The following is a 47,804-nucleotide window of genomic DNA, read 5'->3' as shown; positions in this document are numbered from 1 at the left end:
AGATCAGTGGTGACCACGTTGACTTCTTTGCAGAGAATGCTCTGGAGCATGAGCGTTCAGGTGAGATGATCGAGCGTATCGGCATTACTGCCTACCTGGAAGGAATGGATTTGGAAGTTGATCCGAACATGATTGCTGTTCCACGAACCACACCTTACGTCCGTATGGATGACTGGGATGATGAGGTGGCCAAGTGGGAAGAGCGAAAGAGCGCCTAGGTTAAATAGTGCCCTTGTTTAAGAATTATTGAGTTAAAACAATAGAGTAATTGGAGAAAAATTATGGCAGAAGCACCCCGCATGCCGGAAGAGACTGGTGTACCAAGCGCAATACCGTTTATGCACCCCATCATGAAGGAGAACTACGGATCATGGAAGTTCCATGACCGCCCTCGTCCAGGTGTACTCCACCACGTGGCTAAATCTGGTGATGAGATCTGGAGTGTCCGTTGTGGTACCCAGCGTCAGATGGATCTATACACTATTCGTCTGTTGGCAGATATTGCTGATGAGTTTAGTGATGGATATCTTCGCTTTACTGTGCGAAACAATGTCGAATTCCTCTGTAAGGATGAGAGCCGTGTGGCCCCACTGATTGAGCGACTGAATGAAGAGGGCTTCCCCGTTGGTGGAACCGGACCATCTATCACCAGTATCTCTCATACTCAGGGCTGGATGCACTGTGATATTCCTGGAACAGACGCATCTGGTGCGGTTAAGTCCTTAATGGATGAGCTGCATGAGGAATTTATTCGTGAAGAGATGCCAAACCGTGTGAAGATTACCTCTTCATGCTGTCAGATTAACTGTGGTGGGCAGGGTGATATTGCAATCAATATCCAGCATACCAAGCCACCAAAGATCAACCATGACCTGGTTTCCGGTGTCTGTGAGCGCCCAACCGTTGTGGCTCGTTGCCCAGTTGCTGCGATTCGTCCAGCAATCGTCAACGGTAAGCCTTCACTTGAGGTTGATGAGAAGAAGTGTGTCTGCTGTGGCGCATGTTTTCCTCCATGTCCCCCAATGCTGATCAACGATCCTGAGCACTCCAAGTTGGCAATCTGGGTGGGCGGCAAGCACTCGAATGCACGTAGCAAGCCAATGTTCCATAAGCTGGTTGCTGCAGGCCTCCCTAATAATCCTCCACGCTGGCCTGAGGTTGGTGCAGTGGTCAAGAAGATCCTCGCGGTCTACAAGGAAGATGCAAGAGATTGGGAGCGTATGGGTGAGTGGGCCGAACGTATCGGCTGGCCAGCATTCTTCGAGAAGACTGAGCTTCCATTCACTAAATACCATATCGATACCTGGCGCGGTGCAACTGCCAGACTGAATGCCTCTACACATATCCACTTCTGATCTCGTTGTTAGCGAAATCTTGGGTCTATGGTTTTAAGATATTAAAAGGATTGTTTAGATGAAAATTTCAGTACAGGTAAATGAGGGGCCATATCAGCATCAGGCCTCTGACAGTGCCTACAATTTTGTAAAGGCGGCACTGGAGAAGGGGCATGAGATATTTCGTGTCTTCTTCTATCACGATGGTGTAAATAACGGGACTCGCCTGGCGACTCCACCACAGGATGATCGTAATGTTCAACAGCTCTGGAGTGATCTCTCCAAGGAGCATGAGCTTGATCTGGTGATCTGTGTTGCAGCGGCTCAGCGTCGCGGCATTGTGGATGATGGCGAGGCAGAGCGTAATGGCAAAGATGCGACCAACATCATGGATGGGTTTCGTATCTCTGGTCTGGGTCAGCTGATTGAGGCTGGGGTTCAGTCCGACCGTCTGGTTGTCTTTGGTGATTAATAGGAGAAGCACAAATGTCTGAGATTAAAAAGTTTCTCTATGTAAATCGTAGAGCCCCTTACGGAACTGTATATGCACTGGAGTCACTTGAGGTGGTTCTGATTGGCGCAGCCTTTGATCAGGATGTAAGTCTGGTATTCATGGATGATGGCGTTTTTCAGCTGAAGAAAGATCAAAATAGTGAAGCTTCAGGAATGAAGAACTTCTCGCCAACGTTCAACGCGCTGGGTGATTATGATGTCAACAAGATCTATGTCGAGAAAGAGTCGCTAGAGGCTCGTGGTCTGACCATGGATGATCTGATGGCACTTACCTATGAGGATGAGGATGATGATTGGGCTGAAAAATCATCAATGCATCTGGTCTCTGCCGATGAGATTCGTGATCTCATGGAAGAGAGCGAAGTGGTTCTGAGTTTCTAGGATAGAAGGGGATTAAATTATGCTACACATTGTAAACAAGTCACCTTTTGAAAAGGATTCATTCACCTCCTGTATGGCTCATGCGACTGACAGCAGTACGGTTCTGTTGATTGAGGATGGTGTCTATGCAGCTCTGAAAGGTAGTTCAGTTGAGGGAGATCTCTCCAAGGCCAAGGTCGTGGCTCTGCAGAGTGATGTTGCGGCTCGAGGAATCGAGGGCAATCTCGTAGAGGGAGTTGATCTGGTTGATTATGCCGATTTTGTTGATCTTGTCGCTAATGGCGATGGGGTTCAATCCTGGGTGTAAGAGAGTTAATTATTAAGTTTTATTTTTTACCTGTTTTTTAGGAGAAATGTTATGAGTATTGATGTAAACGGTCAGGCTGTAGAAGTTGATGAAGAGGGTTACCTCTCCGATATTAATGATTGGACAAGAGATGTGGCTGCAGTATTGGCTGCTGATGAGGATGTTGAGTTGACTGATGCACATTGGGAGGTAATTGACTTCCTGCGTGAGTATTACGACGAGTATCAGATTGCCCCTGCAGTACGTGTATTGACCAAGGCTCTTGGTAAAAAGCTTGGTAAGGAGAAGGGTAACAGCAAGTATCTGTATGAGTTGTTCCCATTCGGCCCTGCAAAGCAGGCTTGTAAGATTGGTGGGTTACCCAAGCCAACAGGCTGTATCTAAGTTCTCACTCAGCTTACCGACTGTAGCGCCCCATTGCGGCGTTTGAAAATGGTAATTTACACTTGTAAATTCACATTTTCTGCCTTGCACTGGAACCCTGCAGTCGGCAATCTGAGCAATAATTTATTCAGGAGTTAGTTGTACTGCAACCTCCTGATTTTGCACAGTAATTTACCTGTAGAGAAAATGTCGCGGAGGCGATAGGCGTATGTTAACTGAACTGTTTGCCATACTTTTTTATGTAGCCACGGCCATTCTGGTGATTGGCGTTGCTCTGAGAGTCGTTGCCTACTGGCGCACCCCGGCTCCGCTCAAAATTCCTACCATGCCTGCACCTAGAACACAGACAGGGATGGTCTACCGTATGGCCCGCGAGGTTGTACTGTTTGAAAGCCTGTTCAAGTCCAACAAGTGGATCTGGATATTTGGCTGGATGTTCCATATGGCACTGTTCCTGGTGCTTGCTCGTCATGTTCGTTATTTCCAGGAGTTTCCCTGGTTCTGGGTCAATATTGTTCAACCCTTTGGCAAGTATGCAGGATTTGCCATGATCGCCGGTCTTGCAGGACTCTGGGCACGTCGTTTTATTGTGGAGCGGATTCGTTACATCAGTACTCCATCCGACCACCTGATGCTACTACTGCTGCTTGGTATTGGTGTAAGCGGGATGATGACAACCATGGTATTCCATACCGATATTGTTGCCCTTAAAGAGTTTATGTTGGGGGTAATCTCGTTTGATCTATCCCATGAGCTGCCAGCAGACCCAATTTTGATTGTTCATCTTTCACTGGTTATTCTGTTGATGGTGATCTTCCCGATCAGTAAATTGATGCATGCCCCAGGCATTTTCTTTAGCCCAACCCGTAATCAAATCGATGATTCACGTGAGAAGCGACATATCGCTCCATGGGCAGCAGAGATGGAGAAATAATTGTGGCCAGAGTAAAGATTGATGCTCCAGAGCTGACAGAGTACGTAGAGATTCCTGTGCTGCAGGAGGGGGCTATGGCTCACTCCTCACCATTTGTGGCCAAGCCAGACCACCAGGAGGCGCTGAACTTCCCGGGCGAGCTGGTTGATGATTGGCATGACCGGGCAATTGCGAAGATGGCAGATCTGAACAAGACCTCTCGTAGCTTTAGCCTGTTCCTCGATATCTGTGTCCACTGTGGATCCTGTACCGACAAGTGTCACTACTTCCTCGGTACTGCAGACCCCAAAAACATGCCGGTTGCTCGTCAGGAGCTACTGCGTAGTGTCTACCGTCGTTACTTTACCTTTGCCGGCAAGTTCTTCCCCAACCTGGTGGGGGCGAAGGATCTGACCCGTGAAACTCTGGATGAGTGGCACAGCTACTATCATCAGTGTTCAGAGTGTCGTCGCTGCTCCGTTTTCTGTCCCTACGGTATTGATACTGCAGAGATCACCATGGCTGCACGAGATATTCTCGATGCTGTCGGTTATGGCCAGAAGTATGACAATGAGATTTTGGGCAAGGTGCTAAAGATTGGTAACAATCTGGGTCTGCCAGGCCCCGCTCTGAAGGCGACTCTGGAGGATCTCGAAGAGGATCTGGAGGATGAGACTGGTCTGCCAATTCGCATGCCACTTGATGAGAAGGGTGCAGACGTGCTGTTGATCACCCCATCGGCAGACTTTTTTGCAGAGCCCCATATTGATGGACTGCTGGGTTATGCCAAGGTATTCCACCAGGCTGGAATTAGCTGGACCATGAGCTCTTACGCCTCTGAAGGTGCCAACTTCGGTATGTTTATCGGCAACTATGCAACCATGAAGAGTGTTGCGGAGAGAATTCGTACCGCAGCTCTTGAGTTGGGTGTGAAGCGGGTAATTGTTGGTGAGTGTGGCCACGCATGGCGTGTTGCCTACAGCTTCTGGAATACCCTTGCTGGTACCGGACACGGTGCTGCGGCAGATGACAAATATGCGCAGATGCTGCAGAAGCAGCTTGATCCGCGCTATCCCGCCCCCCAGCACATCATAGAATTTACCTACGATTTGATGCAACGTGGCGCCTTGAAGATTGATAAATCGGCAAATGACCACCGTACCGTTACCTTCCATGACTCCTGTAACGTGGCACGTGGATCTGGTATGGGCGGTATTGAGCGTGGCCAGTTTATTCTGCCTCGTGAGGTTATCAAGGGTGTGGTCAACAATTACGTCGAGATGGATAGCTCTACCATGTATGAGGAGACCCTCTGTTGTGGTGGTGGCGGCGGTCTGCTGACAGACGATCTGATGGAGCTCCGTGTCAAGGGGGCAATGCCTCGCATGAATGCTCTCCATAAGGTGTTTGAGGAGGAGGGGGTAGATACCCTTGCAGCAATATGTGCAATTTGTAAGAGCCAGTTCACCAAGGTGCTGCCTTATTACAAGATGCCAATGGATATGATTATAAGTGTTCACCAACTGGTTGGTGATGCACTGGTGTTTGAGAACAACGATTAAAGCAATGATTAATTTAAAAGATAGGAGCATCTGATAATGGCAACGCCAAGTGATGAGATGAACAAAGAGCTGAATTTCCGTCGTTACGAGGACTATCCTCGTGAAGAGTTTGGACGTTTTTACGATAACGATGAGATGATCTGGCAGGCTAGCTGGACCCACAAGTGTCCCACCTACGTTCACCAGACTCCACCCTGTCAGGCTAGTTGCCCATCAGGTCATGATGTTCGTGGCTGGCTCGATATCGTCCGTGGCCTCGATACCCCACCAGAGGGTGTGACCATGGAAGAGCATGCATTTCGTCTCTACACCGAGGCCAACCCCTTCCCTTCAACCATGGGTCGAGTCTGTCCTGCACCCTGTCAGGATGGCTGTAACCGTAATGAGGTTGAGGATTTTGTAGGGATTAACTCGATTGACCAGTTTATCGGTGACAGCGCCCTGGAGAGTGATCTCGGGTTTGAGTCTGGCGAGGATAGCGGCAAGAAGGTTGCAATCATCGGTGGCGGTCCAGCAGGATTGGCGGCAGCCTACCAGCTGCGCAAGATTGGTCACGGTGCAACCATCTTTGATGACCATGACACCCTGGGTGGAATGATGGTCTACGGTATTCCTGGATATCGTACCCCACGTGAGATGCTGGCCGGTGAGGTCAAACGTATTACTGATATGGGTGTTGAGCTCCGCCTCAATACCCGTGTTGGAACTGATATCTCTGTAGAGGATATTGAGAAAGAATTTGATGCTGTTTTCTGGGCAATTGGCGCCCAGTCTGGCCGTCCACTACCTATTGATGGTGCCGAGGCTCCCAACTGTATTACCGGTGTTGCCTTCCTTAGTGCCTTCAACTCTGGTCGACTGAAACATGTATCTGGCAAGGTGGTTGTGGTTGGTGGTGGTGATACCTCCATCGATGTCGCCTCTGTTGCCCGCCGTATTGGCCATATTGATACGCCTCATGACAATGATCGCCCAGAACATATCATTATGGGTGATACTGCACATGATGTTGCAGATACTGCGGCCCGTGAGGGTGCTGAGGTTCTGTTGATCTCGCGTCAGCCAATCGAAAACATGAGTGCAGCACAGCACGAGATTGATGATGCCCTGCGTGAGGGTGTAGAGATCCGTGGCTCACTGAGCCCTGTCGAGGTTGTCCTCGATGCAGATGGCCGTGCTACCGGTCTCAAGGTGGTGCAGCTCAGTTACGAGTCCGGCAAGGCCGAGCCTATCGAGGGTACAGAGGAGATTCTTGAGTGTTCACTAATCGCCTCAGCAATCGGGCAGACTGGTGATTTCACCGGTTATGAGGATCTTGACAATGGTCGTGGTCTGATTGATGCCACCAAAAACTATGCAGTAAAGGGCAAGCCAGGACACTTTGTTGCTGGCGATATCATCCGTCCACATCTACTCACTACAGCAATTGGCCAGGCGTCAGTTGCGGTTGAGTCAATTAATGAGTACCTGAAGGGTGAAGAGTTGTCAGTCCGACCAAAGGTTGACGTACATCACTTCCAGTTGGGGGATCAGCTACAGCGTGCAGGTCTTGAGCCAGAGAACTTTGCGCCAGAGGGTGATGGCAGGGAGAAGGAGGATGGACTCAGAGGTACCGATAGCAGCAAGTTTGCGATCCATAACTATGAGGACCGCTCTTTTGCCTCGGTAATTACCCATGAGAAGCTCTTCCTGGGCCATTTCGAGAATAGTCCGCGCAACCACCGCAGTTTCAAGGAGGTTGATGCTGAGGTAGTTCTGCAGAACTTCGAGGAGCGCATGGTCGGCCTGGACAAGGATACTGCGGTTGCAGAGGCAAAGCGCTGCATGAGCTGTGGTATGTGCTTTGAGTGTGATAACTGCGTTATCTTCTGTCCCCAGCAGGCAGTATTCAAGGTGCGCAAGAATGAGAGCGCCATGGGTCGTTACGTAGATACGGACTACTCTAAATGTGTTGGCTGCAACATCTGTGAGGACGTATGTCCAACCGGTTATATCCAGATGGGGCTCGGTGAGTAGATACCACAACCAGAGGTTGAATGTGATGTTGTCACAAATGTTAAAACAGATTTCAAGACAGCGTGTCACAGTGGTGGCACTGGTTCTGAGTTCATTGATGGGTTATGCCTCGATCGCTCAGAGTGGCGGCGATCATGATGGAGCCAGATCATCTATCAGCTCCAACGCGGGTGACGCCTGTGTGCGCGAGACCGCATGGATGCGACGCAACCACATGGAGCTGTTGCAGCACGATCGTGATCGTACCCTGCAACTTGGGATCCGCCCGGTTGAGGGTAGCATCAAGGGGTGTGTTGAGTGCCATACTCAGCAGGATGACCATGGAAACAGCATTGCAATTAATGCGGAGGATCAGTTCTGCAGTAGTTGTCACGCCTTTACCTCGGTGAGCATAGACTGTTTCGAGTGTCATGCAACCAAACCAGACCAGCCCAGAATCGCTGTTGGGAGTTCTGCAAAATGAGTCAAGATCAGACAACAGACAACAGAACAGAAGAGATGGATTCTCAGTTAGAGAGTCGGCAGCGTCGTCGCTTTATGGTCCAGGCTGCGGGTGCAACCGCACTAATCGCACCAGGAATTACCCTGATGACTATTGCCCAGGCAGATCAGGATCAGCCAGAGGGCGCAAGCAGCAGCAAGCGTTGGGGCATGTTGGTTGATACCAACAAATGTACAGACGGATGCAGCGACTGTGTCTCCGCCTGTCAGCAGGAGAATGGCTGGGGCGAGGGCTCAACTGATGAGTCTCAATCCAACCCACAACAGAAGGCGCAGTGGATCCGTACCGTAACCATCCGCGACAAACAGACTGGACATACCGATCAGCTGCCGATGATGTGTCAGCACTGCGAGAATCCAGCCTGTGTAGATGTCTGCCCAACTGGTGCCTCGATGAAGCGAGCTGATGGCATTGTGTTGGTTGACAAACATATCTGTATCGGTTGCCGCTACTGCATGATGGCCTGCCCATACAAGGCACGTTCCTTTGTCCATGAGCCACTGCATGACCAGAAGAGCAACTCACCCCGCGGCAAGGGAACAGTTGAGGCATGTACCATGTGTGTACATAGAGTGGACCGTGGTGATCAGCCAGCCTGTGTTGAAAAGTGCAGCAGTGGAGCAATGATGTTTGGTGATCTGAATGATCCCAATAGCGATATTTCCAAGAAACTGGCAGAGGTTGACTCTACCCAGATTCGTGCCGATCTTGGGTTGAACCCAGGTATCCGTTACAGCGGGATTTAAGGAAAACAGAGATGAAAAGAGTCGTCTACAGCGGAATAGAGGGTCGTAGCCTTGGCTACTGGGGATTGATGGGAGCACTGGGATTTTTCATCCTGATGGCTGCCGGGGCATTCCTCTATATGGAGCACAGTGGCCACCACGTAACCGGGATGAACAACCAGGTTGTCTGGGGAATGCCGCACGTATTTGCGATTTTCCTGATTGTTGCCGCTTCTGGTGCCCTTAACGTAGCCTCGATTTCATCAGTTTTCAACCAGAAGATCTACAAACCGATGGCCAGAATGTCGGCAATGTTGGCATTGACCCTGCTGGCGGGCGGGTTGGTGGTTCTACTGCTCGATCTTGGGCGTGCAGACCGTATGATCACCGCAATAACCTCATACAACTTCAAATCAATATTTGCCTGGAACATAATCCTCTACACAGGGTTCTTCGTGATTGTGCTCACCTATCTCTGGACCATGTTTGATCCAAAGATGCATCAGCATACCCGCAAGGCTGGTACTGCAGCCTTTATCTGGCGACTTGTGTTGACCACAGGTACCGGATCGATCTTCGGCTTCCTCTCAGCCAGACAGGGCTACGATGCGGCGATCATGGCGCCCATGTTTATTATCATGTCATTTGCATTCGGCAAGGCGATCTTCATGATCCTGCTGATCGGGATCTATCGCTATACCGACCGCTCCATCAGTGCCGATCTGATTGAGCGCCTCAACAATCTGTTTGGGGTCTTTGTGGCTGCGGTTCTCTACTTTACTGTGGTCTTCCATCTGACCAACCTCTATGCTGCAGAGCATGCCGGTTTTGAGCGCTTTATCCTGATGGATGGTGGTATCTACACCTTCCTCTTCTGGGTTGTTCAGGTTCTGCTGGGCGGGGTTGTTCCACTAATCCTGATCTACCACCCCTCATTTCGTTATGACATTCGCTCACTCATTACCGCATCCTCGCTGGTGATTGTGGGTGGATTTGCCCATATCTACGGCATTGTAGTCGGTGGTCAGGCCTTCCCTCTGGTGCTCTTCCCGGGCAAAGAGGTTAGCAGCAGCTTCAATGAGGGGGTGGTAAATAGCTACACCCCATCACTTCCAGAGATTCTGTTGGGGCTTGGTGGAGTTGCTGTTGCGATCGCGCTCTTCCTGTTTGCAATCAAGATGTTGCGCCTGGTGCCAGACAATCTTGATGCCGAGCACACAGAGAATATCACTGAGGTTCCAGCCTAAGCGTGGAACAGTCTGCCATTGAAGCAGCTCTACATCTCTGCAGCCCATAAATCTTCAGGGAAAACAACCGTAACTCTAGGCCTCTGTGCAGCATATGCTGCACGGGGCCTCTCTGTATCCCCATTCAAGAAGGGCCCTGACTATATTGATCCAATGTGGCTCTCGATGGCATCAGGCCTACCGTGCCATACCCTGGATTTCTATACCATGGAGCGTGAAGAGATACTCGCGCTCTACCATGCAGAACAGGCAGGTTCAGACCTCTCTATTGTAGAGGGCAACAAGGGGCTATTTGATGGCCTTTCGGTTGATGGTAGTGATAGTAATGGAGCGATGGCAAAACTGCTGGATCTACCAGTTGTGTTAGTAATAAACACCAATGGAATCACCAGAGGTATTGCCCCGTTACTGCTGGGGTATCAGAATTTTGACCCGGAGATCAATTTTGTAGGGGTAATCCTTAATCAGACTGGAGGTTCACGCCATGAGAAAAAATTGCAACAGGTGGTTGAACACTATACTGATATGGCTGTTCTGGGCACCATACCGCGTCATCCAGACCTGGAGATCGTAGAGCGTCACCTTGGACTGGTTCCAAGCAATGAGGCCCATGAGGCTCGCAACAAGATTGAGACCATTCGCAGAGTTGTCGAGGAGCAGGTAGATCTTGATCGTCTGCTGGAGCTTGTTCCTGACTCTCAGGAACAGGATGATCATTCTGTTTCAGAGGTGATAGGTGATAGCTCTGTTCAGAGTGTGGTGACACCACCACTGCGGGTTGGGATTGCCAGAGATGAGGCGTTTGGTTTTTACTACTCGGCAGATCTGGATGCGTTTCGTCAACAGGGGGTAGAGTTGGTTCCGTTCAGTCCACTTCATGACAGTGATCTGCCGGATGTAGACGGCCTCTTTATTGGGGGAGGTTTTCCCGAGACCCACATGGCTCAACTGGAGCAGAACCGCTCTATGCGTAGACAGATTTATGATGCCATTGAGAATGGAGTACCAACCTATGCGGAGTGTGGCGGCCTGATGTATCTGTCACGTCAGATAAGCTGGGGTGATGATTGCCGTGAGATGGTGGGGATAGTTGACGGCGACAGTGTGATGCACAAGAGACCCCAGGGGCGTGGGTACGCCCGCTTCCAGCGTAGTGGAGAGTCATCTGATACCCCAGCACATGAGTTTCACTACTCATCACTTGAGAATCTTGCAGAGGATACGGAGTTTGCCTACTCGATTCATCGTGGCTTTGGGGTTGATGGCAGGCACGATGGAATTGTCTACAAAAACCTTCTGGCAAGTTATGTCCACCAGAGAAACAGCAGACAAAATCCATGGGTTAAAGAGTTTGTCGACCGTGTCAGAGAGATAAAAAACGAGACTAAACAGGAAAAATAGATGATTACAGTTACAGAAAATGCACTCGGTTTTATTAACCACTCCATAGAGACAGGTGGTATTGAAAATGAGCTGGGGCTCAGGGTTGCCATCAAAGAGTCGTCAGATGGTGGGTATGATTATGGTATCGGATTTGACGAAAAACGTGAGAGTGATCTTGAATTCAAGTTCGGAGAGGTAACGGTGTTCATCAATGAAGAGCTGCGAGAATATCTGGAAGACGCTACCCTGGATTATGTGGAGATGGATGGCGGGGAGATGAGCCTGATTGTGCTCAATCCAAATGACCCTACCTACACCTCTCCATCGAAAAAGAGAAACTAAATATGGCGTTCATGCGGATTGCCCATAAATGGCACAAGGATGACAAGCATGAAATAAGTGAGCTGGCTGGTTCACTATCCTATAACTGCTGGAAGTTCTCCCTGAAGATGGTTAGAAACCTGCAGGATGAGAAGTTCTATTTCACCTCCAAATCCCAGGGTCTGGAGGTGATGACCGAAATGTTGATTTTTCTGATCCAGATTACAGACCGACTGGTTTATGACTCTATGGAGCCTGATATACGGGGACAGTTCATCGGTGCAATGGCCTATCGGTTGCTAGATATTGTTGAGGATAACTATGCCGACCTGCCAGAGCAGGGGCCTGACCGTACCGATCTGGTAGGGTTGATAAACGAGAGGGCAGCTGACTATGCAGAATTCAGTTTTGGTGACGATGGGCCAAGCTACCACTTTATTCGTTACTTTGGAGAGAGAGTAGGTGCCATTATGGGTGACGACCAGGACAACCGCTGGGTGATTGATCAGATCATGGAGATTGAGGTCCCGGACGCCATTGAGGCACTGAAAAAATCAATCGAGGGAATTGTCGGTGTTGAATTGAATTAAGGGAACACAATACTTAAGTCCCCGTCATAACTCCTAACTGCTCTTCAGCGGAATAACCCAACTACAGAAGTGTCTGACATCACGCTCCAGACCATCCTCAAAGCCTGATGAGTACTCCTGCGTAATCTCGTGCTCCTCACGCCTGGGGTTGCGTAGATAGCCTGCCATCCACCCCTCCATATACTCAGAATTAACATTCATCTCAATCATTCTGCAGACGGCATCGTAGTAGCTGATCTCACTCATGGTCGTCCTATTATCCTGAAAATATCAAACCAGGGCAATCAGGACCAGAACAAAAAGGACTACTGCCAGTAGAAGCAGAATTGCACTCTGCCACTCGCCTGCCTCAGCCTTGGGGCTGTTTGTCATCATGTGTCTGGCTCTTGGAAAGATGTAGATAATCATCATCAGCAGAAGCAGGGCTGAGCCAATTTTCATCCAGTCCATATGGTCACCTCACTGTTCTAAAAAGAAAAAAGCCCCGACAGTGCGGGGCTTTTGCATTGTTGGGTAAATTAATATCAGTCGTCTCTCATCGCACCAAGAATGTGGAGCAGATGGACAAACAGATTGAATATATTCAGATAAAGACCAACGGTCATCATAATGTAGTTGGCATTTGGATCGTGAATCATGCGGCTGGTGTCATAGAGAATGAAACCGCTCATCAGCATGATAATCACCCCGGATATCGCCAGTGAGAGTGCAGGAATATTAAAGAAGATGTTTGCCAGCATAACCACTAGCGCCATCATCAGACCTGCAATCAGGAATCCACCCATAAAGCTGAAATCCTTCTGGGTGGTCAGGGCGTAGCCAGAGAGCCCAAGAAAGATAATTCCGGTTCCACCAAATGCAGTTGCAATCAGCTCGCCACCATTTGGCATACTCAGATAATGGGTTAACATTGGGCCCAGACCAAAACCAAGAAGACCGGTAATTGCAAACACAACCCCAAGACCGCTGGCAGAGTTGGCTGTACGAGGAAGAACCAGCCATATCAGCCCTAAAGCTCCCAGTGAGGATACAAGACTTACCCCCGGTGATGTCTGCATGACTACAGAGAGAGCAGCCATCAGGGCACTAAAGATCAGGGTTGTAGAGAGTAGGGTGTAGGTACTCTTGATAACCTTGTTGGTAGCAAGAGTTGACTCCTGGCTACGTGATATAGATTGTTCCATTGGGTTCATGATTTTCCTCAAATTTTAAGTAGTCAATATTGAGATATTAGAACATAAAAGTGGTCAATGGTTCCGTAAAATTGGTCACCATGTGGTGGGCACCTGGGCAGGCTCCTGGAATCCTCAGCAATGGACTCTATTGGCTAAACAGCTCCTGATCAGTCTGGATCTCACCACTTTCCAGTTCAGCATCCACCGCCTCACGAACCTCTACAATCACCAGATTAACATTGATGTCGGCTCCAGCCAGTGGGTGATTTCCATCAATGGTAACCTCGCTATCACTGACGGCAGTGATAGTAACAGGGATATCATGTCCGTTCTTCTGGGTGAAGAACTGCATGCCAACATGGATTTCGCGCTCTGTGTTGAACTGACTGATAGGGACCACCTGGATTTTTGATTTATCCCGCTCCCCATAGCTATCAGCAGGGTCAAGAGCAAAGGTGATACTCTCTCCTGCCTGACGCCCTTCAACCTGCTTCTCAATGGCGGGCAGCACCGTTGCGTGGCCCTGAATAAAGGAGAGGGGTTCACTATGATCGGTACTATCGATCACCTCTCCCTTGTCGTCGACCATCTTGTATTCGATGGTAACGACTCGATCTTTACATATTTTCATCGTGCAAACTGTACTCGTGAGAAGAAGAATCAGCGGATATTACAGGTAATTTTTCACAAATTACAGTAGAGAATAGTTGACTGATCTGCTGGTGACATGCAGACTGCCAAGCTTGTTTTAACAAAAGGATTTCTGGTTATGCTGTGGAACTTCATGATGCATGCCCTGATGGGGTGGTTGGGGGCATATTTTTTCCTGCCAACGGCGGAGAGGATTGGGATTGCCATTCTGGTCGTCTGTGTGACCCAGGCTGCTGATCAGGTTCGGATACGAAAAGAGAAGTTTGCTGAAATAGAGGCCCTCCCCGAGAAGGATCGTGAGCAGGCCGGTAGAGAGCTGGAACAGAACATCACCCGGTTGATGAGTAAAATATTTGTTCAGAATGTTGCGCTTTATACGGCTGTACTATTATTGACTGCGCATGCGGCAAGGTTAAACGGCTGGTTATAGGAGTAGATCGTGGGTGGTGAAGAGATAGAGAGCAGCGACGAATTGGATCAGAGCCACTACTTCTGTCGCAATAATGCCTATACCAGGCTGACTGGGGGGGATGGTGAGGTTGCGCTGGTGGACAAGCGTGATCCAAAGCAAACCGTCAGCCTGGAGCCCTGGTTAGCCACCGTCTTTATGCTGGCCGATGGGCAGCATACCGTGGGCGAATTGATCGGCCACCTTCGGGGGCAGTATATGGAGCAGCCACCGGCAGAGTTGGAGCGTACCATTCTCTCTGTGGTGGAGCGTTTGGTGGATTCAGGGACGGTCAGGCTGAATGAGGCACCCATTGAGCCTGCCTACCACCTTGCCAGACCCATTGAGGAGCTGGATCCGGAAGAGGCGAAGCGTTTTCTGCAAGAGGATGGTTACTACCAGTTACCGCATTAAACTGAGACGCTTGGGGGAGGGGATAAAACGAGATGATGTGTGGAATGAACAATAGGGAGGCAACCTTCTCGGTGATTGGCGCCTTTATTGCGACCCTGTTGGCCTCTTTTATGAGTTACACCATTCTGGAGGAGGACCATGTGCCAATGATTCTCGCCTCTACCGGGGCCTCCGCAATGCTGATCTTTGCCCTGCCCCACAGCCCGGTTTCACAGCCATGGAATCTGGTTGGAGGACACATCACCTCTGCATTTGTCGGGATCAGCTGTCTGCTTCTGATTGATAGCCCCCTGCTCGCTTCATCTGTCGCCATTGCTGTAGCGATGGTGTTGATGCACGTCCTGCGGTGTATGCACCCGCCCGGTGGGGCCACAGCAGTGACTGCCGCGATCGGGAGCCAACAGATTGAGAATCTGGGTTATGCCTTTATGGTGGTTCCAGTCTTTTTGAATGCGATCATTCTGCTCTCTATTGCGATGGCTGTTGGGGTGTTACGTGAGAAGAATCCCTTCTATCAAGATACTACTCATCATCCAGATTTTTAATTGCCCATATAGCGGCTTCAACACGGGTTTTTAGCTGTAACTTTCTCAGGATATGTTTCATGTGGACCTTGACGGTACCGTCAGAGATATCTAATTGACGCGCAACAACCTTGTTGCTCATGCCATCCATAACCAGCCGTAGAATCTCAGCTTCACGGTTGGTCAGGTTTGCCTCTGCAGAGGAGTGGGGCGATAGATGATCATCACGAATTGACTTTGCCAATAGTGTGGTCAACTGTTCACTAATGACGGTCTGCCCGTCAGCAGCCTGCTCAATTTTTTCCAGGATATCTTCCGGCTCCATATCTTTCAGCAGGTAACCATCCGCACCACTGCGTAACGCATCAAGGACGTTGGACTCATGGTTTGAGACTGTCAGCATGATGACTTTTGAGGGGAGGTTATCCTGCTTGAGAAGTTTCAATGTCTCAATTCCGTTCATCCCTTTCATGTCGATATCAAGTAGGATCAGATCGGGTTTTGTCTCAGCGGCAAGCCGGATACCTTCATTTCCATTTGCAGCCTCCCCAACCACGGAGAATCGGGGGTTCATGGAGAGCAGATTCCTGACCCCTTTGCGAAACAGGGGGTGGTCATCAATAATGATGAGGGTGATTAGGTTTGGTTGATCCACGCGGTGATGTCTCCAGTTGGTTCATGGTGTTCTACGGGGGTAAAATTGATCTCAACAGTGGTGCCACTCCCATTGCGTCTGCTGATCTTATAGACCCCATTCAATGCGGTTGTACGCTCTTGCATGATGGAGAGGCCAAAGTGCCCTTGGCGGATCAGATTTTCGTCCACACCAATGCCATCATCCTGAATGGTTAGAGTGATCGCCTTGGTGGGTGTGCAGCGCAGTTCGACCCAGACATTGGAGGCCTCTGCATGCTTGTGTACATTATTCAGGGCCTCACGAAGGATATAGACCAGATGGATGGCCTCATGGGGGTTGACCCTGCAATCACCCAGACGGATATCCAGCATGATCTTCACGTCTTCCCGTTGCCTGAAATCCTCAATTGACTGTTTGATGGTATTGCCCAGTTCATCGGTCCCGATGGAGAGTCTGAAGGTGGTGAGCAGTTCACGGAGTTGACGGTAGGCATTATTAAGTTCGGTACGAATATCTGTCGCAATGGTCTGGGCCACTTCACTGTTCTCGATCTCCGAGAGGTGTTTTTGGATGCGACTAACCTCAATTTTCAGGTAGGAGAGTGATTGTGCTAAGGAGTCATGTAACTCACGGGCAATACTGCTCCGTTCATGGTTAAGAATGTTCTCCTTCTCTTTGATGGTGCCACGAGCAATGGTGATTGCGGCCCCAATCTGCTCTGAGATCATCTGGATGGTGGAGGTTTGCCACTCATCCAGCTGCTTTCCATCGGGTTTCAGCATCAACAGGCCGTAAGAACGAGAGCGGTTACGGTCTTTGATGGGGGTCACAAATTCACTGCCACTGTTTTCGGTTGATGAGAAGCACCCTTTGCAACCTGCACTACAGTGGTGATCCCGCAGATTGGAGGCGAGGACATGCCCCCTCATGGCGCTGGCATCGGAGAGGCAGATCAGCCCGGACTTGATGTTGAGAAGTTGGTCTATTTTCTCAAGAATTCTCTCGTAGCTTCTGGAGCTTGTGGGGTTCTGGGCAAGAATGCTGGAGGTGTTGTAGAGCAGCTCCATGGTGTTCTTTTTCTGTTTCAGATCCTCCGTCTTCTCATGGATCTCCCTCTCTTGATCAATGTAGGTTTTAGAGAGCTCGGTAGACATCGCATTGAAGGTGTTTACCAGTCGAGTGAGTTCATTGTTTCCACTCACCGATGCCTGGTAGCTGAAATCACCCTCTCGGATCTTTTGTGTTGCCGTCATCAGAGTTTGCAGAGGGGTGAGAATCCTGGAGTAGAGAAAAATCATGATCATCAGAACAATGGCAATGGCAATAAACAGGCTGCTCGACTCGATGAGGTGAAGCGTCTTGATCTTCTCCTCCATCTCCAGCTCCAGCTCTTTTACCATGCTGTCAATCTTACGGACAAAATAGCTGACAAGACCCATATAGCGCTGCCGGATCAGGTTTCGTGAGGTCTTTGTCAATGCATCCCACTGGGCGTCACCCTCTCTTCCCGGAAAGTAGGAGGGGTCCTCCATTTTTTCATAAACAAACAGTATGGGTTTGATCTGATACTGCCATACCCGAACAACCTCCTGGTAGGTCTGGTTGATTTGGCTGTTCGGATCCTTTGGGACGGATGACCGGATACTGGGATGGTGAAGCCGTGAATCAAAGTTGTGGACATGGCTGGAGAAGAGGTCCCCGGGAGCGGATGGGCTCGGTTCGGTGGTGGTGCCGGCATTCTTGTAGACCAGGTCAGTTGCAATCTGGAATGATTTCATCCGAAGAGAGCCCGCCTGGTTGATTGCACTCGCCATTCCGGTGATTGATTCAGAGATAAAAATTGAGCTGAGCATGCTGATGAATGTCAGCAGTACGATTCCCCCTAGCGCAAGACCAAAACGAAGAATAAGGGACTGCTCTTTTGGTTGAGTTGACATATGTCTGTTATTTGTTGTGTGGGGAGCAATAGAGCTTCAGGAAAAGGGGATACCACCTAATGTGTTCTTGAGCGGTTAGGCTGGCTACTATCGTATAACATCTACTATGAATATCAATATATACAGGTAGATAGTTATTTACCACTCTATACCACCTTGGTGGTATTTAGAGAGAATAGTAGGCTCTACCCCTCCCTACAGGCTATTGCATAGATAGCACTGCATCGATAGATTGCACACTCCATAGCAGGTTCAGCACTATTTTCTGCAGTAGCTAAGAGAGGAATCGAGATGCCAAGTTTTAGAGCCCAGCAGCTTTCAGTACTCACCATGAACACCTTTGCCTTTACCGCGTGTTTTGCGGTATGGGTGATGTTCTCCATCATCGGAATTCCGATCAAGGAGCTGTTGACGCTCAGTGAGACCCAGTTTGGAATCCTGATCGCAACCCCGATCCTGACTGGATCGATCACCCGACTGCCGGTGGGCATGTTGACAGACAAATTTGGTGGACGGATTGTCTACTTTCTGTTGATGCTGGCTACGATTTTGCCACTCTGGTTTATCAGTGAGGCGACCGAATACTGGCAGTTTATTGTATTGGGGCTGTTTGTGGGTATCGCAGGCGCCTCGTTCTCGGTGGGTATCGCCTACACCGCACGCTGGTTTACCAAGGAGAAGCAGGGCTTTGCCATGGGTATCTTTGGTGCCGGTAACGCAGGTGCTGCACTGACCAAGTTTGTTGCCCCCTCACTGGTGGTGGCCTATGGCTGGGAGATGGTACCCAAGGTCTATGCTGTCGCCATGTTTGTCGTTGTTGTGCTCTACTGGATGTTCACCTATGAGGATCCTGAGCATAAGGTAGGGAGCCATATCACGATTGCCGATCAGCTGAAGATGTTGGGCGACCCCAAGATCTGGAAGTACATGCAGTACTACTCGTTGGTGTTTGGTGGGTTTGTGGGGCTCTCTCTGTGGATGACCAAGTACTACATTGCAGAGTATGGCTTTGATCTGACCACTGCAGCGCTCCTTGCGGCAGTCTTTGTGTTGCCATCCGGGGTTATTCGCGCGCTGGGCGGCTGGTTCTCGGATAAATATGGTGCCTACAAGGTGACCTGGTGGGTAATGTGGATCTCCTGGGTCTGCCTCTTCCTGATGTCCTATCCACAGACAGAGATGGTGATCAAGACCACTACCGGTAGTGTGGTTGTGGGTGTCGGTCTCAATGTCTGGGTATTCACCAGTCTACTGTTTGTTGTCGGTATCGCCTGGGGATTTGGAAAGGCCTCGGTCTTCAAGTTCCTCTCCGATGAGTATCCAGACAATATCGGTGTCGCCTCAGGCATTGTTGGACTGGCGGGGGGCATGGGGGGCTTTCTGCTACCGATCATGTTCGGTGCGTTGATCGACTTTACCGGTATCAACAGTGTGGTCTTTATGCTGCTCTATGGTGCCACCTCGGTCTCACTGGTCTGGATGCACTATACCTTCGCAAAAGATAAGCAGCGACAGGATGCTTTATTAGCAAGGGATCATGTGATGCGTGAGTATGAGCAGTCCCATGAGGATCTGGAGTCCTATGCCACTGCCAGGGCAGCAGTAGAGCAGTCCGAGATTATCGAGCAGTTCTATAACAGCTATACCTCTGCGCGTGAGAAGGCCAGGCAGGAGGCAGAGCGGTTGAAGCGACAGCGAATGGAGGGGACACTTCCGAGTGAGTCTCTGGAGTAGCCCATTCAGATTGTGTAGTTAGTTATTCAAATTTAATTTTTAGCGTTTTACTATTTTATTAACGATAAGGAGACAGTAATGTCGGATATCACCAAGTGGGACCCGGAAAACGAACAGTTCTGGGAGTCGGAGGGAAAAAGGATCGCAAACAGAAATCTCTGGATCTCGATCCCCAGTCTGTTAAATGGCTTTGCGGTATGGCTCTACTGGGGCATCATCACCGTGCAGATGCTCAACTTGGGGTTCCCCTTTGCAAAACCGGAGCTCTTCACCCTGATGGCCATTGCCGGTCTGACCGGTGCAACACTGCGAATCCCCAGCAGCTTTTTTATACGTATTGCGGGTGGTCGAAATACCATCTTCTTTAGTACCGCACTATTGATGATACCGGCCATTGGTGCAGGTCTTGCGCTGCAGGATAAGGAGACTCCACTCTGGGTATTCCAGATTCTGGCATTCCTCTCTGGCTTTGGTGGGGGTAACTTCGCCTCCTCAATGTCAAATATCAGCTTCTTCTTTCCCAAGAAGCAGCAGGGGTTGGCGCTGGGGCTGAATGCAGGGCTGGGAAATGCAGGGGTAACCACTATGCAGATTCTGGTTCCTCTGGTGATGACCTTCGGAATCTTTGGTGGTGATCCAATGACGTTGGTGACCTCCTCTGGAACCCTGATTGGCAAGATTCCGGCAGGCTCTGACACCTACATCCATAATGCCGGGTTTATCTGGCTGGTTTTCCTGATTCCACTGGCCTTTGCCGGCTGGTTCGGGATGAATAACCTCAAGGTGGACCATGTCACCCCGCATCTGCCCTCTCCGATTGGTGCCTTCTCAATGATTACCATGATGCTGGGCATTGGATTTATGACAGCAGCGGCTGGACTCTATGTCATTCTTCCTGATCCAACAGGAATCGGTGCACCAGGGTGGGCGAAATGGCCGGTTATTGCAGGTATCCTGTTTATGACGGTCCAGATTCTGAAACTGCTCCCGGGGGATATCAAGCCCAATCTGAAACGCCAGTTCAAGATTTTCGAGAACAAGCACACATGGGTGATGAGCATCATCTACACCATGACTTTCGGAAGCTTTATTGGTTACTCTGCCGGTTTTGCTTTGGCGATCAAGGTGGTCTTCGGTTTCACCCATGTCATGGGTGCCGATGGCGCCATGATGCATGATGTGGCCAATCCAAATGGCCCCTCAGCACTGATGTATGCCTGGATGGGCCCCTTTATTGGCGCGCTGATTCGCCCCATTGGCGGCTGGATGGCAGATAAGATGGGTGGAGCCAAGGTGACACAATATGTCTCCTTGACCATGATTGGTAGTGCATTGGGTGTTGCCTATTTCCTCGCAGCGGCCTACCAGTCTGCAACCCCTGAGGAGTTCTTCTTCCCATTCTTTATCCTCTTCCTGATTCTGTTTGCAGCAACAGGAATTGGTAATGGTTCTACCTTCCGTACTATTGCAATGGTGTTTGATAAAGAGCAGGCAGGCCCTGTACTGGGGTGGACCTCAGCAGTGGCGGCCTATGGCGCCTTCATTATCCCTAAGGTGTTTGGTGAGCAGATCAAGGCAGCGACACCTGAGAATGCACTCTATGGATTTGCCATCTTCTATACGGTCTGTCTGGTATTGAACTGGTGGTACTACCTCGGTCCGAAGAGAGAGTTTGATAACCCGTAAAGGAAAAAATTCAGGGCAACCCACGCATACTTCTGCGCAGATTAACCAAACCCAACATAGATCTGCAGATGGGTTGTCCTGTTCTAAATCAATCTAGCTCCAACTAATTTTTAAAGGAGAGTTTTGTATGAGTCATTTTCTTGATCGTCTGAGATATTTTGGCAAAGTCAAGGATACCTTCTCAAAAGGGCACGGCATTACCACAACGGATGATCGTCAGTGGGAGGATACCTATCGTAATCGCTGGCGTCATGACAAGGTGGTTCGATCTACCCATGGTGTGAACTGTACCGGTGGTTGTTCCTGGCAGATTTTTGTCAAGAATGGTCTGGTTGCTTATGAGATGCAGCAGACCAACTATCCCCGTACCCGTGATGATCTGCCCAACCATGAGCCCAGAGGGTGTCAGCGTGGCGCCTCGTTCTCCTGGTATCTCTATAGCCCGCATCGGATCAAGTATCCATTGGTGAGAGGACGACTGGTCGACCTCTACCGCAGAGAGCGTGCAAGCGGTAAGGATCCTGTGGACTCATGGGCAGCGATTCAGAATGACCCTGCAAAGCGTGAAAGCTATGTCGGCGTTCGTGGACTGGGCGGATTTGTTCGCGCAGAGTGGGATGAGATGGTTGAGATGATAGCAGCGGCCAATATCCACACCATCAAGAAGTGGGGACCGGACCGGATCTACGGATTCTCCCCAATCCCGGCGATGTCGATGATCTCTTATGCGGCTGGCTCCAGGTACCTCTCCCTAATAGGTGCTGGAGTTGGCTCTTTTTATGACTGGTACTGTGATCTGCCCCCTGCCTCACCGCAGGTCTGGGGTGAACAGACCGATGTACCGGAGTCCGCAGACTGGTATAACTCAAAATACATTATTGTCTGTGGTGCCAACCTGCCGATGACCCGTACCCCGGATGCCCACTTTGCGGTGGAGTCCCGTTACAACGGTACCAAGATTGTGTCGATGGCGCCGGACTATGCAGAGTATGTGAAGTTTGCCGACCTCTGGATGCCGGTCAAGCAGGGTACAGACTCTGCTGCATTCCTGGCGATGGGCCATGTGGCACTGAAAGAGTTCCATATCAATCAGCAGGATCCATACTTTACAGAGTATGCACGTAGCTTTACCGACTTCCCGATGCAGGTCATTCTGGAGAAGCAGGGCGACAGGCTGGTTACCGGACGTTTCCTACGCGCCTCTGACTTTGACAACAACATGGGCGAGTCCAACAACCCGGAGTGGAAGACCATTGTTTTTGACAAGAAGAGCAACGCCTTTGTTGCGCCGAACGGTTCTGTAGGATTCCGTTGGGGTGAAGAGGGTAAGTGGAACATTCTTGAACAGGCCCACGGCAGAGAGACCGAGGCTGAGTTGAGCTGTATCGATAGCAAGGATGATGTGGTTGAGGTTACCTTCCCACACTTTACTCCGGAAGATGGCGACAGCCTGGTTCGCAATATCCCGGCACGCAAGCTGAAATTGGCCTCGGGTGAAGAGGTCTATGTCACCTCCGTGTTTGATCTGCAGGTTGCTCAGTACGGTATTGATCGTGGTCTGGGTGATAACCTGGCAAAAGATTACTCTGATGAGTCTGTACCTTATACTCCTGCATGGGCGGCCAAGGTAACTGGCGTGCCTGCTGCGGATCTGGAGCGTACCGGTCGTGAGTTTGCCGACAACGCCTCGAAGACCCGTGGTAAATCGATGGTGATTCTGGGTGCAGCAATCAACCACTGGTACCACAACGATATGAACTATCGCGGGATCATGAACCTGCTCCACATCTGTGGTTGCGTGGGTCAGTCTGGTGGTGGTTGGGCACACTATGTGGGTCAGGAGAAACTCCGTCCACAGGCGGGTTGGGCACCGATTGCCTTTGGTCTGGATTGGCACCGCCCACCGCGCCATACCGCCTCGACCACCTACTGGTATTTCCATACCGATCAATGGCGTTATGAGCGGGTTGAGGCCGATGGATTGTTAGCTTCTACCGCAAAGGGTCGTTATAAGGGTTACCAGCTGGGTGACTACAATGTGGTCGCACAGCGTCTTGGATGGACCCCATCCATGCCGCACTTTGACAAGAATCCGATTGAGATCGTCAAGGAGGCAGAGGCAGCCGGCGCAACCGATGAGGCGGGTGTATCCAGCTATCTGGCTGAGAAGCTGAAGGCGGGTGAGATCAACTTCGCCTACGAGGATATCGATGCGGAAGAGAATCATCCACGTAACCTGTTTGTATGGCGTTCCAACCTGATTGGTTGCTCCTCCAAGGGGCATGAGTACTTCCTCAAGCACCTGCTCGGCGCACAGAATGGTGTCATGAGTGAGGGTACTGAGGGTGCTGCCTGTCAGGAGATCAAGTGGAGAGAGAAGTCTCCAACCGGAAAACTGGATCTGATGGTGGATATCAACTTCCGCCTCAACTCTACTGGTGCCTACTCCGACATGGTTCTGCCAACAGCGACCTGGTATGAGAAGGCGGATCTGAACACCACAGATATGCACCCCTTCATCCACCCACTGGGTAAGGCGGTGGATCCTGCATGGGAGTCTAAATCAGACTGGCAGATCTTTAAAACCATTGCCAAGAAGTTCTCTGAACTGGCGGAGACCCATCTCGGTACCCAGAAGGATGTGGTCGCACTGCCAATGCAACACGATACCCCAATGGCCCTGGCGCAACCGTTTGGTGAGGTCAAGGACTGGAAGAAGGGTGATTGTGATCTGATTCCGGGCAAGACCGCACCGATCTTCAAGGTGGTGGAGCGTGACTATCCCAACACCTATGCCAAGTACATTGCGCTTGGACCCCTGATGAACAAGTTGGGTAATACCATCAAGGGGATAGACTGGAATACCGATAAGGAGCTGGAAGAGCTCGCCTCTCTCAATGGTGTAATCAAAGAGGAGGGGATCAGTAAGGGGATGCCTTCACTCTCCGAGGATGTTCATGTCTGTGATGCAGTGATGCGGATGGCACCAGAGACCAATGGTGAGGTGGCGCATAAATCGTGGAGTGCCCAGTCTAAGAAGACCGGTGTGGACCATAGCCATCTCTACAGAGGGCGTCAGGATGAGAAGATCACCTATCATGACATTGTGGCTCAGCCACGCAAGATTATTACCGCGCCCACCTGGTCTGGTATTGAGTCGGAAGAGGTCAGCTACAATGCCTGTTACACCAACCTGCATGAGCATATCCCTCTACGTACGCTGACTGGGCGTGCCCAGTTCTATCAGGATCATGAGTGGATGCTCGACTTTGGTGAGGGGTTCTGTGCCTTCAAACCGGCAGTGGATCTGCAGGCGCACAAGAATGTGCCTGAAGCGGTCAAGGGTAAACCTCATCTGGTGCTGAACTGGATTACGCCACACTCCAAGTGGGGCATTCACTCCACCTATCAGGATAACCTGAGAATGTTGACCCTGTTCCGCGGCGGCCCTTACTTCTGGGTCTCTGAGGAGGATGCACGGTCGATTGGGCTCAAGGATAACGATTGGGTTGAGGCGGTGAATGACAACGGTGCAACCGTTGCTCGTGTTGTGGTCTCACAACGTGTTCCTAATGGAATGGCCATCATGTATCACGCTCAGGAGAAGAACGTTAACGTTCCTGGTTCCAATACCACAGGAAAACGTGGCGGAATTCTCAATAGTGTGACCCGTACGGTACCCAAACCCACCCATATGATTGGTGGTTATGCACAGCTATCTTATGCATTCAACTACTACGGTACGGTGGGTTCGAATCGTGATGAACATGTCATTGTCCATAAGATCGAGGATCAGGATGTGGATTGGTTAGAGCGTCCGTTGACGCCAGAGCGGGAGGCGAAGAAAAACCCTCCAGGCATCAATAACTAATCGCGTCAGTATCGTCAGCACAATAGGAGAATAAAACATGAAAATACGTGCACAAATTGCAATGGTACTGAACCTCGACAAGTGTATTGGTTGTCATACCTGTTCAGTAACTTGTAAGAACATCTGGACGAACCGTAAAGGGGTTGAGTACGCCTGGTTCAATAACGTCGAGTCTAAACCCGGTATTGGTTACCCCAAGATGTGGGAAGACCAGGAGAGATGGCGAGGTGGTTGGGTCAACAAGAATGGCAAGCTGGAGCTGAAGGCCGGTGGTCGTGCCAGCAAACTGCTGAACATCTTTGCCAACCCGGACATGCCAGAGGTGGATGACTACTACGAGCCATTCGACTATGACTACCCCAAACTGCAGAACAAACCTCTCTCTGAGGCGGCGCCTACAGCGCGTCCACTCTCCCAGATTACCGGTGAGACCATGGACAAGATTACTTGGGGACCGAACTGGGAGGATGATCTGGCGGGTGAGTTCGAGAAGCGTTCACAGGATAAGAACTTCGAGGGGATTCAGAAGCAGATGTATTCAGAGTTTGAGAATACATTCCACATGTATCTGCCTCGCCTCTGTAACCACTGTCTGAACCCGGCCTGTGTGGCCAGCTGCCCATCCGGCGCGCTCTATAAGCGTGATGAGGATGGGGTGGTTCTGGTGGATCAGGATCGTTGTCGTGGCTGGCGCATGTGCGTGAGTGCATGCCCCTACAAGAAGATCTACTACAACTGGGAGTCGGGTAAATCAGAGAAGTGTATCCTCTGTTATCCTCGCATTGAGTCTGGCATGCCGACGGCCTGTGCGGAGTCTTGTGTAGGTCGTATCCGTTATATGGGTGTGATGCTCTATGATGCAGATCGCATTAGTGATGCAGCCGGTACCCCAGTAGAGACCGATCTTTATCAGGATCACCTGAACACCTTTATGGATCCAAACGATCCAGAGGTGATTAAGCAGGCATTGGCAGATGGTATACCTCAATCCTGGATTGATGCGGCGCAAAACTCACCTGTCTACAAGATGGCGGTGGATTGGAAGATCGCCTTCCCGCTCCATCCAGAGTATCGCACCCTGCCTAGCATGTGGTATGTGCCCCCAATGTCGCCAGTACAGGGACAGATTGACCAGGGTAACCTGCCAACTGAGGCCGATGGTGTGATTCCAACGGTGGATGCACTGCGATTCCCAACCAAGTTCCTTGCCAATCTGTTGACGGCAGGGGATGAGAAGCCGGTTACCGATGCGATCCGTCGTCTATTGGCGATGCGTAGCCATCAGCGTATGAAGGCGGTTGAGGATGGTGAAGGGGCGGATGCATTGAAGACTGCGGGTCTCACGGTTGAGCAGGCAGAGGAGATGTACCAATATCTTGGTATTGCCAACTATGAAGATCGCTTTGTGATTCCGACCTCTCATGAGGAGCTACGTCTTGATGACCCTTACGGGTTCCAGGGGCAGAATGGTTTCTCTGGTGGTAACACCAGTGGGCAGGGCGAAGATTCTGGACGAGGACTCTCTCTGTTCCCGGTTCCTCGCAAGAAGACGGTCACCCCGATGGCTATCGTGGCTCCACCCAAAAGCAGAAAATCTTAATAAGGAGAGTTAGAGATGAAACTTTATACAGTACTGGCTCGCTTGTTGGATTATCCAACGCCTGAGCTGATGAATCATCTATCGGAGATCACGGAGGTGATCGATAGTGACTCTGAGATCAACAGAAGTGAGGGTAAGGCGCTACGTGAGTTTATCAGCTGGCTACAGCTTCATGACTTGACTGGAATCCAGCAGGTCTATGTACAGACCTTTGATATGGTTCCTGAGCATGATCTTCATATGACCCACCATATTCATGGTGACAGTCGTGATCGTGGTCCGGCATTGATCGACCTGACCGAGCATTTCAAGGCCAACGGTCTTGAGATGAAGGATGGGGAGATTCCTGATTATCTGCCTCTGTTGTTGGAGTATGTCTCCACACTGGGAGAGGATGAGTGCCGCTTCTTCCTGGCAGACGTTGGGAAGATCCTTGCGATCCTCGCAGATAATCTGGAGAAGGCCGACAGCCCGTATGCAAAGTTGGTTCGTATGGTCGAGAACCGTGGTCAATTGGTTAAAGCCGCTTAAAGGAGCAGGAAATGACATTACATGATTTTATTTTTGGTGTTTATCCCTATCTGGCTGGAACAGTCTTTATTCTGGGCAGTTGGATACGTTTTGATCGTGAGCAGTACACCTGGAAAGCGGATTCCAGTCAGTTACTGAGCAATAAAGGGATGTGGTTGGGGAGTAACCTGTTTCATGTGGGGATCCTGGGGATCTTCTTTGGACATGCAGCGGGTATGTTGCTACCCCATAGTTGGTGGCAGATGGTTGCTACCGATGTGCAACATCAGTACATTGCGATTTATGCGGGTGCTCTGTTTGGTGGAATGGCGCTTGTGGGTGCGGCAATACTGGTTAATCGTCGTATGACCAATGCGAGAGTGAAGGCAGTAAGCCGTAAACGGGATAACTTCGTTATCATCTGGCTGTTGGCAACGGCTGCGCTGGGGTTGAATACCATTCCTGGTTCACTGCACCATGCTGCTGAGGGGGATGTGACGACGATGCTGGTTCTTGCGGATTATGTGAAGAGCATTGCAACATTGAGCGTTGATCCTAGTCTGATTGCCGGTGTATCGGGTGCCTACAAGATCCATATGTTCTTTGGTATGACAATATTCCTGGTCTTCCCATTTACTCGTTTGGTTCACGTCTGGAGTGTTCCACTCACCTATCTGGGACGTGCTTACCAGATCGTTCGGGCCAAAAAAGTGATGATGAACTAGGATCTGTATCTATCTTGATACGGTGGTGTTGTAATAGTTCTGTGGGCTGGGGGATGTGCTGATTAATCTGCACCCCCAGCTTTTTTTTGAGAAAAAATAGGGTATTAATGATGGCAATGAACACAAATCCAACAGCAATTCGGGTTGAGTATGTCAACGTGGATGGTAAGGAGATTGCAACGGACCAGGAGGGGTATATCCAGGATCTTGATCAGTGGTCAGAGGGGTTTGCGACTGCTCAGGCGAAGAAGGAGGGGATTGAGGCGTTAACCGATGAGCACTGGGATGTTATTAACTTGATTCGAGACCACTATGACGAGCATGGGGTGCAGATTGAGGTGAGAAAAATGATTAAGCACTTTGCCAAGGTGTGGGGCAAGGAGCATGGAAATAATCGTTATCTTCATGACCTTTTTCCCATGGGTGGCCCCCAAAAGCAGGGGAATCGAATTGCCGGGATACGTAAAACCAAAGGTGAGCACTAGAGAGACTGTCTCAGCTCTCTGTAACCCACTTCTCAAAACGGTTCAGAAGATCCGGCAGTTCGGGGGCCGAGATACAGTAGAAGACAAAACTGCCACGATCTTCTCATAAACCTCTAGCGGGGCCTGGAGATCGAGACATTTTCTTGGTCTTGTATTCAGTGACGCGGCAATTCGATTGAGGCGTGTTTGTGAAAATTCAGAGAGAGATGGAGTAGAGGTGATTTAACAATAGCCCGTAACTATATAATAGAGTTTTCGGGCGCCATAAAAACAGCCCACCATATTTCATATGATGGGCTTTTTGTTGGGTAAAAACTATTTTATTCTGTAACTAAATGAAAAATAAGATCAATTGGCGGAGAGGCAGGGATTCGAACCCTGGGTAGGCTATTAACCTACGCCGGTTTTCAAGACCGGTACATTCAACCAGCTCTGTCACCTCTCCAGATGTGCGCGCAATTCTACGAGATTATCTGTGAAATCGCTACCCGTAATACTCATAACGGGCAAAAAAATAATCGATAAAAAAACCCTGTACGATCAGATCGTACAGGGTTTTTACTAAACTCAGTAAAACTGTGTCTTACTGTGCAGCAGGAGCTACAGGAGCGTAGTAGTAAGGACGGCTCTCTGTGCGAACATCAGAGTCACCCTTGAAACGTGCATTCTCAGCAGCGTCCATGTCAGCTTCCATGTTAGAAGAACCCTTACCAGAAGCGTTGATAGTCATGCTGAAGTTACCCTCTGCGTCAGCATTTCCCTTACCAGCACCACGACCCTTTCCGTCGAAAGCACCGTCAGCAGAACCAGTTCCGTAACCAGACTGGTTGTCGTCAGATCCACCGAAGAAAGCAGAAGCGCTAGAAGCAACAGCAACAAGAGCGATAGTAGCAATAATCTTTTTCATGATATTTTCCTTTCAAAAATTGGCCAACCAGGCTGGCCTTCTATAAAAATTCTGTCTCGGAGGAACTCCCCTTAACAACTGTCTGCAAGTATATAAGAAAGTTATTGAATAATACAGAAGCAATAATTTATAAGTCAATAAAAATACTTATGACGATAGGTCGTTTTGTGCGCAGGATAACTATCTGATAAATATGCAGTGTTTATATAATATAGATCTTTATTATCTTTTAAACAAAAAAAACCCCATACATAAATGTACGGGGTTTTTTTATACGAAGAGTACTCTTCTTACTTAGCTACAGGAGCTCCGTAGTAAGCAGGAGTGTTCTCAGTGCGAACGTCAGTAGTACCGTTCATGCGTGCATTCTCAGCAGCGTCCATGTCAGCTTCCATGTTAGAAGAACCCTTACCAGAAGCGTTGATAGTCATGCTGAAGTTACCCTCTGCGTCAGCATTTCCCTTACCAGCACCACGACCCTTTCCGTCGAAAGCACCGTCAGCAGAACCAGTTCCGTAACCAGACTGGTTGTCGTCAGATCCACCGAAGAAAGCAGAAGCGCTAGAAGCAACAGCAACAAGAGCGATAGTAGCAATAATTTTTTTCATGATATTTTCCTTTAAACTTAAAATTAAAAAATGGTTAAAAATTTTGAATCGGAGTTGTATCTCCTCAACATTTGCGCCCATTATAAAGAAAATCCTTGGATAGTAAAATAGTAGTTATTTATCCGCATATAGATAAAACTAATGCTCTCTGGTTGGGTGGAACTCAACTTCTGGCCAACGCTCTATAGTCAGATCAAGGTTGACCCTGGTTGGTGCCAGATAGGTGAGGTTGCCGCCACCATCAATCGCCAGGTTGTCACTAGCTCTTTTTCTAAATCGCTCCAGCTCAACCCCATCCTCGCACTCGACCCAGCGTGCAGTTGCAACCGAGACATTCTCATAGATCGCCTCCACCTTGTACTCATGTTTAAGTCGGTGGGCAACCACATCAAACTGCAGTATGCCGACAGCGCCTAGAATAAGGTGGTTGTTATTAAGAGGCATAAAGAGCTGGGTCGCCCCCTCTTCGGATAGCTGCTGCAGCCCTTTCTGTAGCTGTTTGTTCTTTAGCGGATCCTTGAGCCGAACCAGACGGAAGAGCTCCGGGGCAAAGTGGGGGATGCCGGTAAAACGTAGTGACTCCCCCTGACTGAAGCTATCTCCAATCTGAATGGTGCCGTGGTTATGGAGCCCGATAATATCCCCCGGCCACGCCTCATCCGTGTGGGAGCGGTCACCGGCCAGAAAGGTGAGGGCATTGGGGACTGCAATATCCTTGTTGATGCGGCTATGGCGTAGCTTCATCCCCTGCTGGAATTTTCCTGAACAGACCCGCATAAAGGCGATCCGGTCACGATGTTTTGGATCCATATTGGCCTGGATCTTGAAGACAAAGCCGGTGAACTTCTCCTCATCCGGAGTGACAGTTCGATCCTCTGTGTCACGCGATTGAGGAGTGGGGGCAATCTCCACAAAGCCATCCAGCATCTCCTTGACCCCAAAATTGCCCAGTGCAGTACCAAAGTAGACAGGGGTGAGACTCCCGGCCAGATACTCATCCAGATCAAATGGGTGGCTCGCCCCCTGCACCAGCTCCAGCTCCTCACGCAGATCATCAGCCAGGCTGCCGATCGCCTCATCCAGTGCCGGATTGTCCAGCCCCTCAATTATCTGCTCATCCTGAATGGTATGGCCCTGACCCTTCTGGTAGAGAATGGTGCGGTCTCTGTCGAGCTGATAGATCCCCTTGAACTCTTTGCCCATACCGATCGGCCAGTTGATGGGGGCACACTTTATGTTAAGAATCTCCTCCACCTCATCCAGCAGCTCAATGGGGTCACGGATATCACGATCCATCTTGTTGATAAAGGTGAGAATGGGGGTAGTACGCAGTCGGCATACCTCCATTAGCTTGATTGTGCGAGGCTCAACACCCTTGGCACCATCAATCACCATCAATGCAGAGTCAACCGCAGTCAGGGTGCGATAGGTATCCTCCGAGAAATCCTCATGCCCCGGGGTATCGAGCAGATTTACCATCCGCTCTTTATAAGGGAACTGCATCACCGAAGTGGTGACCGAGATGCCACGCTCCTTCTCCATCTCCATCCAGTCCGAGGTGGCGTGACGATCAGAGCCACGCCCCTTGACGGTACCGGCCTGCTGAATCAGCTTTCCGAACAGCAGCAGCTTCTCGGTAATGGTTGTTTTACCCGCATCGGGGTGTGAGATGATGGCAAACGTCCGCCGTTTGCCGATCTCATCCTGGAGTTGACTCATCTGTTTTGAATCTATTCAGCAGCTTCCTGCTCGGAAGACTCTCCTTCAGACGGTCCCTCACTAATCTCAACCATCTCGATTGCAAAGGTCAGGGCCTTGCCGGCTAGTGGGGCATTGCCATCTACGGTAACCGTCTCATCATCGAATGCGGTGATGACGAAATTTAGAGTCTCACCGTTTGGTCCAGATGCATTCATCGGCATTCCAACCTCAGGCTCCAGATCATCTGGCATCATCGAGCGATCAACCTGTGCGATCATCTCCGGGTTATGCTCTCCGTAGGCATCCTCTGGAGCAAGGGTTACAGTAACGCTCTCTCCAACCACCATTCCACAGCAAGCCTTGTCAAAGCCTGGAATAACCTGGCCGCTGCCGATAGTGAATTCTAGAGGCTCTCTACCCTCCGATGAGTCGAACTGGGATCCATCCTCCAGAGTCCCTGTGTAATGTATCTTTACGGTATTACCATCTTCTGCTTTAGACATAGCTCTTCTTCCCTGAAAAAAAGCGCCATTATACCTTAGCCCGAATATTTCACCAGAACGGGCTAGTGCCCCCTATTTGCCTCCCCGCTGTCGATTGCGAAGTAGCGTGTTGGATAGGCGCTGCATCGACTGCCCCAGCTCCCCCTTGATAGAGCGTGCCTGGCGAGAGAGCTGTTCCGCCACCTTGGTAGAGGCCTGTTTTGCAGTGATTATCTCGGGTGGTGGTGGCTCGCTGGAGAAGCGGACTTTCAACCTCACCCGCTTAACCTGGCGCACCCCCTCCTGATGCAGCAGATCAAGAATATTCTGCTGCAGAAAGCGTCCTCGTTGTGCCCAGGCAGGGGAGTCTGCATGGACAATGGCAACCCCCTCGGCATTTATTGAGCTCAGCCGCAGATGGGATGAGTATGGAAGCCCCAGCCTGGGGATCACCTTTCTGTTTAACTGGTTAATATAGTATGCCTTTTTTAGCAGATGGCTGGAGACCTCACCCCTGGAGAGAAAGAATGTTGGTTGTTTTCCCCAAGGCTTGCGGTTTTTCAGTGGCGGCAGACTCGCCTCGACAAAATCATCCGGCAACTCCTTTCTGGGACGCAGCGAACGCCCCGGCTTATCGGATGTCATACCACTACTCTGCAACAACTTATGCAGCCTCTTCAGGCTGTTATCTGTGGAACTCATGGTTTGACATGATACGGTAATTAAGGGGCATATACCTAAGGAACCTCCCCTTATTTACTGCTGAACCCATAGTCTACCGTGATACCATCCATTTTTATGGAGAGGCCAACCCTGCCCGAAACCACACGCCCCGGCGTCTACCGGATGCTCAATGCGGATGGTGAGATCCTCTACATAGGGAAGGCGCGCAATCTCAAAAAGCGGGTCTCCAGCTATTTTCGTAGCAGTGGACTAGCCCCAAAAACCAGGGCGTTGATGTCTCATGTCGCCTCAGTTGAGGTTACGACCACCCATACCGAGAATGAGGCACTGATTCTTGAGAGCAATCTGATCAAGAGACACCGTCCCCGTTACAACATTCTGCTGCGGGATGACAAAAGCTATCCATACATATACCTCTCCACCCACACCAAATTCCCCAGGCTCGGACTCCATCGCGGTGCTCGAAATGGCAAGGGGCGCTATTTTGGCCCCTACCCAAGTGCCGGGGCGGTGCGCGAAAGCCTGAGGCTGATGCAGAAACTCTTTCCGGTACGCCAGTGCGAGGATGGCTTCTTTCGCAACCGCTCCCGCCCCTGTCTGCAGCATCAGATCCAGCGCTGCAGTGCCCCCTGCACCAGACTGATTACCCCCGAAGAGTATCGGCAGGACGTAGACCATGCGGTGCTCTTCCTGGAGGGCAAAAGCGGTGAGGTGGTCGATGATCTGATAACAAAAATGGGGCAGGCAGCATCCGGGTTGCAGTACGAAAAGGCAGCCCGCTTCAGAGATCAGATCTCGACTCTGCGCAGGGTACAAGAGAGACAGTACATCAGCGGAGAGCGTGGAGATCTCGACGTGGTGGCAGTGGCAATGCAGGGGGGCAGTGCATCGATCCAGCTCTTCAATTTTCGCCATGGCCAGAATCTCGGCAACCGCACTTACTTCCCCAAAAATGCACAAGGCAAAAGTGAATCGGAGGTTCTCTACGCCTTCCTCTCCCAACGCTATCTGGAACAGAGCGCCCCCGCGGAAATTCTGGTGACTCAAGAGCCAGATCAGCGAGAGCTACTGCAGGATGTGCTCTCCACCCACGCAGGCCACAAAGTCTCGATTCGCCACCAGCTGCGCGGGGATCGTACCCGCTGGATGAAAATGGCACAGGAAAATGCAGAACTCGCCCTCCAGAGTCGACTATCACATGCGTCAAGCGCGATTGCCCGGGTTGAGGCGCTTCAAGACGCACTCAAACTGCACCAGCTACCGCAACGGATGGAGTGTTTTGACATCAGCCACACCATGGGGGAGGAGACCGTCGCCTCCTGTGTGGTCTTTGAGGATGGGGTGGCGCTCAAATCGGATTATCGACGTTTAAATATTCGTGACATTGCCGGTGGGGATGACTACGCAGCAATGCGCCAGGCCCTGCAGCGACGCTACACACGCCTAATCAAAGGGGAGGGAAAGCTCCCCGATCTACTGCTGATTGACGGCGGTCCGGGGCAGTGCAGTCAGGCCAGCAGCGTACTGGAAGAGCTCCAGATCGAGGGGGTAACCGTACTGGGGGTCGCCAAAGGGCCAGACCGCAGAGCGGGACAAGAGAGGCTCTTCCTCGACGGCGCAGCAGCGCAGACCCTGCCTGCAGACTCCCCGGCACTACTGCTGATCCAGCAGATCCGGGACGAATCCCACCGCTTCGCCATCACTGGACACCGCCAACGTCGCGCCAAAAAGAGAAATCGCTCCCCCTTGGAGGAGATTTCAGGGGTGGGGCCGAAGAGAAGACAACAACTACTCAACCATTTTGGAGGGCTGCAGGAGATTGTGCGTGCAGGAGTTGAGGATATATCCGCAGTGCCAGGGATCAATCAAGAGATTGCTCAGCGGATTTATGATAGATTTCACGAATAATGACGCTTAACGTCCCCACAATTCTTACACTGCTGCGGATCATCCTGATCCCCTTCTTCATCATCGCCTTCTACCTGCCGGCTGAGTGGGGGAGAATGGCAGCCGCAGGGATTTTCGTGCTTGCGGCACTGACCGATTGGCTCGATGGATTTCTGGCAAGAAAACTCAATCAAACATCACCCTTTGGGGCATTCCTGGATCCGGTTGCAGACAAATTGATGGTGGCGGCTGCACTGGTGCTATTGGTAAGTGATATGCCTACATTCTGGGTAGCCATTCCTGCCATTGTCATTATTGGTCGTGAAATTGCGATTTCGGCACTGCGTGAATGGATGGCAGAGATGGGCGGCCGTGCCAATGTGGCAGTCTCAATGATTGGAAAAATAAAGACCGCAGTGCAGATGGTTGCTATTTCGATGCTTCTTTATCTAGAGCCTATAGGGGATATTCCGACCTCAGTAGTCGGTATGGTGCTACTCTATATAGCAATGTTGCTGACTCTGTGGTCAATGGTTATCTATCTGCGTGCAGCGTGGCCAGTTTTACAAGGTGACGACTAACCCCAAATCCCCAGATATAAACATAAATACTGCACAACAGATTGATCCTACGTTTCTATCTGGGGATTTGGGCTAACTCTTTTTGACTAGTGGGGGTTGACAGGAGGCAATCAAAGCATAGAATATGCCAACTCTTACGCGGGAATAGCTCAGCTGGTAGAGCACGACCTTGCCAAGGTCGGGGTCGCGAGTTCGAATCTCGTTTCCCGCTCCAAATTTTATTGGAAAAGTTAAGGGGACATATACTAGTTATGTGTCCCCTTAATTTTTCAAAATTCCAAAGTCATCTTGGCTGGATGGCAGAGTGGTTATGCACCGGCCTGCAAAGCCGTGTACACCGGTTCGACTCCGGTTCCAGCCTCCATTTATTATTCGGGGCGTAGCGCAGCCTGGTAGCGCACCGGCATGGGGTGCCGGTGGTCGGAGGTTCGAATCCTCTCGCCCCGACCAACTTTAGGTGGTTCAAACCCTGTAGAATTGCGACTTCGGATGAGCGGAGGTGGGCTGCCTTCGGCGCCTCCCTTGCGGGATCGAATCCTCTCGCCCCGACCAACTTTAGGTGGTTGACAGCAGAGCTACCTCCCCTTCGGGGATCAAACCCTGCTCCTCCTCCCATGCCTGGATCATCTCTTCTTAATGGTTGCGGTTTGTATGGTTGATTGATAATGTCATCCCTATTAATTGATAACTATAAGAATTTGATGTGAAAATCACTAAGTATGTTTTTCCTGTAGCAGGTCTGGGGACTCGTTTTTTGCCTGCGACCAAGGCGATTCCGAAGGAGATGCTTACGGTTGTCGATAGGCCGCTGATTCAGTATGTTGTCGAGGAGGCGGTGGAGGCTGGTGCCGAAGAGATTATTCTGGTATCTCACCCTGAAAAGAGTGCCCTGGAAGAGCACTTTAGGGAGAACCCCAGGCTTGAGGCTGCTCTGGAGGATAAGGGGAAGGATGAGCTGCTGCAGAAGGTGCGTTCCATTCTTCCCAAAGGGGTCACTGTTTCCGTTGTCTACCAGCACCAGCCGCTTGGGCTTGGGCACGCTGTGCTCTGTGCCAGGGATGCAGTGGGCGATGAGCCGTTTGGGGTGATCCTGCCTGATGTGTTGATCCATAACGGTGGCCAGGGGTGTATGGCGCAGATGGTGAAGGCGTTTGGTGAAAAGGGTTCTGCCATCATTGGCGTAGAGACGGTGCCGCTGGATGAGGTAGAGAAATATGGCATTGTTTCGCTTGAGGAGGGGGAGAGCGGCAAATTGCAGAGGATGAGTGGGGTGGTGGAGAAGCCATCGACGGCGGAGGCGCCATCGCAACTCTCTGTTGTTGGGCGTTATCTATTAACCCCAAAGGTGATGGATCTGCTGGAGACGACCGAGAGTGGTGCGGGGGGCGAAATTCAGCTAACAGATGCAATTGCCGCCTTGATTGTGGAGGAGTCAGTCTATGCCTATACCTTTGATGGTATAAGCTATGACTGTGGATATAAATTTGGATACGTACGGGCAAATATAGAGTACGCGTTGAGAGATAATGAAATTGGTGATGAGGTAGGGCAGTTGATTCAGAAACATGCTGGTGGGAACAATGGCTAATCCGCTGGTAACAGATAGCAGTGCATGGCAGGCGCTACAGGGCCATGTGTCGGAGATGGGTACTCAGCACCTGCGGGATCTGTTTGTGGAGGATCCCGACCGCTTTGACCGTTTTTCAATCCAGCTCGATGGGGTGCTGTTCGACTACTCCAAACAGAGGGTTCAGCCGGAGACTATCAATAAGCTGATTGCCCTGGCCAACCAGCAGGAACTTCCCGAGCGGATCAGCCAGCTGTTGCGTGGTGATCCGCTCAATAGCACGGAGGGGCGTGCGGCGCTCCATACTGCACTGCGCAGCCGTCCGCAAGAGCCGGTGGAGGTAGATGGTCATAATGTGGTCGATGATGTCCATGCTGTGCGAGGGCAGATGCGCAATTTCGTGGGGCAGGTTCGTGGAGGCAGCTGGCGCGGTTTTACCGGCAAGAAGATTACCGATGTGGTCAATATCGGGGTTGGGGGCTCTGATCTTGGGCCGAAGATGGTCTGCCGAGCGCTACGTTCTATGGCGGATGAGACAGTTGATATTCACTTTATCTCCAGTATTGATGGCGCCCATGCGGCTGATATTCTGCCCCGCCTGGATCCGGAGACCACGCTGTTTGTGGTCTCCTCAAAGACCTTTACCACCGCGGACACAATGTCCAATGCGGCCGCGGCCCGGGCCTGGCTTGCCCTGGCGTCGGGGGGCGCCAATGTTGTTCATCGCCATTTTGTAGCAGCCACAGCAGATGTTGACAAGGCCCTGGAGTGGGGGCTGCCTGAGGAGAATATCTTCCGGTTCTGGGAGTGGGTGGGGGGGCGTTATTCGATGTGGTCATCCATTGGGCTGCCGATCGCGCTCTATCTTGGGAATGGTGCCTTTGAGGAGCTGCTGGAGGGGGCACGGTTGGTGGATCGCCATTTTGAGTCTGAGCCATTTGAGACAAACATTCCGGTGATGATGGGGTTGATCGGGGTCTGGAACAGTAATTTCCTGGGGATGCCGGGCCATGTGGTTCTGCCGTACGCGGCCCACATGAACCACTTCTCCTCCTATCTCGAGCAGTTGGAGATGGAGAGCCTCGGCAAGTCGGTGACTCTGCAGGGCGAGAGGGTCGATTACGATACCGGACCCATTGTCTGGGGAGGGGTGGGCTCCAATGCGCAGCACGCCTTCTATCAGCTTCTTCACCAAGGGACGCGCTTTGCTCCGATGGATTTTATTCTGCCAATAGATCCGGCGGGGGCAGATTTGGAGCAGTACCAACTGACTATTGCCAACTGTCTGGCGCAGAGCCGCGCCTTTATGGTTGGACAGGAGAGTGAGGATCCATATCTTAGACATGAGGGTAATCGCCCAAGCAGCACTTTTCTGCTGGATGCGCTGACCCCTAAAAGTATGGGGGTGTTGGTTGCCATGTATGAGCACAAGGTGTTCGTGGAGAGTGTGATCTGGGAGATTAACCCGTTTGATCAGTTTGGGGTGGAGCTGGGCAAGAAGGTTGCGGATCAGGTTCATCGGAACCTTCTCAACCACGAGTCACCATTAGAGAATTACGACAGCTCAACGGCCGGACTATTGAAGAAGATAGTGCAATGATATTGGGGTCAGGCTTCGCTTTTTGTGGTTATTCAACGCATGCATCAGATTGATGCGCTTCAAGGATGATTTCAGATGAAAATAACAGTATACGGCAATAATCCATCTGCTCTGGTGACAGCTGCCTGTCTGGCGGATATCGGTAATGAGGTGTTGCTGGTCTCATCGACTTTTCCATTTGCAGAGAAGATAGAAGAGAGCTCAATCAGTGAGCCGGGGCTGAAGAAGCTGCTTGGCCAGCAGTTGGATAGTGGTCGCCTGCGTCTCTCCCAGTCACTGAATGAGGGTGCTGAGTATGGTGGCCTGCACTTTTTGTTGCTAGATCCGGAGCAGCTGGAGCTGGCTGAGACCATTGCGGGACGTATCGGTATGGTGATAGAGAGCGACACTCTTCTGGTGAACCGTACCACCTTCCCGATTGGCACCTCGGACAGGCTTTATGAGATCGTCCAGGATGAGTTGAATCAGCGCGGGGCGCCGAGCCATTGTCATCTGATTGTGGAGCCAGATTTTATGACTGAGGGGCGGATGATCCAGAATTTCCGTCGTCCAGATCGGATTCTGTTGGGGAGTGACTCCGTTGAGGGGGTAGAGATTATGCGTGACCTCTATGCTCCCTATAACCGGAATCGTGATGTGGTGATGACGATGTCCCCACGCTCTGCAGAGCTTACCAAGTTTGCCTCCAATGCAATGCTGGCGACCCGTATCAGCTTTATGAACGAGATGGCGGATGTGGCGGAAGATGTGGGGGCGGATATTGAGGAGGTGCGTCAGGGGATGGGGTCTGATCAGCGTATCGGTTATGACTATCTATATCCAGGTACCGGTTTCGGTGGCCCCAACTTTGCCAAGGATGTCGCCACTCTCGCCAACACAATTCGAGAGGCAGGGTCTGCCGGACAGCTGCTGGATGCGGTATTGGAGATAAATGAACAGCAGAAGGAGGTGCTGTTCCGCAAGGCGTGGAGTCACTTCGAGATGGATCTGAGAGGAAAGCGGTTTGCGCTCTGGGGGATCTCCTACAAACCGGGCAGCTGTGATATCAGGAATGCTCCTGGAGTCGAGTTGGTGGAGACGCTAGTGGGGCAGGGGGCATCGGTACAAATTTACGACCCCGAGGCGATGGAGAGCGCAAAGCGATATTTTGGAGAACAGAGTGCGATCAGTTATGGGGAGGGGCGAGATTCAGTTCTTGATGGTGCTGATGGCCTGATGATTGTGACGGAGTGGAAGAGTTTCTGGTCACCAGACTTTAACTTATTGATTGAGAAGATGAAAACCCCGGTGGTTTTTGATGGTAGAAATCTCTACTCGCCAGAGAAGATGAGATCTGCCGGTATTAAATACTATGGGGTGGGGCGAGGAGAAAAATAAATATACATTTCTGTTTGCAATTCTATTTTTTCCGGGTATAGTAAGAACAAAAGGAGAACAAAAGTTCTCTTGTTGTTTTGTAACTGTTTACACTATACCGTAATCCGGGAGGAATGAAAAATGGAAGAGAACAAGCAGAAAGCCCTCGATGCAGCCCTTACCCAGATCGAACGCCAGTTCGGCAAGGGCTCCGTAATGCGCATGGGGGACGACAACGCCCAGCGCGACATAGATGCCGTCTCCACCGGCTCACTGGGGCTGGATATAGCCCTCGGCATAGGAGGACTGCCCCGAGGCCGAGTGGTAGAGATCTACGGCCCTGAATCATCCGGTAAAACCACCCTTACCCTCCATGCAGTGGCCGAGATGCAGAAGCTGGGTGGTACCGCAGCATTTGTCGATGCCGAGCACGCCCTTGACCCCACCTACGCCGCAAAACTTGGGATCAACATTGACGATCTACTCATCTCCCAGCCAGACACCGGAGAGCAGGCCCTGGAGATAACCGACATGCTGGTGCGCTCAGGTGCGGTAGACATAATAGTAATAGACTCGGTAGCAGCCCTCACCCCCAAGGCAGAACTCGAAGGGGACATGGGAGACCACCACGTAGGGCTCCAGGCCAGACTAATGTCCCAGGCCCTGAGAAAACTAACCTCAAACATCCAGCGCTCCAACACCCTCGTCATCTTCATCAACCAGATCAGGATGAAGATTGGGGTCATGTTTGGCAACCCCGAGACCACCACCGGCGGCAACGCCCTAAAATTCTACTCCTCGGTCCGTCTTGATATCCGTCGTATCGGAGCCATCAAAAAAGGCGACGAAATACTCGGCAACGACACCAGAGTGAAGGTGGTAAAAAACAAGGTGGCCCCCCCCTTCAAACAGGTCACCTTCGACATCCTCTATGGAGAGGGGATCTCCAGAGAGGGGGAGATCATCGATCTTGGAGTGCAGCAGGGGATCATGCAGAAATCCGGGGCCTGGTACAGCTACGGCAGTGAAAGAATAGGCCAGGGCAAAGACAAGGTAAGACAGTACCTCAAAGACAACCCTGAGACAGCTCGGGAGATTGAACAGCAGATACGGGAGCAGTTGCTGCCGGACCAGAAGCCCAAACTTGAGGTGGTTGATGGGGATATTAAGAAGGAGAAGGAGAGTGTTGCGGCATAGCAGCTACCTGCTCTGAAATCACTGATGTGCATAAGCCGCTGAATCGGTATAATTCAGCGGCTTTTTTATTGGTAATTTGCGTTAGGCCCGGATGGCGAAATTGGTAGACGCAAGGGATTTAAAATCCCTCGATTGAAAGATCGTGCCGGTTCGATTCCGGCTCCGGGCACCATATTTATCGAGCGAGCTGGACTTTTATGTTATTAAATTAGATAATCAACAGTTACCAAATTGCAGTGCTATTGTATTGCTTTACAAAGAATTGTTTGAAGCTGGGAGTAGAGGGGAGATGCGAGGATTATCGATGTTATTTAATAAGGGGGCAGTGCTGGCTCTATTGCTGTTGGCACCGCTATCCCTGCATGCAGCCCACTCGGTTCATGATTCTGTTGCGCGCAATGATATCGTGCAGGTGCAGAATATGCTGAAGAAGGGTATCTCGATTAACAAGGTTAACCGTTATGATGAGCAGCCTCTCCATCTGGCACGCACCCCGGAGATGATGGAACTGCTGATCAAGAATGGTGCTGATGTAAATATTGAGAACCATTTCGGGGATTCTCCTCTGATGCAGGCTGTTCTCAAGGGTGATCATGAGTTGGCTGAGTTGTTGATCAAGCATGGAGCAAACATTAACCATAGGAACAGGTTTGGTGATACACCTCTGCAGGAGGCGGTAAATCGTGACCTGATCGTAATGGCCAAGATACTTATTGATAGTGGTGCAGATGTAAATGACCAGGGAAAACATGGTGATACGGTTCTCCATACTGCGGTACGTCGTGGTAACCATGCAATGGCCAGAGTGCTAATTCAATCTGGTGCTGAGATTGATGTAAAAAATGATGATGATCGTGTTGCAATGGATCTGGCAGTTGGCCGCACCATGAAAAAAGAGCTGGTAAATTACAAACTCTACCGTTAACCGGAGACAGTTATTGTGTGGCGAATCTGGCTGCTAATTATTCTACTGGTGTTGGTGGTAGTGATTATTGCCAGAATAAGGAAAAGATAGAGAGGACGGTTGTAAGAGACCAGTTTCAATAAAAAAGGATGATCATTGATCATCCTTTTTTATTGTCAGAGCCATACTTCCCTTAGCGTCTATAGTACGGGTAAGGGGAAAGAGGCCGTACTGGACGCATAGGCATCCTTCTTGGCGGAGGAGCCATTCTCCTTGGGGCGTAGTATGGTGCAGGTCTCACTGGAGGGCGTTGTCGATAGTTTCTATATCTCTGTGGTGGGATGGCTCTTCTATATCCATTTCCAGCACGGTTGCCCCTTATGCGCGGACGTTCTGTCCTTACAGGTGGAGGTGGAGCGGCAGCCCTTCTCTCGGTAACAACTGGTGGTCTCGATTCCGCACCTGATTGCACTGACATCCCGAAAGCCTTTTCAGAGGCACCATAGTCGATAGTCTCTCCCGGCCCCTCATCAGGATCATCGATTGAGTCGGTCTCGAGCCCCCACGCAGTAGCAAGATCATTCCCGCTTCCCCATGGGCCAAGCCATTGTGCTGTGGCTACGCCGCTAAATAGAACCCCAGCTGCGAACGCAACAGTGGATATCCTTATCCTGGTACGTACTATTTTCATCCTATACATCTCCTGGTCACCAGAATGGTGATTACTGAATCATGGTGGTTAGGATAGCAGAAATTGGCAGTTAATCGTATTGTCCAAGACCGTTTTGGCGGATGATTTTTTTGACCAGCTCCATGTACTCCGCCCCATTTTTTGCATAAAGCCCCAACCCCTTGAGAAGTATGGTTCCGGATGGTGTTAGCAGGTTGAGCCGCTGTTGGTGCCTCAGGTTGCGTAGCTCCTCAAATGCGGGACGTGTATTGAGTATGTAGATATATTTCTCTATTGCAGCTTTCATGCTGACGTAACTTTCAACCTCATGAGTTGCCCCCTCATTGCGTTGTTTGGGGACCATGCCGCACCCGGGGGTAAAACACCAGATACCAAAATAGTTGTTTCCCTCTCTGGCAAAACGGGATGTTCCCCATGCAGATTCAAGGGCTCCCTGTGCCATCAGCAGGGATAGTGGAATTATATCTGTCCTCTTTAGAAGTTCGCTCCAGCTCTCCTCATTATCCGAGTTGAATTTGTGCAATCCCTGGACTTTTGCCAGCTCCAGCACCCAGCTCTGCTCTTTATCGTTTAGTGAGTCACCAGAACGGTAGCGCAGATATAGACTAAGCAGAACCGTACGCTCCTTGCCAATCTTGTGGATAATTGGGCGTGCCTGTGATGCCATATAGCTAATGAAAGCGCTCTTGCGGATCGAGCGATCCTTTATGCTGCCAAAATCCGGGGCGCTACCGGAATTATCTGTTGAATCCAGTGCTGGCTGGATATTTTCAACCGGTGTAGCAAGAACAGATGCAGATAACAGAAGCGCTGCTACAGCAGCTATCACTACTCGGTTGCCTCATTCACAATCTGTTCAAGCATCGCCTCCACCTCTTTGAGAATATCACGAGATTTCAGAGATCCAATTTTTGAGAGTTGAAGATATGAGATATGAACCAGTTCCGGGTTTTTGGTTGTGGTGTAGATGGCTATTGAGTAGGGGCAAAAGATAACATTGGCAGGATCCGCATCTGTCATTTTGCGAGAGAGTTTTGCGCTACAGAACTCGATCACCTCGGAGCGGACAAAAGTTGCAGCCACCACTGTTGGCTCTCTATTATCAGCCACCCCAACCGTACCTTTTGCCTTGCTGATCATGGTGTGGGCGATATCCTGTACTCTGGTAACCAGATCTTTTCCGGTACGTTGCAGCATCCCCCCGACATCAGAGCTGTGGGCAACCACTAACCCCTGATTGGTTATCCCCTCTTCAATATACTCCTTGATGGTGTCGAATTCCTCTTCGACGCTGTGGTGGACCCACAGGCCATCAGCAACAGACGGTAGGCTTATGATCAGGTAAAAAAACAGTGTTGTGAACAGTGTGTGGATTGTTTTCATTATTATCTCCTCCAGCTTGTCTGGCTGAGTTTACCTTGAAAAAAGTGGTAATACAAAAAACTGGCAGAGGTTACAATGTTGTTGATGAATCACTTAAAGACCATGTTGCTGCCATTTCTGTTGCTGTTGATTAGTGGCTGTGAGTCGCAGCGATTTGATCCGGACAATATATGTTCTATCTATAAGATGAACCCGGATTGGGAAAAGGAGGTTGTCAGGGCAGAGCAGAAGTGGGGGATTCCTCAGGAGGTGATTATGGCAGTTGTGCGTCATGAGTCAGGTTTTGATGGGGATGTACGTGCACCCCGTCGACACTATCTTGGATTTATCCCTGGTGAGAGATTATCCAGTGCATATGGCTATGCCCAGGCGCTGGATATGACTTGGAGAGAGTACCAGGAGAAGACAGATAGCAACGATGCGGAACGTGATGATTTTGCCGATGCCGTGGATTTTGTCGGCTGGTATCTGAATCGTACCCACCGTAGCCTGAAGATTCCAAGGGAAGATGCCTATAACCTCTATCTGGCATACCATGAAGGGCACCGAGGTTTTCTGAGTAGAGAGTACGAGAACCATCCGCGTCTGATGAAGGTTGCCAAGTGGGTGGAGGAGACCAGTAACAGCTACCGCAGTCAGCTCAAAAAATGCCGCTCCAGGTCATCAGATTCAGGCAAGAAAAAGAGGGAGAAGCGTTTCTCTCTGAAGATAAACGACGGTCTACCTAACTGATCCCATCCAGCTCGCCGTCCATATGGGCCTCGGTTAGCTCATCCAGTCCACCGATGTGATCATCCCCAAGAAAAATCTGTGGAACAGTACGGGCATTGTTGGTCCGCTTCAGCATCTCTTTCAACCCCTTCTGTGACTGATCGACCCTGACCTCAATGTAGGATATCCCCCATTTTGTGAGTAGCTGTTTGGATTTGTCACAGCGTGGGCAGGTGCCGGTACTGTAGATTTTTATTTTTCTGGCCATGTTTATGAGTTCCCATTTTTCGGTGAATGCGGGATGATATGCCGATTTTGTGAACTCGTAAACAGGAAAGCGGTATGACATCACCAACTCCAGAAACAACTTATCTAAGCAGTTACACCCCACCCAACCATCTGGTTCCCGAGGTACGGCTATTCTTTGATCTCGGGGAGGATGAGACACGGGTAAAGGCGAGCCTCAAGATTGTGGCCTCTCCTGATGGCGAGAGTGGAGCACCTCTGGTTCTCAGTGGTGGTGGTCAGGAGCTGATTTCGCTTCAACTGGACGGAGCGTCACTTGGTGATGACAGATTCCAGAGAGATGGAGATACCCTGACCATAAGTGACGTGCCCGATGAGTTTGTACTGCAGATGGAGACACGACTCTATCCGAAGAAGAACAAGTCGCTGGAGGGGTTATACCGGTCCGGCCCCATCTTCTGTACCCAGTGTGAGGCGGAGGGTTTCAGAAAAATTATCTTTTTCCCCGACCGTCCTGATGTGATGTCAAAATTCAGTGTTACCATTGCGGCCGACCCAAAGCTCTGTCCGGTTATGTTGTCCAATGGTAACCAGACAGGACATAGTGGTTATCCTGATGGCCGTCACTGGGTCAGCTGGGAGGATCCATTTCCCAAGCCGGCATATCTGTTTGCCCTGGTTGCAGGAAAGCTGCAAGGGATCCAGGACCAGTTCAAGACAGCATCGGGGCGAGATGTAACCCTGCGCATATTTACCGAGCCCCATAACGTTGACAAGTGTGACCATGCAATGGTCTCTCTCAGGCGCTCCATGGCATGGGATGAAAAAGTCTATGGCCGTGAATATGATCTTGATCTGTTCAATATAGTTGCTGTTGATGACTTTAACTCCGGGGCGATGGAGAATAAAAGTCTCAATATCTTCAACTCCAAATTTGTGTTGGCCAGGCCAGAGACGGCGACCGACGTGGACTATCTGAATATTGAGGCTGTGATTGGTCATGAGTATTTTCATAACTGGACCGGTAACCGCATTACCTGTCGCGACTGGTTTCAGCTTAGCCTCAAGGAGGGGCTTACGGTATTTCGTGACCAGGAGTTTACGGCTGACCACAACTCCCGTGCAGTAAAGAGGATTCAGGATGTAAGGCTGCTACGCAGTGCCCAGTTTGTTGAGGATAGTGGGCCGATGTCGCATCCGGTTCGCCCAGACCACTATATAGAGATCAGAAACTTCTACACCGTTACGGTCTATGAGAAGGGGGCCGAGGTTGTACGTATGCAGCACGCCCTGTTGGGCGAGGAGAGCTGGCGCAAAGGGATGGATCTCTATTTTAAGCGACATGATGGGCAGGCCGTTACGGTTGAGGATTTTGTACGCTGTATGGAGGAGGCATCCGGACGTGATCTGAGCCATTTTATGAGCTGGTACAGACAAAAAGGGACACCACAACTGCAGGCTAGCTGGAGCCATGATCCAGAGTCGGAGACCATGACTCTGACACTGGAGCAACTTCCTCCAGAGTCACTAAGTGACGAAGAGAGAGAGGGGTGGCAGCCGCACCACATTCCTGTTGCAGTTGGTATTCTCTCTGCCACAACAGGGGAAGATCTGTTGCCGGAAACTACCCGTATGGTTGAGTTGCAGGAGAGAAGTGAGTCATTCCGTTTTGAGGGGGTTCCAGCTGACGCAGTGCCATCTATACTGCGCGGATTCTCGGCACCAATCCTGTTACAGACAGCGCATACGGAAGAGCAGCAACTCTTCTTGATGGCACACGACTCTGATCAGTTCAATCGGTGGGATGCAGGACAGCAGATTGCAGAATCACTGCTATTGAAATGGGTTGGTGAATCTGCCCCTGAGATGGATGAGGCATGGCTCAATGCCATAGGAGAGCTGCTGGCAGATGGCGAGAAAGATCCGGCATTTATTGCAGAGACTCTGATGCTGCCTGGTGAACGCTGGCTGGCAGAGAAGATGGAGGTGGTTGATGTGGTAGCCATTCACCAGGCTCGTGAGTTTGCGATACGTGCCATTGCCGAACGTTACCAGCAGGAGATGGTTGAGCTCTATCACAAACTTGATCCGGAGATGATTGCCGGACGTACGCTGCGTAACCAGCTTCTCGGCATGTTGATGCGTCTCGGAAGTGATGATGTTGTCGATATGGCAGTTACTCAGCTGGAGCAGGCAGAGAACATGAGTGATGAGATGGGGGCGCTATCTGCACTGGAGCAGGTTGATCTGCCGCAACGCACATCAGCACTTAACAACTTCTACGATAAGTGGAGAGATGAGCGCTTGGTGGTGGATAAGTGGTTTGCGCTGCAGGCTGGCTCGCAACTCCCAGATGCAATGAATCGGGTTGAAGCTCTGCTAAACCATCCTGACTTCGACATCACTAACCCCAACAGAGTGCGTTCACTGGTCGGGGTTTTTGCCCATGGAAATCAGCTCCATTTTCACGATGCTGATGGGCGAGGGTACCGTTTCCTGGCTGATCAGGTTCTGAGGCTGGATAAATTTAATTCTCAGGTTGCGGCTCGCATGGTTGGCGCATTCAACCAGTGGCGGCGATATGACGATGGAAGGCAGTCTCTGATGCGAGCTCAGCTACAGAGAATTGCCGACAGAGAGGGGCTATCCAGGGATGTATATGAGATTGTGAGGGGGTCAGGTCTGCGTTTTTAGTGTTATTGAGATCATGTAACAAATGGAGAT

49 protein-coding genes and 5 tRNA genes are annotated in these 47,804 nt (G+C 50.6%); 38 read left to right on the top strand and 16 right to left on the bottom strand.

Annotated elements, in window-relative coordinates:
* From H8D24_08070 to H8D24_08000, 15 genes are all read left to right on the top strand, one after another.
* Positions 1–218, top strand: a 218-nt coding sequence (locus H8D24_08070; protein ID MBC8520340.1) for a sulfite reductase, dissimilatory-type subunit alpha, incomplete at its 5' end; no start/stop codon positions are given.
* Positions 219–281: 63 nt separating this feature from the next.
* On the top strand, positions 282–1,355 hold the full coding sequence (gene dsrB / locus H8D24_08065; protein MBC8520339.1) for a dissimilatory-type sulfite reductase subunit beta: 1,074 nt from the start codon (positions 282–284) through the stop codon (positions 1,353–1,355).
* Positions 1,356–1,413: 58 nt separating this feature from the next.
* A complete protein-coding gene (gene tusD, locus H8D24_08060) occupies positions 1,414–1,806 on the top strand; it encodes a sulfurtransferase complex subunit TusD (GenBank protein ID MBC8520338.1) in 393 nt (130 codons plus the stop codon).
* Positions 1,807–1,820: 14 nt separating this feature from the next.
* Complete coding sequence (tusC, locus tag H8D24_08055) at positions 1,821–2,228, top strand: sulfurtransferase complex subunit TusC (GenBank protein ID MBC8520337.1); 408 nt, start codon at positions 1,821–1,823, stop codon at positions 2,226–2,228.
* Between the two features lie 19 nt (positions 2,229–2,247).
* Positions 2,248–2,535 carry a sulfurtransferase complex subunit TusB gene (gene dsrH / locus H8D24_08050; protein ID MBC8520336.1) on the top strand — a complete coding sequence of 96 codons (288 nt, stop codon included), beginning with the start codon at positions 2,248–2,250 and terminating at the stop codon, positions 2,533–2,535.
* A 51-nt stretch (positions 2,536–2,586) separates the two neighbouring features.
* On the top strand, positions 2,587–2,919 hold the full coding sequence (locus H8D24_08045; GenBank protein MBC8520335.1) for a TusE/DsrC/DsvC family sulfur relay protein: 333 nt from the start codon (positions 2,587–2,589) through the stop codon (positions 2,917–2,919).
* 208 nt (positions 2,920–3,127) lie between these two features.
* Positions 3,128–3,853, top strand: coding sequence for a respiratory nitrate reductase subunit gamma (locus H8D24_08040; GenBank protein MBC8520334.1), 726 nt, complete (start codon positions 3,128–3,130; stop codon positions 3,851–3,853).
* Positions 3,829–5,394: a (Fe-S)-binding protein gene (locus H8D24_08035; GenBank protein MBC8520333.1), complete on the top strand. Its 1,566-nt coding sequence runs from the start codon at positions 3,829–3,831 to the stop codon at positions 5,392–5,394. The genes H8D24_08040 and H8D24_08035 overlap by 25 nt, the downstream gene beginning before the upstream one ends.
* Positions 5,395–5,430: 36 nt before the next feature.
* The gene (locus tag H8D24_08030) at positions 5,431–7,410 is read left to right on the top strand and encodes an FAD-dependent oxidoreductase (GenBank protein MBC8520332.1); all 1,980 of its coding nucleotides are present in this window, start codon (positions 5,431–5,433) and stop codon (positions 7,408–7,410) included.
* Positions 7,411–7,447: 37 nt separating this feature from the next.
* Positions 7,448–7,873: an Hdr-like menaquinol oxidoreductase cytochrome c subunit gene (locus H8D24_08025; GenBank protein MBC8520331.1), complete on the top strand. Its 426-nt coding sequence runs from the start codon at positions 7,448–7,450 to the stop codon at positions 7,871–7,873.
* Between the two features lie 35 nt (positions 7,874–7,908).
* The gene (locus H8D24_08020) at positions 7,909–8,658 is read left to right on the top strand and encodes a 4Fe-4S dicluster domain-containing protein (protein MBC8520330.1); all 750 of its coding nucleotides are present in this window, start codon (positions 7,909–7,911) and stop codon (positions 8,656–8,658) included.
* An 11-nt stretch (positions 8,659–8,669) separates the two neighbouring features.
* Positions 8,670–9,884 (top strand): polysulfide reductase NrfD, encoded by a 1,215-nt coding sequence (nrfD, locus tag H8D24_08015; protein MBC8520329.1) that lies wholly within the window; start codon positions 8,670–8,672, stop codon positions 9,882–9,884.
* 18 nt (positions 9,885–9,902) lie between these two features.
* Positions 9,903–11,285 (top strand): cobyrinate a,c-diamide synthase, encoded by a 1,383-nt coding sequence (locus H8D24_08010; GenBank protein ID MBC8520328.1) that lies wholly within the window; start codon positions 9,903–9,905, stop codon positions 11,283–11,285.
* Positions 11,286–11,609, top strand: a complete 324-nt coding sequence (locus H8D24_08005) for an iron-sulfur cluster assembly accessory protein (GenBank protein MBC8520327.1) — start codon at positions 11,286–11,288, stop codon at positions 11,607–11,609.
* 2 nt (positions 11,610–11,611) lie between these two features.
* Positions 11,612–12,178: a hypothetical protein gene (locus tag H8D24_08000; GenBank protein MBC8520326.1), complete on the top strand. Its 567-nt coding sequence runs from the start codon at positions 11,612–11,614 to the stop codon at positions 12,176–12,178.
* Between the two features lie 33 nt (positions 12,179–12,211).
* Here the strand turns inward: H8D24_08000 and H8D24_07995 are convergent, their stop codons facing one another.
* From H8D24_07995 to H8D24_07980, 4 genes are all read right to left on the bottom strand, one after another.
* Positions 12,212–12,415, bottom strand: coding sequence for a hypothetical protein (locus H8D24_07995; GenBank protein MBC8520325.1), 204 nt, complete (start codon positions 12,413–12,415; stop codon positions 12,212–12,214).
* Positions 12,416–12,448: 33 nt separating this feature from the next.
* On the bottom strand, positions 12,449–12,628 hold the full coding sequence (locus H8D24_07990) for a hypothetical protein (protein MBC8520324.1): 180 nt from the start codon (positions 12,626–12,628) through the stop codon (positions 12,449–12,451).
* A gap of 74 nt (positions 12,629–12,702) precedes the next feature.
* The gene (locus H8D24_07985; protein MBC8520323.1) at positions 12,703–13,371 is read right to left on the bottom strand and encodes a Bax inhibitor-1/YccA family protein; all 669 of its coding nucleotides are present in this window, start codon (positions 13,369–13,371) and stop codon (positions 12,703–12,705) included.
* Between the two features lie 127 nt (positions 13,372–13,498).
* Positions 13,499–13,984, bottom strand: a complete 486-nt coding sequence (locus tag H8D24_07980) for a peptidylprolyl isomerase (protein ID MBC8520322.1) — start codon at positions 13,982–13,984, stop codon at positions 13,499–13,501.
* Positions 13,985–14,122: 138 nt separating this feature from the next.
* Between H8D24_07980 and H8D24_07975 the strand changes: the two genes are divergently transcribed.
* The 3 genes from H8D24_07975 to H8D24_07965 are packed head-to-tail and all read left to right on the top strand — an operon-like array spanning position 14,123 to position 15,411.
* Positions 14,123–14,434 carry a hypothetical protein gene (locus H8D24_07975; protein MBC8520321.1) on the top strand — a complete coding sequence of 104 codons (312 nt, stop codon included), beginning with the start codon at positions 14,123–14,125 and terminating at the stop codon, positions 14,432–14,434.
* Between the two features lie 9 nt (positions 14,435–14,443).
* Positions 14,444–14,866: a PqqD family peptide modification chaperone gene (locus tag H8D24_07970; protein ID MBC8520320.1), complete on the top strand. Its 423-nt coding sequence runs from the start codon at positions 14,444–14,446 to the stop codon at positions 14,864–14,866.
* Between the two features lie 35 nt (positions 14,867–14,901).
* Positions 14,902–15,411 carry an HPP family protein gene (locus H8D24_07965; protein MBC8520319.1) on the top strand — a complete coding sequence of 170 codons (510 nt, stop codon included), beginning with the start codon at positions 14,902–14,904 and terminating at the stop codon, positions 15,409–15,411.
* On the opposite strand, the gene narL is transcribed toward H8D24_07965, so the two are convergent.
* Positions 15,389–16,045, bottom strand: a complete 657-nt coding sequence (gene narL, locus H8D24_07960) for a two-component system response regulator NarL (protein ID MBC8520318.1) — start codon at positions 16,043–16,045, stop codon at positions 15,389–15,391. The genes H8D24_07965 and narL overlap by 23 nt on opposite strands.
* Positions 16,027–17,964: a HAMP domain-containing protein gene (locus H8D24_07955; protein MBC8520317.1), complete on the bottom strand. Its 1,938-nt coding sequence runs from the start codon at positions 17,962–17,964 to the stop codon at positions 16,027–16,029. The genes narL and H8D24_07955 overlap by 19 nt, the downstream gene beginning before the upstream one ends.
* A gap of 291 nt (positions 17,965–18,255) precedes the next feature.
* Between H8D24_07955 and H8D24_07950 the strand changes: the two genes are divergently transcribed.
* The 7 genes from H8D24_07950 to H8D24_07920 all read left to right on the top strand — a co-directional run bounded on the left by H8D24_07950 (position 18,256) and on the right by H8D24_07920 (position 28,575).
* The gene (locus H8D24_07950; GenBank protein ID MBC8520316.1) at positions 18,256–19,698 is read left to right on the top strand and encodes a NarK/NasA family nitrate transporter; all 1,443 of its coding nucleotides are present in this window, start codon (positions 18,256–18,258) and stop codon (positions 19,696–19,698) included.
* A gap of 78 nt (positions 19,699–19,776) precedes the next feature.
* On the top strand, positions 19,777–21,384 hold the full coding sequence (locus H8D24_07945; GenBank protein ID MBC8520315.1) for an MFS transporter: 1,608 nt from the start codon (positions 19,777–19,779) through the stop codon (positions 21,382–21,384).
* 127 nt (positions 21,385–21,511) lie between these two features.
* Entirely contained in the window at positions 21,512–25,255 is a 3,744-nt protein-coding gene (locus H8D24_07940; protein MBC8520314.1) for a nitrate reductase subunit alpha, read from the top strand.
* Positions 25,256–25,292: 37 nt separating this feature from the next.
* Positions 25,293–26,855 carry a nitrate reductase subunit beta gene (gene narH, locus H8D24_07935; protein MBC8520313.1) on the top strand — a complete coding sequence of 521 codons (1,563 nt, stop codon included), beginning with the start codon at positions 25,293–25,295 and terminating at the stop codon, positions 26,853–26,855.
* A 15-nt stretch (positions 26,856–26,870) separates the two neighbouring features.
* Positions 26,871–27,386 carry a nitrate reductase molybdenum cofactor assembly chaperone gene (gene narJ / locus H8D24_07930; protein ID MBC8520312.1) on the top strand — a complete coding sequence of 172 codons (516 nt, stop codon included), beginning with the start codon at positions 26,871–26,873 and terminating at the stop codon, positions 27,384–27,386.
* Between the two features lie 11 nt (positions 27,387–27,397).
* Entirely contained in the window at positions 27,398–28,090 is a 693-nt protein-coding gene (narI, locus tag H8D24_07925) for a respiratory nitrate reductase subunit gamma (GenBank protein ID MBC8520311.1), read from the top strand.
* Positions 28,091–28,206: 116 nt separating this feature from the next.
* Positions 28,207–28,575: a TusE/DsrC/DsvC family sulfur relay protein gene (locus H8D24_07920; GenBank protein ID MBC8520310.1), complete on the top strand. Its 369-nt coding sequence runs from the start codon at positions 28,207–28,209 to the stop codon at positions 28,573–28,575.
* Between the two features lie 353 nt (positions 28,576–28,928).
* Here the strand turns inward: H8D24_07920 and H8D24_07915 are convergent.
* The 6 genes from H8D24_07915 to H8D24_07890 all read right to left on the bottom strand — a co-directional run bounded on the left by H8D24_07915 (position 28,929) and on the right by H8D24_07890 (position 32,975).
* Positions 28,929–29,020: transfer RNA gene (locus H8D24_07915), tRNA-Ser, on the bottom strand.
* A gap of 138 nt (positions 29,021–29,158) precedes the next feature.
* Complete coding sequence (locus H8D24_07910; GenBank protein ID MBC8520309.1) at positions 29,159–29,482, bottom strand: hypothetical protein; 324 nt, start codon at positions 29,480–29,482, stop codon at positions 29,159–29,161.
* 290 nt (positions 29,483–29,772) lie between these two features.
* A complete protein-coding gene (locus tag H8D24_07905; protein ID MBC8520308.1) occupies positions 29,773–30,171 on the bottom strand; it encodes a hypothetical protein in 399 nt (132 codons plus the stop codon).
* Positions 30,172–30,228: 57 nt separating this feature from the next.
* Positions 30,229–31,809 (bottom strand): peptide chain release factor 3, encoded by a 1,581-nt coding sequence (locus H8D24_07900; protein ID MBC8520307.1) that lies wholly within the window; start codon positions 31,807–31,809, stop codon positions 30,229–30,231.
* A gap of 11 nt (positions 31,810–31,820) precedes the next feature.
* Positions 31,821–32,294, bottom strand: coding sequence for a peptidylprolyl isomerase (locus H8D24_07895; GenBank protein ID MBC8520306.1), 474 nt, complete (start codon positions 32,292–32,294; stop codon positions 31,821–31,823).
* Positions 32,295–32,366: 72 nt separating this feature from the next.
* Entirely contained in the window at positions 32,367–32,975 is a 609-nt protein-coding gene (locus H8D24_07890) for a DUF721 domain-containing protein (GenBank protein ID MBC8520305.1), read from the bottom strand.
* 96 nt (positions 32,976–33,071) lie between these two features.
* On the opposite strand from H8D24_07890, the gene uvrC reads away from it, so the two are divergent.
* From uvrC to H8D24_07835, 11 genes are all read left to right on the top strand, one after another.
* Positions 33,072–34,865 (top strand): excinuclease ABC subunit UvrC, encoded by a 1,794-nt coding sequence (gene uvrC, locus H8D24_07885; GenBank protein ID MBC8520304.1) that lies wholly within the window; start codon positions 33,072–33,074, stop codon positions 34,863–34,865.
* Positions 34,865–35,425: a CDP-diacylglycerol--glycerol-3-phosphate 3-phosphatidyltransferase gene (gene pgsA / locus H8D24_07880; protein ID MBC8520303.1), complete on the top strand. Its 561-nt coding sequence runs from the start codon at positions 34,865–34,867 to the stop codon at positions 35,423–35,425. Before uvrC ends, pgsA begins: the two co-directional genes overlap by 1 nt.
* 138 nt (positions 35,426–35,563) lie before the next feature.
* Positions 35,564–35,639: transfer RNA gene (locus H8D24_07875), tRNA-Gly, on the top strand.
* Between the two features lie 76 nt (positions 35,640–35,715).
* Positions 35,716–35,789: transfer RNA gene (locus tag H8D24_07870), tRNA-Cys, on the top strand.
* 9 nt (positions 35,790–35,798) lie between these two features.
* Positions 35,799–35,875: transfer RNA gene (locus H8D24_07865), tRNA-Pro, on the top strand.
* Between the two features lie 253 nt (positions 35,876–36,128).
* Complete coding sequence (gene galU / locus H8D24_07860; GenBank protein ID MBC8520302.1) at positions 36,129–37,013, top strand: UTP--glucose-1-phosphate uridylyltransferase GalU; 885 nt, start codon at positions 36,129–36,131, stop codon at positions 37,011–37,013.
* On the top strand, positions 37,006–38,592 hold the full coding sequence (pgi, locus tag H8D24_07855) for a glucose-6-phosphate isomerase (protein MBC8520301.1): 1,587 nt from the start codon (positions 37,006–37,008) through the stop codon (positions 38,590–38,592). The genes galU and pgi overlap by 8 nt, the downstream gene beginning before the upstream one ends.
* Before the next feature lie 75 nt (positions 38,593–38,667).
* On the top strand, positions 38,668–39,969 hold the full coding sequence (locus tag H8D24_07850) for a UDP-glucose/GDP-mannose dehydrogenase family protein (protein ID MBC8520300.1): 1,302 nt from the start codon (positions 38,668–38,670) through the stop codon (positions 39,967–39,969).
* 120 nt (positions 39,970–40,089) lie between these two features.
* Positions 40,090–41,145, top strand: a complete 1,056-nt coding sequence (gene recA / locus H8D24_07845; protein ID MBC8520299.1) for a recombinase RecA — start codon at positions 40,090–40,092, stop codon at positions 41,143–41,145.
* Between the two features lie 85 nt (positions 41,146–41,230).
* Positions 41,231–41,317, top strand: a tRNA-Leu gene (locus H8D24_07840).
* A 132-nt stretch (positions 41,318–41,449) separates the two neighbouring features.
* Positions 41,450–42,070 (top strand): ankyrin repeat domain-containing protein, encoded by a 621-nt coding sequence (locus tag H8D24_07835; GenBank protein MBC8520298.1) that lies wholly within the window; start codon positions 41,450–41,452, stop codon positions 42,068–42,070.
* A 172-nt stretch (positions 42,071–42,242) separates the two neighbouring features.
* Here H8D24_07835 and H8D24_07830 read toward each other — a convergent pair whose 3' ends face one another.
* The 3 genes from H8D24_07830 to H8D24_07820 all read right to left on the bottom strand — a co-directional run bounded on the left by H8D24_07830 (position 42,243) and on the right by H8D24_07820 (position 44,123).
* Positions 42,243–42,740, bottom strand: coding sequence for a hypothetical protein (locus H8D24_07830; GenBank protein MBC8520297.1), 498 nt, complete (start codon positions 42,738–42,740; stop codon positions 42,243–42,245).
* A 70-nt stretch (positions 42,741–42,810) separates the two neighbouring features.
* The gene (locus H8D24_07825) at positions 42,811–43,569 is read right to left on the bottom strand and encodes a glucosaminidase domain-containing protein (protein MBC8520296.1); all 759 of its coding nucleotides are present in this window, start codon (positions 43,567–43,569) and stop codon (positions 42,811–42,813) included.
* Positions 43,569–44,123: a DUF302 domain-containing protein gene (locus tag H8D24_07820; protein MBC8520295.1), complete on the bottom strand. Its 555-nt coding sequence runs from the start codon at positions 44,121–44,123 to the stop codon at positions 43,569–43,571. Before H8D24_07820 ends, H8D24_07825 begins: the two co-directional genes overlap by 1 nt.
* Positions 44,124–44,207: 84 nt before the next feature.
* Between H8D24_07820 and H8D24_07815 the strand changes: the two genes are divergently transcribed.
* Positions 44,208–44,855, top strand: coding sequence for a transglycosylase SLT domain-containing protein (locus H8D24_07815; protein ID MBC8520294.1), 648 nt, complete (start codon positions 44,208–44,210; stop codon positions 44,853–44,855).
* Here the strand turns inward: H8D24_07815 and H8D24_07810 are convergent.
* Positions 44,848–45,102, bottom strand: a complete 255-nt coding sequence (locus H8D24_07810; protein MBC8520293.1) for a glutaredoxin — start codon at positions 45,100–45,102, stop codon at positions 44,848–44,850. The genes H8D24_07815 and H8D24_07810 overlap by 8 nt on opposite strands.
* Before the next feature lie 74 nt (positions 45,103–45,176).
* Between H8D24_07810 and pepN the strand changes: the two genes are divergently transcribed.
* The gene (pepN, locus tag H8D24_07805; protein MBC8520292.1) at positions 45,177–47,774 is read left to right on the top strand and encodes an aminopeptidase N; all 2,598 of its coding nucleotides are present in this window, start codon (positions 45,177–45,179) and stop codon (positions 47,772–47,774) included.
* Positions 47,775–47,804: the final 30 nt, after the last annotated feature.

The sequence above is a fragment of the Candidatus Thiopontia autotrophica genome (assembly GCA_014384675.1).
GTDB lineage: Bacteria > Pseudomonadota > Gammaproteobacteria.
This window is presented reverse-complemented; position numbering and strand designations above follow the sequence as displayed.

Coding starts and splice junctions, on each gene's coding strand:
- H8D24_07910 (MBC8520309.1), bottom strand. CDS start 29,482: ATGAAAAAGATTATTGCTACTATCGCTCTTGTTGCTGTTGCTTCTAGC.
- H8D24_07895 (MBC8520306.1), bottom strand. CDS start 32,294: ATGTCTAAAGCAGAAGATGGTAATACCGTAAAGATACATTACACAGGG.
- H8D24_07950 (MBC8520316.1), top strand. CDS start 18,256: ATGCCAAGTTTTAGAGCCCAGCAGCTTTCAGTACTCACCATGAACACC.
- H8D24_08025 (MBC8520331.1), top strand. CDS start 7,448: ATGTTAAAACAGATTTCAAGACAGCGTGTCACAGTGGTGGCACTGGTT.
- pgi (MBC8520301.1), top strand. CDS start 37,006: ATGGCTAATCCGCTGGTAACAGATAGCAGTGCATGGCAGGCGCTACAG.
- H8D24_07990 (MBC8520324.1), bottom strand. CDS start 12,628: ATGGACTGGATGAAAATTGGCTCAGCCCTGCTTCTGCTGATGATGATT.
- H8D24_07900 (MBC8520307.1), bottom strand. CDS start 31,809: ATGAGTCAACTCCAGGATGAGATCGGCAAACGGCGGACGTTTGCCATC.
- H8D24_07945 (MBC8520315.1), top strand. CDS start 19,777: ATGTCGGATATCACCAAGTGGGACCCGGAAAACGAACAGTTCTGGGAG.
- H8D24_07850 (MBC8520300.1), top strand. CDS start 38,668: ATGAAAATAACAGTATACGGCAATAATCCATCTGCTCTGGTGACAGCT.
- narH (MBC8520313.1), top strand. CDS start 25,293: ATGAAAATACGTGCACAAATTGCAATGGTACTGAACCTCGACAAGTGT.
- recA (MBC8520299.1), top strand. CDS start 40,090: ATGGAAGAGAACAAGCAGAAAGCCCTCGATGCAGCCCTTACCCAGATC.
- narI (MBC8520311.1), top strand. CDS start 27,398: ATGACATTACATGATTTTATTTTTGGTGTTTATCCCTATCTGGCTGGA.
- nrfD (MBC8520329.1), top strand. CDS start 8,670: ATGAAAAGAGTCGTCTACAGCGGAATAGAGGGTCGTAGCCTTGGCTAC.
- H8D24_08000 (MBC8520326.1), top strand. CDS start 11,612: ATGGCGTTCATGCGGATTGCCCATAAATGGCACAAGGATGACAAGCAT.
- tusC (MBC8520337.1), top strand. CDS start 1,821: ATGTCTGAGATTAAAAAGTTTCTCTATGTAAATCGTAGAGCCCCTTAC.
- H8D24_07830 (MBC8520297.1), bottom strand. CDS start 42,740: ATGAAAATAGTACGTACCAGGATAAGGATATCCACTGTTGCGTTCGCA.
- tusD (MBC8520338.1), top strand. CDS start 1,414: ATGAAAATTTCAGTACAGGTAAATGAGGGGCCATATCAGCATCAGGCC.
- H8D24_07835 (MBC8520298.1), top strand. CDS start 41,450: ATGTTATTTAATAAGGGGGCAGTGCTGGCTCTATTGCTGTTGGCACCG.
- H8D24_07985 (MBC8520323.1), bottom strand. CDS start 13,371: ATGAACCCAATGGAACAATCTATATCACGTAGCCAGGAGTCAACTCTT.
- H8D24_08030 (MBC8520332.1), top strand. CDS start 5,431: ATGGCAACGCCAAGTGATGAGATGAACAAAGAGCTGAATTTCCGTCGT.
- pgsA (MBC8520303.1), top strand. CDS start 34,865: ATGACGCTTAACGTCCCCACAATTCTTACACTGCTGCGGATCATCCTG.
- dsrB (MBC8520339.1), top strand. CDS start 282: ATGGCAGAAGCACCCCGCATGCCGGAAGAGACTGGTGTACCAAGCGCA.
- H8D24_08035 (MBC8520333.1), top strand. CDS start 3,829: ATGGGCAGCAGAGATGGAGAAATAATTGTGGCCAGAGTAAAGATTGAT.
- pepN (MBC8520292.1), top strand. CDS start 45,177: ATGACATCACCAACTCCAGAAACAACTTATCTAAGCAGTTACACCCCA.
- H8D24_07815 (MBC8520294.1), top strand. CDS start 44,208: ATGAATCACTTAAAGACCATGTTGCTGCCATTTCTGTTGCTGTTGATT.
- H8D24_07920 (MBC8520310.1), top strand. CDS start 28,207: ATGAACACAAATCCAACAGCAATTCGGGTTGAGTATGTCAACGTGGAT.
- H8D24_07890 (MBC8520305.1), bottom strand. CDS start 32,975: ATGAGTTCCACAGATAACAGCCTGAAGAGGCTGCATAAGTTGTTGCAG.
- H8D24_07905 (MBC8520308.1), bottom strand. CDS start 30,171: ATGGGCGCAAATGTTGAGGAGATACAACTCCGATTCAAAATTTTTAAC.
- H8D24_07965 (MBC8520319.1), top strand. CDS start 14,902: ATGTGTGGAATGAACAATAGGGAGGCAACCTTCTCGGTGATTGGCGCC.
- H8D24_07810 (MBC8520293.1), bottom strand. CDS start 45,102: ATGGCCAGAAAAATAAAAATCTACAGTACCGGCACCTGCCCACGCTGT.
- H8D24_08020 (MBC8520330.1), top strand. CDS start 7,909: ATGGATTCTCAGTTAGAGAGTCGGCAGCGTCGTCGCTTTATGGTCCAG.
- H8D24_07980 (MBC8520322.1), bottom strand. CDS start 13,984: ATGAAAATATGTAAAGATCGAGTCGTTACCATCGAATACAAGATGGTC.
- H8D24_08040 (MBC8520334.1), top strand. CDS start 3,128: ATGTTAACTGAACTGTTTGCCATACTTTTTTATGTAGCCACGGCCATT.
- H8D24_08045 (MBC8520335.1), top strand. CDS start 2,587: ATGAGTATTGATGTAAACGGTCAGGCTGTAGAAGTTGATGAAGAGGGT.
- dsrH (MBC8520336.1), top strand. CDS start 2,248: ATGCTACACATTGTAAACAAGTCACCTTTTGAAAAGGATTCATTCACC.
- H8D24_07975 (MBC8520321.1), top strand. CDS start 14,123: ATGCTGTGGAACTTCATGATGCATGCCCTGATGGGGTGGTTGGGGGCA.
- H8D24_08005 (MBC8520327.1), top strand. CDS start 11,286: ATGATTACAGTTACAGAAAATGCACTCGGTTTTATTAACCACTCCATA.
- H8D24_07940 (MBC8520314.1), top strand. CDS start 21,512: ATGAGTCATTTTCTTGATCGTCTGAGATATTTTGGCAAAGTCAAGGAT.
- H8D24_07820 (MBC8520295.1), bottom strand. CDS start 44,123: ATGAAAACAATCCACACACTGTTCACAACACTGTTTTTTTACCTGATC.
- narJ (MBC8520312.1), top strand. CDS start 26,871: ATGAAACTTTATACAGTACTGGCTCGCTTGTTGGATTATCCAACGCCT.
- H8D24_07955 (MBC8520317.1), bottom strand. CDS start 17,964: ATGTCAACTCAACCAAAAGAGCAGTCCCTTATTCTTCGTTTTGGTCTT.
- uvrC (MBC8520304.1), top strand. CDS start 33,072: ATGGAGAGGCCAACCCTGCCCGAAACCACACGCCCCGGCGTCTACCGG.